Raw genomic sequence first — 56,773 nt, 5'->3', positions numbered from 1 at the left:
CATCGCCTGCGCCGCGTCGATGTCGCCCGCCAGGAACCCGTTCATGTCGAACGCCTGCTGCACGAGGGTGATGCCGTTGGAGGTGTCGATGCCCGCCTTCTGCATGCCGGCGAACAGCTCCCACTCGTTGCCGTATCCCCAGCTGCCGACCTTCTTGCCCTTGAGGTCCTCCGGCTTCGTGATCCCCTCGTCCTTGAACGAGATCTGAGTCGTGGCCGAGCGCTCGAAGATCTGCGCGATGTCGGTGACGTTCGTGCCCTGCTCGATCGAGCCGAGCACCTTCGGCACCCACGAGATCGCGAAGTCGGCGTCGCCGGCGGCGAGCACGTCGATCGGAACCGTGTCGGTGCCCGCCTCCTGGATCGTGACGTCCAGGCCCTCGTCCTTGTAGTACCCCTCGGCGAGCGCGGCGTAGTAGCCGGCGAACTGCGCCTGGGACACCCACTGGAGCTGAAGGGTGACCGGGGTGAGGCCGCCGCTCTCGCTCGGTTCCGCCGATCCGCCGGACGAACAGCCGACGAGGGCGAGAGCGGCCGCGACGCCGAATGCGCCGACGGCAAGCAGCCGCTGGTTGCTGTGCTTCATGGGATTTCCTCCTTCTGGTGTTGCTCTCGGTGTTCCGGTCGCGCGAACGCGGCAGGTCAGTGGCGGAAGCGGCTCATCACGAGCGCCTCCAGCGCGTAGACGGCGCAGTAGAAGACGAGACCGGTGAGGATCGCACCGAGCACGAACGCCCACGCGAGCGCGTAGTTGCTCGACGACACGGCGGACGTGATCGCCTTGCCGAGGCCGCTCACCGGCCCGCCGAAGTACTCCGCGACGAGTGCGGAGATGACGGCGAGCGAGGACGCGATGCGCAGTCCCGTGAAGAAGAACGGCAGCGCCCCGGGCAGCGTGACGTGGCGGCTCATCTGCCGCGCGGATGCCGCATAGGCGCGCATCAGGTCGCGGTGGATGGGTTTGACCTGACGGAGGCCCCGGAGCACGTTGAAGTACACGGGGATGAACACCGCGACGGAGGCGACGATCTGACGGCCGGTCTCGACGCTTGCGCCGAACATCGCATAGAAGACCGGCGCGAGCGCGACGATCGGGATGACGGCGAGCGCCGTGATGAGCGGGGCGGTGACTTCGTCCAGGGGCCGCCACGCGGCCGCGAGCAGGGCCCACAGCGTGCCGACGACGGTGCCCACGACGAGCCCGACGAGGGCGTTCGACGCCGTGCCCAGGCTCGCGAGCCAGATGACGTCGAGCCGCGAGACGAACTGGTCGCCGATCGACAGCGGACTCGGCACGACGAAGGGCTTGATCTGGAAGACGACCACGATCACCTGCCAGAGCGCGACCGCCGCGAGCCCGAACACGATCGGGGAGGCGACGACGCGCACGCGGTCGGCGTTCACCGTGTCTCCACGCCGCGGGGTCCCGCCTTCGGCGAGCCGTGCAGCGCCTCGCGGACGGCGCTGACCTGTTCGAAGAAGGCGGCGTCTTCGCGCAGTTCCTCTGTGCGCTCGCCGCGCAGCGCCATCTCGAGGACCGCGGTGATCCGCCCCGGGCGCGGCGACATGACGACGACCCGGTCGGAGAGGAAGACCGCCTCGGGAATCGAGTGCGTCACGAAGACGACCGCGGCACCGGTCTCGGCGCAGATGCGGGCCAGTTCAGTCTGCATGGTCTCGCGGGTCATCTCGTCGAGGGCGCCGAACGGCTCGTCCATGAGGAGAAGCCGCGGCTTCTCCGCGAACGCCCGCGCGATCGCGACCCGCTGCTGCATGCCGCCCGACAGCTGATCGGGGAACCGGTCTGCGAAGTCTGCGAGTCCGACGAGATCGAGGAGCTCCTTGGCCCGCGTCTGCTGCGCGGCGAGGCTGACCCCGTGCAGCGCGAGCGGAAGCTCGACGTTCCCGCGTACTGTCCGCCACGGCAGGAGCCCCGCCTGCTGGAAGGCGATGCCGTAGTCCTGGTCGAGGCGCGCGCGACGCGGCGGCTTGCCGAACACCGAGATCACGCCGCCGGTGGGCTCGTCGAGGTCGGCGATGAGCCGCATGAGGGTGGACTTGCCGCACCCGCTGGGGCCGATGAGCGAGACGAACTCGCCGTCGGCGACCGTGAGGTCGATGCTCTCCAGCGCGTGCACGGTCTTGCCCTTGCCCGTTGTGAACGTCTTCGAGACGCCCTCTACGTGCACTGCAGCGGTCGCGGCGTCCGATGGCGTGTCATCCGGTCTCGTCACTGGCTCACCTCTCCCCTGCGGTAGCGCCGAAGGCCGACACCGAGCATCACGACGAATCCCGCGGCGAGCAGCCCGATGAGCACGGCGCCGAAGATCGGCGACCACTGCTTGGCCGGATCGGAACTGCCGCTGGCCGCGTACTCCACGATCGCGCGGCCGATGCCGCCGCGCATGCCGATCGACACCTCCGCCACCACCGCGCCGACGACGGCGCCGGCCGCACCCAGACGCAGCGCCGGGATGAGATAGGGCACGCTCGCGGGGAGTCGCAGGCTGGCGAAGGTGCGCCACCAGCCGACGCCGTACGCGCGCATGAGGTCGAGCTGCGCGCGCTCAGGCGAGGAGAAGCCGCGCAGCGCGCCGACCGAGACCGGGAAGAAGGCGAGGTAGCTGGCGATGACGGCGACGGACATCCAGTTCTCCCAGTGGAGCGAGCCGAATTCCAGCTGCGAGCCCCAGCGGCGCACGAGTGGCGCGAGTGCGATGAGCGGCACCGTCTGGCTGAGCACGACCCACGGGAGGAGCGCGGACTCGGCTGTGCGGAATCGCTGCATGAGCACGGCGATGCCGAACCCGACGACGACCCCGATCGTCCACCCGACGGCGGCGATCCCGAGCGTCACGAGCGCCGCCTGGAGGGTCGCGAGCCACAGCGGCGGCGCTCCAGGCGAGCGAGTGACGGGTTCCAGCGAACGGGCGACCATGTCCCACACGTGCGGCATCGCGAGCGCGCTCGTGCGCGGCAGCACCGTGAGCCCGCCGATCACGACGCCCTCCGCCGGGGCGAGGAGCTTGTACGCCTCCCAGAGCACGGCGAGGAGCACCACCCCGAGGACGCCGAGCAGGACGGGCCGCAGTCGCGTCACGACTTGGCCGTGACGTGCTCGGACACGGCGGGGATGACGTGCTCCCCGTAGACGCGCATCGTCTCCTCCTTGTTGTCGTGCTGGAGGTAGCCGGCGAACTGGGTCACCCCGAGCGCGCGCAGCTGCTCGAGCTTCGCGATGTGCTCCTCGGCCGTGCCGAGGATGCAGAACCGGTCGACGATGGCGTCGGGGACGAAGTCGACGTGGTCGTTGTCGGCCTTGCCGTGCGTGTTGTAGTCGTAGCCCGTGCGGCCCGCGATGTACTCGGTCAGCGCATCGGGAACGGCGCCGTGCACCCCGTACTTCGCGACGATGTCGGCGACGTGGTTGCCCACCATCCCGCCGAACCACCGGCACTGGTCGCGCATGTGCTGCCAGTCGGTGCCGATGTACATCGGCGCGGCGACGCAGAAGGCGATCGAGTCGGGGTCGCGGCCGACGTTCGCCGCGGCATCCCGGACGCTCTTGATCATCCAGGCGGCGATGTCGACGTCGGCGAGCTGCAGGATGAACCCGTCGCCGACCTCGCCCGCGAGCTTCAACGCCAAAGGCCCGTACGCCGCGACCCACACGTCGAGTGAAGACCCGCGGCTCCACGGGAACTGCAGCGTCGCGCCCTTGTACTCGACGGGCCGCGAGTTGGCGAGCTCGCGGATGACGTGGATGGCCTCGCGCACCGCCGTGAGCGACGCCGGCTGCCCGTTCGTGACGCGCACGGCGGAGTCGCCGCGGCCGATGCCGCAGATCGTCCGGTTGCCGTACATCTCGTTGAGGGTCGCGAAGACGGATGCCGTGACCGTCCAGTCGCGCGTCGACGGGTTCGTCACGAACGGCCCCACCGTGATGCGGTTGGTCTGCGCGAGGATCGCGGAGTAGATGACGTACGGCTCCTCCCACAGCAGGTGCGAGTCGAACGTCCACACGTGGCTGAAGCCGTGCGCCTCGGCGAGCTTCGCGAGCTGCACGGTGCGCGACGCGGGCGGGTTGGTCTGCAGGACGACGCCGAAGTCCACGGCTACACCAGGTACTGCGACAGGCCGCGCTTGAGGTAGCGCCCGTCGCCCTTCGATCCGAGGTACTCGCCGCCGTCGACGATGACCTTGCCGCGGGAGAGGACCGTGTCGACGTGTCCGTCGATCTCGTAGCCCTCCCAGGCCGAGTAGTCCATGTTCATGTGGTGGGACCTGCCGGTAGGCGAGCCATCCGGCCGCTGGCCGAGACCGATCGACGTGTGGCCGTTCGGGTCGTAGACGACGACGTCGCCGTCGGCGCCCGGCTGGATGACACCCTTGCGGCCGTAGAGCCCGAACATGCGTGCCGGGGTGGTCGAGGTGAGCTCGACCCACCGCTCGAGCGTGATCCTGCCGGTGACGACTCCCTGGTACATGAGGTCCATGCGGTGCTCGATCGAGCCGATGCCGTTCGGGATCTTGCGGAAGTCACCGAGCCCGAGCTCCTTCTGGTCCTTCATGCAGAACGGGCAGTGGTCGGTCGAGACCATCTGCAGGTCGTTCGTGCGCAGTGCCTGCCACATGTGGTCCTGGTGGCCCTCGGCACGCGAGCGCAGCGGCGTCGAGCACACCCACTTGGCACCCTCGAAGTCGCCCCACTCCTCGCTCGACGCGCCGAGCTGCTCCTCCAAGGACAGGTAGAGGTACTGCGGACAGGTCTCGCCGAACACGTTCCAGCCCTTGTCGCGGGCCGCGGCGAGCTGTTCGACGGCCTGCTTGGCGCTGACGTGCACGACGTACAGCGGCGCGCCGGTGACGTTCGCGAGCATGATCGCGCGGTGCGTCGCCTCCTCCTCCATCTGCCACGCGCGGGCGATGCCGTGGAAGTAGGGCGACGATTTGCCCTGCTCGACCAGCTGCTTGGCGAGCACATCGATCGCGGGCCCGTTCTCGGCGTGCATCATCGTGAGCAGCCCCGTGTCGCGCGAGACCTGCATCGCCTGCAGGACCTGCGCGTCGTCGGAGTAGAACACCCCGGGATACGCCATGAAGAGCTTGAAGCTCGTGATGCCCTCGTCGATGAGGGTCGGCATGAAGGCGAGCGACTCGTCGTCGATGCCGCCGATGATCTGGTGGAACCCGTAGTCGATGGCGCAGTTGCCGGCGGCGAGGTCGTGCCATCTGGCCAGGCCGTCCTGCACCTTCGTGCCGTACGTCTGCACGGCGAAGTCGATGATCGTCGTCGTGCCTCCCCACGCCGCCGCGCGCGTGCCCGTCTCGAACGTGTCGCTCGCCGACGTGCCGCCGAACGGCAGCTGCATGTGGGTGTGCGCGTCGATGCCGCCCGGGATGACGTATCTGCCGGTCGCATCGATGACGGTGTCGACGGATGCCGCGACATCCGTCCCGAGCAGCTGCGAGCCGGGCGCCAGCACGGCGACGATCGTCTCGCCGTCGATGAGCACATCGGCCTCGCTGCGGCCCGTCGCCGATACGACGGTGCCGCCCTTGATGAGTGTCGTCGCCATGTCCGTCCCCTTACGGCTTCGCGATCTGGGTGTACGAGTCGGGTCGGCGGTCGCGATAGAACTGCCAGTCGTCGCGCATCTCGAGCACCATATTCATGTCGAGGTCGCGCACGAGCACCTCCTCCTGCGTTCCCGAGCCGCGCTCGCCGACGAAGTTGCCGCGCGGATCGATCACCTGGCTCGTGCCGTAGAAGTCGACCGCGAGGTCGCCGTACTCGTTGTCCTCACGCCCGACCCGGTTGGGCTGGAGCACGAAGTAGCCGTTCGCGACGGCGGCCGCCGGGCCCTCGACCTCCCACAGCCGGTTCGACAGGCCGGGCTTGGTCGCGTTGGGGTTGAAGACCAGGTGCGCGTCGTTCAGGCCGAGCTCGCGCCATCCCTCGGGGAAGTGCCGGTCGTAGCAGATGTACATGCCGACCCGGCCGACCGCCGTCTCGAACACGGGATAGCCGAGGTTGCCGGGCCGGAAGTAGAACTTCTCCCAGAACCGGTCGAGGTGCGGCAGATGGTGCTTGCGGTATTTGCCGAGGACGGTGCCGTCCGCGTCGACGAGGACGGCGGTGTTGTAGTAGACGCCGGTCTGCGCCTCTTCGTAGATGGGAAGCACCGACACGACGCCGAGCTCCTTGGCGAGCGCCGCGAAGCGCTGCACGATCGGCCCGTCGGCGGCCTCGGCGAAGCGGTAGTACTTCTTGTCCTGCGTGATCCCGAAGTAGGGGCCGTAGAAGAGCTCCTGGAAACACACGACCTGCGCGCCCTGCGACGCTGCGTCACGGGCGAACTGCTCGTGCTTGTCGAGCATCGACTCCTTGTCGCCCGTCCAGGTGGTCTGCGTGATCGCCGCTCGAACAACAGCCATAGCCGCCTCCATGTCGCCGCCCATGTCGTCGGACGCGGCGTCCCTGTCGCGTCAGGCTCGGGCATTCCGTGCCGGATTCCTGTATTCCAGGGCATGAAGGTTTCACGCCCGTTTCCGGCTGTGTCCCCATAGTTAAGTCCGGGGGCCCGACACCGCAAGAGGCATTCAGTCCGACGGCGCGCGCGACGCCGTCCCAGACGAGGTCAGCGAGGCACGGCGGCGGCGAGTGCGTCGGCCGCGAGGGTGCGCGTGAGCGCGACATCCTTCATCCACAGGGGCGTGACGACGGGATGGATGCCGAGCTCCGCCACGCGGGACGCCTCGGCCGCGTCCTCCTCGGCGATGAGCCAGGCGTCGAGCAGTCCGCCCGCGGCGCGCGCGCCGTACAGTCCCGCGACGCCCGTCGCGGAACACTCGACGCCCACGGCCCGCAGGCATACGTCGGCCATGCCGCGCACGGGAGAGCCTCCGATGATCGGCGAGACGCCGACGACGTGCGCCTTCGCGGCGCGGATGGCCGGGGCGATGCCCGGGATGCCGAGGATCGGCCCGATCGAGACGACGGGGTTCGACGGCGCGAGCACGACGACGTCGGCCTCGGCGATCGCCTCGAGGACGCCCGGGGCCGGCCGCGCCGACTCGATGCCGGGGTTGGCGAAGCCCCGTGGCTCGCGCTTCGCCCGGTGGCGCGTCCACCACTCCTGGAAGTGGATCGTGCCGTCGTCGAGCTCGACGAAGGTGTCGACCTCGTCCTCGGTCATCGGCAGGAGGGTGGCGCCGAGCTCCCACCGGCGGTTCAGCCGTTCAACGACCGCGCCGACTCCGTCGCCGTCGCGCAGCCACGACGTGCGGGCGATGTGGGTGCCGAGGTCGAGGTCGCCGAGCGCGAACCAGTCCCATCCGAGGCCCCACTCGCGCAGCTCGTGCGACACGCGCTCCGACTCGCCTGCCCGACCCCAGCCGCGCTCGGCGTCTTTGACGCCGGCCAGGCCGTAGAGCATGGAGTCGACGTCGGGCTGGACGCGCAGGGCGTGCACCCAGAGGTCGTCGGCCGTGTTGCAGATCACGGTCAGGGAGCCGCCCGCCGCGACGAGGACGTCGCGGAGTCCCACGGCGAACGTCGAGCCGCCGGCGCCGCCGGCGAGGAGGACGACCCGCGGGCCGTCGAGAGAAGAGCGGTCGTCCTGCACGACGGTCGAGCCTACCGAAGCGGTTGGTAGCGTGGCGGCATGCCCGACGTCGCCGAGCTCACGATCCTGCCGCTGCGCGGCATCCCCGAGATCCGCGAGGGCGACGATCTCGTCGCGGTGATCGCGGCGGCCGCCACGCTGCGGGACGGCGACATCCTCGTCGTGACGTCGAAGATCGTGTCGAAGGCCGAAGGCCGGATGATCGCTGCCGACGACCGCGCCGACGCGATCGAGGCGGAGAGCGCCCGGATCGTGGCGACGTCGGCCGACGGCAGGGTGCGCATCGTCGAGAGCCGGCTCGGGATCATCGCCGCGGCGGCCGGCGTCGATGCGAGCAACACCCCCGAGGGGACGGTGCTGCTGCTCCCCGTGGATCCGGACGGCTCGGCCCGCGCGCTCGCGGCGGGACTGCGCGCCGCGACCGGCGCCCAGGTCGGGGTCATCGTGTCGGACACCCTGGGCCGCGCGTGGCGCGACGGCCAGACCGACAGCGCGATCGGCGCGGCCGGCGTGCACGTCTTCGAGGACTACCGCGGCGGTGTGGATTCCGCCGGGCGGCCACTCGTGGTGACGCTCCCCTGCGTCGCCGACGAGCTCGCGGCGGCCGCCGACCTCGTCAAGCGCAAGACGACGGGCGTGCCGGTCGCGGTCGTGCGCGGCCGCCCCGACCTCGTCGGCGACCTCGACCTGCCGGGCGCGCGCAGCATCGTGCGCGAGCGGGAGCGCGACCTCTTCCACACGGGATCGCACGAGTCGTGGGAGGCCGGCTACGCCGCCGGGCTCGCCGCGGCCCGTGAGGGGTGACGGGTATGGCCTGGAAGACCCTCGCGTCCCGCACCGTCTACGAGAACCGCTGGATCCGCGTGCGCGAGGACGACGTGCACGGTCCGCACGGCACCGGGATCTACGGCGTCGTCGAGATGCAGCATCCCGCCGTCTTCGTCGTCGCGATCGACGCGGAGGAGCGCGTATGCGTCGTCTCGCTCGACCGCTATGCGACGGGCGGGCCGTCACTCGAAGTGCCTGCCGGCGGCTCCGACGGAGACGACCCGCTGGTCGCGGCGAAGCGCGAGCTGCTCGAGGAGACGGGGTTCGCGGCGTCCGAATGGACGCACCTCGGCAATGTGAACGCCCTCAACGGGATCGCGAATGCACCCGAGCACATCTTCCTGGCACGCGATCTGCAACGCGCGGCGGATGCCGCGCACTCGCAGGCGGAGGAGGGCATCGACGCAGTCCAGTGGATGCCGTTCGCCGACGTGCTCGGGCTCATCTCGTCGGGCGCCATCAGCGACGGCGAGACGATCGCGGCGCTGGCCTTCGCCGGCATCCGGCTCGGCCGCTTCCGCTGACCCGCGCCGCGCCGCTCACCCGACCTGCGGCCACCACCCCGGCAGGATCGCGAGGTACACCCGCAGGAAGTCCTCGACGCGCGGTTCGGGATGCTGCAGCCACCCCTCGATGACGCCCACGGTGCCGTCGGCGAGGAAGCGGCTCGCCGCCTCATCGACCTCGGAATGCGGGACTCCGTCGACGTCGACGTCGATCCGCACGCGGTCGCGCTCGAGCAGGATGCGCGTCGTCTCACGGAAGTGCCGGCTCAGCATGGCGTGCAGGCTTCCGCGGCCGTCGGCGAGCTCGCGCCGATAGATGGCCGCGTGCCGGGCGACGTGGTCGAGCACGCCCTCCGTGACCGTCGCGACGGCGGTCGCGGCATCCGATCGGTCCTCGAGGAGCGCGGCGCGCAGGTCGTCGAGCTCGCCTGTGAGCGCCTGCTCGACGAGGCCGGCGGGCGAGGACGCGTGCTCGTAGAAGGTCGAACGGTGCACGCCTGCCGCGTCGGCGACCTGCGTCACGCTGAGCGATGCGATGGGCTCAGCGGACGCGAGGTCGAGCGCGGCGGCGTAGAGACGGCCACGACTGCGACGTCTGCGCGGGTCCATGACACCTCCGGGAATGTTCTCCGACAGGTGTAGGTTATCTCCTGCATAACCGACAACTGTCGGAGAAACACCACGGCGCCGCGAATGACGCCACCAATGGAGGTAAATCATGGCCACGTACGATGTCGCGGAGCGCTCTGCCATCGTCACGGGAGCAGGTTCCGGCATCGGCCGGGCTGTCGCCCTCACCCTCGCCGCGAACGGCGCCGCCGTCGTCGTCGCGGACGTGCGACAGGAGGCCGCCGACGCGGTCGTCGCCGAGATCACGGCTGCGGGCGGCACGGCGGTCGCGTTCGTCGGCGACGTGTCCGACCCAGAAGCGGGAGTCGCCGCGGTCGAGGCGGCGGAAGTCCTCGCCCCGCTGCGCATCGCGGTCAACAACGCGGGCATCGGCGGTGCCGCAGCCCCCGTCGGCGAGTACCCGATCGACTCGTGGCAGAAGGTCATCGACATCAACCTCAACGCCGTGTTCTACGGGACTCGCGCGCAGGCGCCCGTCATCGCGCGCAACGGCGGCGGCGCGATCGTCAACATGGCGTCGGTGCTCGGCTCTGTCGGCATCCCCATGTCGTCCGCCTACGTCGCGTCCAAGCACGGCGTCGTCGGCCTCACCAAGAACGCGGCCCTCGAGTACGGCGCACAGGGGGTGCGCGTCAACGCGGTCGGCCCCGGCTTCATCCACACGCCGCTCGTCGACGCGAACCTCGACGCCGACTCCCAGGCCGCGCTCGCCGCGCAGCACGCCCTCGGCCGGCTCGGCGACCCGCAGGAGGTCGCCGACCTCGTGGCGTTCCTCTCCTCGGACGCAGCCTCGTTCATCTCGGGCAGCTACCACCTCGTCGACGGCGGGTACGCCGCGCACTGACGCCCGCCGCAACGTCGGAGATCGCCACGTCGTCGGAGGCCACCCCGGCTTCCCGCCCGGCGCGGTGGTGATCTCCGACGCTGTGGTGCGGCTGCGGGGCAGACTGGGCGCATGGAGATGCGAGAGCTCGTCGAGACCGTCCGCGCATTCGAAGGCATCCTCGTGCTCGCGCCCGAGGAGGGCGGCCCGTTCCCCGAGATCGCGTGGGGCGACTCCTTCTTCTACTTCGCCCCCGGTGGCGAGGTGCCGGCCAACACGCAGCCGTTCACGACGATCGTGACGAAGGACTACCCCGACGACACCGCGTCGCGGCTCGGCGACGGCCGCTGGCGGGTCAACGTCCACGTCGGCAGCGAGCTGTTCCGCGAGCTCATCGGCAGTTCGCCGAAGGATGCCGTCTCCGTCGATCACGCCGAAGCCGACGCCATCCTCCCCCACCCCGTGTACGCCGCTCTGGGCTGGGTCTCGGTCGTCAACCCCGCGGAGCGCACCTCGGCGCAGGTCCTCGACCTCGTGCGCAGCGCCTATTACGACGCCGTGCGTCGCGCCGACCGGCGTCGATCCGCGGACGCGGGCTGATCAGCTCTCCAGCAGCTCGGCGAGCCCGTGCAGGATCTTCGCGAGCGCGGCATCCCGCGCGTCCGGGTTCCTGTCCGAGCGGGCCGGGCCCGCGGTGTCGTTCTCGGGCGTCTTCGGGGGCTGCTGGTCGCCTCCGCCTGACGTTTCGGCTGTCGCAGGTCCGAGCAGCAGAGCCCCCGAGGCGCCCTCGGGAGAGGTGAACTGCGGCTCCTGCCGGAAGGCGTTGAAGCCGTCGGCGATGGCCTTGTAGAACTCGCTGTTCGACACCTTCCCGATGCTCTTCGCGAGCAGCGGCGCCGTGAACTTGGTGAAGTCGCCCTGTCCGCTCGTCTCCCAGGCCAGCTGATCCGACCGGCAGGCCGAGAAGAGCACCTCCCGCGCGGCGCGCGGAACGTCTGCCGACGCAGGCTTCTCGCCCTTCGTCTCGGACTCGACGACGGCGTCGCGCGCGCCCTCCTGCCGAGTCGGCGCGAGCTGCCCCCGCGCGATGCGGTACCGCCGGATGTCGGACGAGTCGAGCTCGACGCCCCGCGCGAGCGAGTCGCCGTCCCGGTCGGTGCCGCGGTTGGCGCCGCCGGAGTGACACGAGTCGAAGAAGATCGTCACTGAGACCCCGTCGGGGATGAGGTCCCACACCTGCGCGAGATCGTCGTCGATGAGCAGCTGACCCGATCGGAAGTCGACCGGGCAGATCGCCTCATCGAACGAGTCGGGCTCGTCGCCCCCGGCATCCGGGACGCGCGTTCCATGCCCCGAGTACTGGATCACCAGCACGTCGCCCGCGACGGAATTGGTGACCATCGAGAAGATCGAGCCGAGGATGTTCTGCCGCGTGGCCTGAGCGTTCGTGAGCGGGGTGACGTCGAAGCCGGCGCCCTTCAGCTCGCTTGCCCACAGCTTCGAGTCGGCGACGCATCCCTGCAGCCGGTCGCCCTCGCGCTTGTACTCGTCGATGCCGATGCACAGCGCCTGCCGCGGATTGCGCGCTCCGCGCGCGCCGTCGGCACCCGGCTCGATGGGCGTCGTCCACAGATCGATGTCGCGCGACTTCGCCGGGAACCCCTGCTTGGGCGGCAGTCCCGTGATGCGCTGCACGACGCTGTCCATCGTGGGTGGGTCATCGTCGAAGTCGCCGTGACTCAGCGCCTCGGAGTCGTCCGGCACCGGCTTCTTGCTCGGCGAGTAGACGACCTCATGCTTGCCGCCGGCGAAGAAGCCGCTGATCTCGTCGTCTTCCGCGATGCATTTCGCGAGTCCGAGGATCGGCGTGCCCTGGGCAGGCTCGAACGACGCGCGCACGAGGTACAGGAGCGACCTGCCGTAGGCGTGGAAGCAGTTGTCGTCGAGCTCGGCCTTGTCGGTCATCGTGAAGATCGTGAGCTCGCCGATGCGGTCCTTGACCGGCAGCAGCTTCGCCTTGAACGTGTCCGCCCGCACCGCGGGGGCGAGGAAGCTCACCGTCTGGAAGCGCGGCACACCCGCGGCCAGCGCCGCCGGGATCAGGTGCGAATGGAAGATCGATCCGGCGCTGTGCCCGACGGCGTGCACGGAGACGGCATCCGCTCTTCCGGGCTCCTTCATCCATTTGCCGAGCCGCTGCGCGAACGCCCGCGCACCGCCCGCCGCCTCGCTGGCTGCGGCGGCGTCGAGCTTCATGTCGCGCCACACGCCCTCTCCGCCGAGCAGCCGCGCGCCCTTCTCGATGATGCGGTCCTTGGCCTCGTCGAAGAAGCCCCGGGCGCCGCCCGAGATCCAGCGCATGATGGCGTCGGCCAGGGCGGTCGCGATGCCCGTCTTCCAGACGAACTCGACGGGGTAGACGCCGTTCGCCTTCCACCAGTCCACCTGCTTCTGCGCCGTCGCGAAGCCGGATTCGGCGTCGACGAGACCGCCGTGGGCGTAGAGCACGATCGGCACGGTTCCGGCCGCCTGCTTCTCGAGGAAGGCGGGCAGGTGCGTCGTGAAGATCGCGTCGAGGTCGGCGAGGGTCGTGCGGAAGTCGCCGACGCTCGCCGGCTTCGGGTTGGCCTTGTCATCGAGCAGGCCGTCGTTGAGCGTGATGACGTGCGGCTTCAGGGCCAGCAGCTGTGCGGCGGTCAATCCCGACGCTGCCCGCGCGGCAGGACGGTCGTCGATGTCGGTGCTCATGCGTCTTCCTTCGATTCAGGCGGTCTCAAGGACCGCGTCGGGGTGCGAATAGGCCACGTATGCGAGTCCGGACACGTCGCCGTCGGCGAGCGACTGCCGACGTGCGGCGGCGACCGCGTCCGCGATCGTCCCGTTCGCGAGCGCGTCGTAGAAGTTGCGGATGAACTCGCCCGCGCCGTGATCGTCCACCGCCCAGGAGCATCCGATCAGCACGCCCACGCCGCCGCGCAGGAACGCCTCGGGGAACCCGCCCAGCCCGATCGACGACGTGTCGATGCGCCCGACATCGCACGCGTTGAGCACCACCATGCGGGGCGGCTCGTCCTGCGGGATCATTGCGCGGTCGGGAAGATCACGTCGGAGATCGGATGCCGAATAGCTCGCGCCGACCACGGGCGCGCCCGTCTCGCGGTAGGCCGCGAAGAGCAGTCGCTGGTCGGGCGGCTCCAGCATCCACACCCCGTGGCCACCGAAGTGAAACAGGTCGAAGCCGGCGACGATCGCCTTCGTCATGGCGTCCGCGTCCCCCGGCCGCACAGACGTCGCGCGGAACAGCTTCTTCACGAGGCGGCCCTCGTCCTGCGGGAAGTCCAGGGAGAGGTGCGGATCGCGGTACAGGGGGCAGAGGTAGCGCGCCTGCGCGCGGCGCACCGTCACGGTCGTCGGCAGTGCCGCGTTGTACACCCAGCGGGTCGCACCGCGCATGCCGAGGAAGAAGTCGACGTCCGGCGCGACCTCGTCCACGGGCTGGGACGGGTCGGACAGGTAGATGACCTCCCACGGGATGTCGAACTCCCCCGTCGTCTGGATGAGCACCCGCTGGAGTTCGGCCTGGTTGTCCCAGAGGAACTGGCGGACCTCCGGCGTGAACAGGCGGCGCGACAGGCTCACCCCGAGGGCGCGGAGCACCCGGAGCCCGATGTCGAGCCGCTCGGCGGCCGGGGTCTGCCCGAGCGTCTTGCGGAGCTGCGCGATGCGGTCGTACGCGTCAGCGACGATCGCCTGCTTGGGAAGACCGGCCATCCTCCCCTCGACGTGCTTCTCGCCGATCTGCACGCCGACCTCGAGCACCGAGCGCCCGCCCACGAGCGATTCGTCGATGCTGATCGTCGGCAGCGGGACCATCGCCGGGTCGGGCATCTTCGCGTCGGCCTCAGCAGCCGCTGTGCCGGCTCCGACGGGAGCCGCGTCGGCCACGATCTCGCTGAGCACGCGCAGCGTCGCAAGGGGCAGACGGGCTCGCTGGCGGATGACGACCGTGACCTCCGCGGAGCCGGGATCCACCGCGACGAGCCGGAAGGTCGGCGAGACCTTAGCACGGCCCTTCCCGAGCCGCACGACACGCGTGCGCCGGGTGCCCGCCGCGAACGCGTAGCCCCGCGTCGCGACCGAGATGCTGATCGGCGCACCGGGGTCGAACGCGAACTCAGCCTCGTCGTGCGCGGCCCCCTCCGCCGGCTTCTGCCTCGTGCGACTGAGCGTCACGGTGAGCACGACCTCCTCCTTCACCCGCGAGGTCGCAGGCATCTCGGCGAGCGCATGCCCGATCTCCTGCACGGGTGGAGCGGCTTCGGCCTCGATCTCGCCCTCGGCCTCGAGCGGCCCGCCGCCCATCCCCGCCGACTCGAGAGCGAACACGTCCTGGACGGGCACCTCCCACCAGGCCTGGCCCTCCTCGCCCTCGCCCAGCGCCCAGGCATCCGGATGCGGGAACCGCTTCACGGCCTCCGCCGCGTCGGCGGCATCGGCGAACTCCAGCACGAGGACCATCGCCCACTGCGTGACCGCGAACTCGATCAGCGCGCGCTCCACGCCGACCTCTGCGGCCGGCACGGCATCGGTGCTGCCCTGGGTGCGCAGCAGGAGCGCGACAAGCCGCGAGGAGTCTCCCGCGACGACGACGCGCACCGCGATCGGGTCGTCGCCGGGGGTGGATGCCTCGAATCGCGTGACGATGGCCGCGCGATCGTGCCACGGGAAACCCGCCTCGTCGAAGACGGGCCGTTCGACGATGTCGGGCGCAACGGCGCCGGCGAACGAGATCTCCGCCCGTCCGGCCCGCACCGGTTCCTCTGCCGCAGCGCCCATCGACATCCCCATTCGACCTCGCCGACCCCACTGTCGCGATTTCGGGCACGCCCCTCGCGCGGAAGTCTAGGGCGAAGCCGGAGGCGTCACCAGGGGGCGCAGGATCGCACATCCCGCGGTACGAACCTGAGCGTCTCGTATGTGTCGGCAAATAATCACGGAAAGATAACGCGGACCTCTTCCCTTCCGTTATCTCGCCGTTATAGAGTGCATGCACGGTAGTTGTTTTGCTGTGGCAGCTACCGGCATGTGATTGCAGGACACTCTTGGTGCAAGGGACAAGGGCCGGTCGGAAGCCTCTCCGACCGGCCCTTACTCTTGTCGTCTGACGAGCACCCCGAGCAGCGCTCGCGAAGGCTGCCGCCGAAGGAAATCAGCCCCTGGATCGGCCCTTTTCGCGGCATCCGCTCACACGACCTGTCCAGGCAAGCCTGGGGCTTCGTCCAGAAACGCCTTGCAGACTCGTGGCTCGTGCCCGTCCCGAGGGCCACGCCGGCGCATCGCGCCGGCGGACAAGAAGCCCGAAGGATTTCCTGCGCATGCGTTCCACGCGCCTCATCACACCTGCCCGCGCGAGCCGTCGCGCCATCGCCTCGACCGCCGTCGCGACCGCCGCCCTGCTCGGCGTCGTCGCCCTCACGGGTGCCGCGACCACGTCCGCCTCGGCGGCGATGCGACCCTCGACCACGACTCCCGCCTCGTTCGTCTACGGCACGACCCCCGCGCTCGCGAACAGCGGCCCGACCCAGACGATGGTGCGGATCACGGCCGACGCCGAGGCGGCGCTCGCGAGCGCGCACGTCGCCGTCGACGAGGCCGCCTCCGTCGTCGCCGACACCGCCGCGTCGGGACTCGACGTGGGCGGGCCGACGACGATCGACACGACCGAGCTCCGCGAGGAGATCGACAAGATCTCGGCGTACGACGTGCTGCCGACGTTCCTCCTTCCCGGTGTCACGGAGGCCGCCGCCGAGGCGACGCAGCAGGTCACGGTGCAGACGACCGATCTGCGCACTCGCCTCGAGACCGCCCTCGCCAAGAAGGCCGCCGAAGAGGCCGCCGCGGCTGCCGCCGCCGAGGCGCAGCGTCAGGCCGAGGAGGCAGCGGCCGCCCTCGCCGCCGCGAACACGCCGGAGGGCGCCAAGGCCACGGCTCAGCAGATCGCCGCGAGCGAGTACGGCTGGGGCTCCGACCAGTTCTCGTGCCTCGTGTCGCTGTGGAACCGCGAGTCGGGCTGGAACTACCAGGCCTACAACTCCGGCAGCGGCGCCACCGGCATCCCGCAGGCCCTGCCCGGCAGCAAGATGGCCAGCGTCGGCTCCGACTGGCAGACCAACGCGACGACGCAGATCCGCTGGGGACTCCAGTACATCAACGGCTCGTACGGCAGCCCGTGCGCGGCGTGGGGTCACTCGAACGCGACCAACTGGTACTGAGCCCCGCTCACATCGCACGACGCGACGCGGTGAGGCGCGCGCAACACCTGCGCGCTAGCGTGGGACGCGTGAGTGCCCCCATCGATGCCACTGCCACGTCCGCCTGGACCGAGCTCGACGCCCACCGATCCGCCTTCCAGCCCGACCTCCGCGGCTGGTTCGCGAGCGATCCCGATCGCGTCGGCAAGCTGAGCTTCACCCTCGCCGACCTCCATGTCGACCTCTCGAAGAACCTCGTCACCGACGCGGTGCTCGCGAGCCTCGTGAAGCTCGCCGAAGAGACGGGCGTGCCTGAGCGCTACGCCGCGATGCTCGAGGGCGACCACATCAACACGACGGAAGACCGCGCGGTGCTGCACACGGCGCTGCGGCGCCCGCCGGGCGCCTCCCCCGCGCTGACGGTCGACGGCCAGGACGTCGACCACGACGTGCAGGCCGTGCTCGAGGCGATGGATGCCTTCGCCGAGCGCGTCCGCTCTGGCGACTGGCGCGGCGTGACGGGCAAGAAGGTCGAGACCGTCGTCAACATCGGCATCGGCGGCTCCGACCTCGGCCCATACATGATCTTCGAGGCGCTCAAGCCCTACGCCGACGCGGGCATCACGGCCCGCTTCGTCTCGAACATCGACCCCGCCGACATCGCGCTCAAGACCGCCGACCTCGACCCCGAGACGACGCTGTTCATCGTCGCGTCGAAGACCTTCACGACGCTCGAGACCCTCACGAACGCACGACTCGCACGTGACTGGCTGTGGGCCGGTCTCGAGGCATCCGGTGCCATCTCCTCGTCCGACGATGACCGCACGAACGCCGTCGCGCACCACTTCGTCGCCGTCTCGACGGCGCTCGACAAGGTCGCGGCGTTCGGCATCGACACCGCCAACGCGTTCGGGTTCTGGGACTGGGTGGGCGGCCGGTACTCGGTGGACTCCGCCATCGGCCTGTCGCTCGTCATCACTCTCGGCCCCGAGGCGTTCCGCGAGCTGCTCGCGGGCTTCCACGCCGTCGACGAGCACGTCGCGAACACGCCGCTCGCCCAGAACGTGCCCGTCCTCATGGGACTGCTCAACGTCTGGTACACGAACTTCCTCGACGCGCAGACGCACGCCGTGCTCCCCTACGCGCAGCAGCTGCACCGCTTCGCCGCCTACCTGCAGCAGCTCACGATGGAGTCGAACGGCAAGTCGGTGCGCTGGGACGGCTCCCCCGTCACGACGGGGACGGGCGAGGTGTTCTGGGGCGAGCCCGGCACGAACGGCCAGCACGCGTTCTACCAGCTCATCCACCAGGGCACGCGCCTCATCCCGGCCGACTTCATCGCCTTCGTGAACCCCGCGTTCCCGCTCTCCTCCGACGGACGCGACGTGCACGGCCTGTTCCTCGCGAACTTCCTCGCGCAGACGAAGGCGCTCGCCTTCGGCAAGACCGCCGAGGAGGTCGAGGCCGAGGGCACGACCGGCGCGCTCGTCGCGGCGCGCACGTTCCCCGGCAACCGCCCGACGACGTCGATCTTCGCGGCCGCGCTGACGCCCCGGGTGCTCGGCGAGCTCATCGCCCTGTACGAGCACATCACGTTCACGCAGGGCGTGATCTGGGGCATCAACTCGTTCGACCAGTGGGGCGTCGAGCTCGGCAAGCAGCTCGCACTGCAGATCGCGCCGGCCCTCGAGGGCGATGCGGACGCCGCGGCGGCTCAGGATGCCTCGACCCGCGCGCTGCTCGAGTACTACAAGGCCAACCGCACGGTCTGATCGCACACCAGCGCCAACGAAGAACGGGCCCGCCTCTCGGGAGAGGCGGGCCCGCTCTGTGTCCTCAGATCACTGAGGGTTGTTCACGTTGACCGTGAGCGTGCCGCCGGTGTTCTGACCCGTCACCGTCGCCGTGACGCCGTGCCCCGCGACATAGACGCCGCCGAGCGGGTTCGTCGCGCTGAAGTAGGCATCGGTCACGGTGTCGTCGAACGTCGCGATCTGCTGACCGGCCGGGGCGACTGCCGCGAGGGTCTGGATCGTCTGGTTCTTGCCCTTGCCCGTGAGAACCTCCTTGTGCAGCGCGACCGGGTCGGTCTGCTGCAGGCCGAAGGTCGCGTCGAAGGGCTGGCGCCGGTTGCTCGGCCCCGTGCCGTCGGAGTACGTGAACTTCGCCGGGTGCGAGTCGACCGGAAGGGTCAGGCCGTGGCCCGGGTGGTCGATCGTGTTGTTGTCCGAGTAGGTCTCGTCGACCGCCCAGACGAGCAGGCCGTCCTGGAACGGGAAGTGCTCGACGTGGTCGGGCGCCGTGTAGGCCTTGTCGAACTGGTAGGGGCCGGTGCGCAGCGTGTCGTCGTAGCCGACGTACGTGCGGTTCTCCAGCAGGTAGTACCGGTCGCCGATCGATTCCTCGGTGCCGGTGCTCTTCTTGAACCCGCCCGCTGCCGTCCAGCCGTTGGCGTCGGGGCCGTCGGCGTTGTCGGCGAACAGCGTCTTGCCGTTCGCCTTCATGACTATGTCGTCGATGAACGCGCCACCGAGGTGCACACCGCCGTCGGACTGGTACCGGAACCGGAACTCGACGGGGCCGCCGCCGGGCACCGAGACGCTGAGGTTCGTCCACTTGCCCTTCGACGATCCGCTGATCGTCGTGAGCGCCGTCCAGTTCGCCGCACCGGCCGGCTTGTACTCCGCGTACAGGTAGTCGAACCCGTCCTCGATCTCGTACCAGGCCTTCGCCGTCAGCGACGCCTTCGAGATGCCCGTCAGGTCGATCGTGCGGGTGAGGGTCGTGTTGAGGTCGTCGGCGCTCGACGTCCACCAGGCGTTCGGCGCCGAGGGCGGCGTCGTGTACGTCGTCGAGACGGCCTCGTCGGGCACGTCGACCACGAGGCCCTGCGCCTGGCCGGCGGCCTGCAGCGCAGCCGGGCTCAGCGTGAAGCTGCCCGACTCGCCAGGCTGCACGACGTGGTAGCTGAGCCAGCCGAGCTGGAGCTTCTCCCACGGACCCATGTATCCCGGCGTCGTGCCGATGTCGTCGACGCCGTGGTTGAGCCACGAGCCGCTCGACATGAGCGTCCAGAACGCGGTCGAGTTCTCGCCGCCGTTGGTGTCGTACAGGTCGGGGAGGCCCAGGTCGTGTCCGAACTCGTGCGAGAAGACGCCGAGGCCGCCGTTCTCGGCCTCGACCGTGTAGTCGCCGATCCAGATGCCGGTATCGCCGATCTGCGTGCCGCCGAACTTGGCGTTCGCCGGACCGGTCAGGCCGAAGTCGGTCTGGTTGACGTACCAGCGGTGCGACCAGATGGCGTCCTCGCCCTGGGCGCCGCCGCCGGCGTCTTCGCCCTCGCCCGCATGCACGGCCTGGAAGTGGTCGATGTAGCCGTCGGGCTCGTTGAAGTTGCCGTCGTTGTCGTAGTCGTAGCGGTCCCAGACGTCGTACTGGGCGAGAGCGGCCTTGATCTCGGCGTCGCTCTTGCCCGCAGCCTTCTGCGCGTTGTACCAGGCGTTGCCGGTGTCGGCGATGAACTTCCAGGCTCCGCCGAAGTCCTCGACCGCGTTGTCGCCGTAGACCGATGCGTTGCCGGGCACCGTCACCCAGTCGCTCACTCCGCCTGCTGCCGTGAAGGCACCCGACGACTGCTTCTCGTAGAAGTCCTTGAACGACTCGCCGTCGCCGAAGAAGAGGTCTTCGTAATACGGCTGGTTGAAGTCGGAGACCCAGTGCGTGCTGTTGTTCACGCTGCGGTCGGGCTGGGGGATCTGGTTGTGCAGGGGGCCGGGGACCGTGCCGAGCTTCTTGTCGCCCTGGTCTCCGAACTGCGACAGGATCGTGAAGACCTGCGCCTCGCCGGTGAGGGCCGCCTGGTAGTACTTGTCGCCGACCTGCACCGACCCGTCGACCGGGTCGACCGAGGCCTTGCCCGACAGGATCAGCTTCTGCGCGGCCTTGCGTCGATCGTTCTGCCGGGCCGTGAGGGGCCCTGGCCGATTGTCCAGCCGCTGCGCTGCGGATGGCTGAGAATCACCGGCGGGTGCAGCGACGGCCGCGGGCACGAATGCCATGCCGGCCACCACTGTCGCGCCCGCCGCAACGACGGCCCCAAGGCCGAAGATGCGTCGTTTCACGCGTTGCTCCTTATCAATTTGCGCCCGGGATCGCCGAACGCCCCGACGCAATGTAACAGCGGAGGGTTTCCTGACAAAGACCCATGAATCTCTTCTCATGTTTCTGAGACTGCACCGTTCCGCGACTGTGCAGAATGCGAAGAAAATGGAACGGGATGCCGCAGTTCGCGGCATCCCGTTCCATTCGGCGTGTAGGCTACGCGTCCTTGGGCTCGACCCAGAGGAGCGAGTCGCCGGGCTTGACGTCGCCCTCGGCCTCGGGCGAGACCTTGCCGAAGTCGTCGGCGTTGAGGACGATGACGGGCGTCACGAGCGGGTAGCCCGCCTTCTCGATCACTGCCCGGTCGAATTTGACGAGCGGAGTGCCGGTCTCGACGCGATCGCCGTTCTTGACCTTGACGTCGAAGCCCTCGCCCTTCAGATTGACCGTGTCGATGCCGACGTGGATGAGGATCTCCAGGCCTCCGTCGAGCACGATCCCGAACGCATGCCCGGTCGGCTGCGCTGCGGCGATCGTTCCCGGGCCCGGAGAGTGGACGGTGTCGCCCGTCGGCTCGATCGCCACTCCCGGTCCCATCACTCCGCCGGCGAACACCGGATCCGGCACCTCTGAGAGCGGCACGACCTTGCCCTCGAGAGGTGCGCGGACGTCGATCGCGAGCCGGTCGAGTACCGCGGTCGGCGCGGGTGCGGTCGCAGCGGCGGCCGCAGCCGCCGCGGTGGCCGGCCTGTCGGACGCGTCGAACGCGCGACCCTCCGCCTCCTCGATCGCGGCGGGCTTCACGTGCTCGGCCGCAGCCTTGGCCTCCGCGGCATCCCGAACCGCTTCGAACTCGGCCTGCTGCTCGGGAGTGCGGAAGTTCGACCAGATCACGAGGAACATAGACGTGAAGAAGGCCAGCGCGATCGCGATCGTGTACAGCCCGATCGGGTCGAACGCGGGGATCGTGAGCAGCGACGTGAACACGAAGGCCTGCGTCGTGACGCCGTTCGGCAGACCGAGGATCAGGCTGCCGAGACCGATCGTGAGTCCGCCGATGAAGCACCCGACGAGCATGCGTGGATAGATGCGCTTGAATCTCAGATGGATTCCGTAGAGGGACGGCTCTGAGATTCCACCCAGCAGACCCGCCGCCAGAGCGCCGGTGGCTGTCTGCCTCATCTGCGTGTCGCGGTGGCGGAGCGAAAGCACGAGCACGCCCGCCGTGGCGCCGAAGCATGCGAAGTTCCACGCGCCCATGGGGCCCTGGATGAAGTCGTAGCCGAGCGTCTGGATGTTCAGCAGCATGATCGCGTTGATCGGCCAGTGCAGGCCGAGCGGCACCATGAACGGATACGCCAACGGGATGATGATCGCGAAGATGAATGGTGAGAAATTGTTTATCGCGGCGAGCGCCTGTGCGAGCCAGGCGCCCACGTAGACGCCGATCGGCCCGAGGATGAACGCCGTCAGCGGGATCATGATGAGCATCGCGAAGAACGGCACGAAGATCAGCTGCAGGTTCGCGGTGATGATCCGTCGCAGCAGCTTGTAAAGCGGACCCATGACGGCCGCCATCAGCAGCGGCGGGAACACCTGCGAGCTGTAGTCGAAGATCGTCAGCGGGAAGCCGAAGATCGGGACGATGAAGACCTCCGAGCCGAACACCTGCTGGGGCGTGGCCTCCGCCTTGAGCGCGGAGAATCCCGGGAGCATCAGCACGGCCATGACGCCGAAGCCCACCCACGGGTCGGCGCCGACCTTCTTCGTCGCGTTGTAGGCGACCATGAGCGGCAGGAACACGAAGATGCACTGCCACATCAGGTTCACGAACGCCCACGACGGCTCGAGAGTGACCCCGGGCGCGTTCCAGTCGGGGATCACGTTGAGGGTCGCCATGAGCGCCATGAACGTGATGAAGAAGGATGCTCCGAGGAGGGCGCCGAGGATCGGCCGGAACGAGTCCGACAGGAACTCGAACAGCCCGTCGATCCATGCGACCTGGCCGCGGACGCCCTTCGCCCGCTCGCGCGCCTTGATCGAGTCGATGTCGTCCTCGTCGACGGCGCCGCCGCCGCCGGTGAGGCCGGGCAGCGCCATGATGTCGTTGTAGACGTTCTGCACGCCGCCGCCGATGACGACCTGGAACCGGTCGCCGGCCTGCGGCACCGCCCCCATGACGCCGGGGATGGCCTCCACGGCCTTCTGGTCGACTCCGCTCGCGTCTCTGAGCTGGAATCTGAGTCTCGTCGCGCAGTGCGTGAGACTCTCGATGTTGCCCGCGCCACCGACGGCGCTGACGATGTCTGCTGCTGGCGAGGTGGCCATGAGAGATCTCCTTCAACGATCCTGATGCGTGCTGTCCACCGACGGAACGTCTCTCCCCGGACTCCCTCGTCCCGTCAATCCGGATGCTATCGCCGCGCCGGGGATTGCAACAGGCGTATCACCAGTAACAGGCGTCCTTGATGAATGCGTGGCGTCAGACGCCGACGCGGCGCCTGGCTCGATCAGGTCAGACTCCCCCGCCGCCGCCTCCGCCACCGCCCCCGCCGGCCGATCCGCCGCCGCTCGATCCGCCCGACGACGAGGCCGACGACGCGCTCGATGACAGCGTGCCGATGCCCGCGGAGAACGCCGCCGCGTTGAAGGCCCCGCTCGAGCCCGAGTACCACACGGGCGAGCCCTGCTCGCCGTAGAGCACGGCGAGCTCCTTCGCCCACTGCTTCTCCTGGCCGAAGACGACCGCGTACGGCAGGAGGGCTTCGTAGATCTTCAGCATCTCGCGGCGGTCGCTCGTGTCGATGGCGACGCGCTCGGCACCCTGCGGCGACTGCAGCATGCGGATGCGGTCTGCCTCGGCCCACTCGATGAAGACCTTCAGACCCGCGAGATGGTCGCGAACTTCGGCGCCGAGAGCCGTGAGCGGCTTATGCGAGACGAGCGAGATCACGGCGAACTCGGCGATGAAGGCGCCGACGATGAGGATGATCGGGACCCATGCGTCGACCAGGGCGTTCAGCGCGGCGACGCCGAACAGGAACACGAGCGTGCCGGCGAGCCCCGTCGCGATGATCGGCAGGGCACGCGTCCAGGCCGGCACCCTTCGGCGCAGCCCCCGCCGGTCGAGCTCCTTCGTGGCGGCCTTGATGATCGACTGCGCCGCCGACGAAAACCGCCGGTCGGTCTGGCCGAACTCGTACAGGTCGCCCACGACGAAGCCCGGGTACAGGCCGTCGAGCAGCATGAGGCCGTCGCCGTCGGCCTTCGTCGGGTCGACGAGCTCGGCCTTGAGACGTGCACCGCCGAGCCAGCGGCGCTCGCCCTCGAGGATGCGGATGCTGCCGACGACAGCCTGCTCGAGCACCTCGGCCGGGATCGCCTTCGAGGTGCGGCCGAGCAGCACGGCGCTCTCGAGAGCGTCGATGTGCGCCGGCGGCGTGTACTCGGCGATGATCGTGGGCCTGCCCGGCTCGTCGCGCAGGCGTCGTCGGCGCGTGATGATCGCCCAGAGGAGTCCGCCGAGCACTCCGAGCGCCGCGATCGCCTGCAGCCAGCCCCACGGCGACGCGAAGAACGACGCGTCGAACTTCGTGAACGTCCCTGGCTCGAACCCGACCGCGATCGTCATGGTCTGGTGGGGCGGCACGTCGCCGGTGCTCGCGGTGACGGTGCTTGCGGCGTTCGTGCGCTCGATCGAGATGGAGCAGGGATCTGTCGCGCCCTCGTAGCCGTGGTAGCACGACGCGCTCCCGGTGAGGGCGGCCGCGAGTGCGGCATCCATGTGCAGAGTCGCCGTTATGCGACCGAACGGCTGAGCCCAATCGGTGCCGTTGACATCCCAGTAGAACTCGTCGGCATCGGTGTCCTCGAAGAACCGCGTGACGTTCTCGAGCGTGTAGGTGAAGATGTACGTCTGCTCGCCGTGGACGAAGTCGTCGGCGCGCGAGGTCATGGAGAAGACGCCGTCTTCGTCGTCGACTTCCGCGGGCCGCGGATTGCCGTCGCCGTCCGTGATCGAGACGAAGTGCGGATTGAGCGGAGCGCCCCCGTACGAGTCGGGCACGAGGCGCCGCATCCCGTGGTTCTGATCGATGTCGGGGAATTCGGCGACGAAGCGCTCCTGCACCTCGAGGCGGCTCGTGCCGTCGTCGGCGCGGGTGAGCGTGTAGTCGACGTCGAGACTCGAGAAGCGGAAGTCGTCGACGTTCGCGGACACGGCAACGGCGTCATCGCTCGTCCCGGTCGAGCCGGTGCAGGCCGAAAGGACCAGGATGGATGCCGCGAGCACGAGCGCGGCAGCGCGCCGAAGGACGGTCCCCATGGCGCTCAGCCTACGGCCCGCCCCGACGGCGGAGGTTCGCCGTATTCTGTTGCACATGACCGACCGGCGACTCGCGATCGACGCCTGGGAGAGCCTCTTCCGCGCCCAGCACGAGGTCTTCGGAGACATCAGCGGCGACTTCGACGGGACGGCGCTGTCCCAGGCCGAGTACGACGTGCTGCTCACCGTGACCCGTGCGGATGACATGACGGCGCGGCTGCGCGACGTCACGGCCAACATGCTCATCAGCCAGCCCAGCGTCTCGCGCCTCGTCGACCGCATGGTCGCACGGGGACTCATCTCGAAGTGTGCAGATCCCGACGACGGCCGCGGCGCCCTCGTGCGCGCGACGGACGACGGCGCATCCGCCTTCCGCCGCATCGCGTCGTCGCACGGCCGGGCCATCGCGGAGCGGATGTCCGTGCTCAGCGACGACGAGCTCGATCAGCTGCGCGAGCTGACCGCGAAGCTGCGACGGCCTCAGCTCGGCTGCTGACCCCACGCCGGGGCCGTCTCGCCTGCTCCCGGTCCCCGAGCTTGTCGCGGGGTCGAGCCTGAGCCTTCCGCAGAACAGCGCTACGGCGTGCGCCGGCGCAGCGTGAGCGACGCGAGGATCAGCGACCCGACGAGGAACCCGAGCACGACGAGCAGCGGTCCGTAGACGTCCCATCCCTCTTCGCCGGCGGTCACGGCGTTGATCGCGTCGATGGCGTAGCTCAGCGGCAGCACCTTGCTGATCGCGTACAGCGCGTCGGGCATCTGGTCTCGGGGCATGAACAGGCCGCCGAGCAGGATCTGCGGGAACACGATGAGCGGCATGAACTGCACAGCCTGGAATTCCGTGCGCGCGAAGGCGCTCGCGAGCAGCCCCAGCGCCATGCCCAGCACCGCGTCGGAGACGGCGACAAGTCCGAGCTGCCACGCCGGCCCGTCGGTGTTGAGTCCGCAGACCAGCACGGCGAACGACACCGTGACGATCGCCTGGATGACGGCCATGAGGCCGAACGCGAGCGCGTAGCCCGTGATGAAGTCGGCCTTGCCGATCGGCGTCGTCATGAGCCGCTCGAGCGTGCCCGAGCGACGCTCCCGCAGCGTCGTGATCGACGTGATGAGGAACATGATGATGAACGGGAACAGTGCCAGGATCGGCGGTCCGTAGATGTCGAAGACGCCGTCCTGGTCGCTGAAGAGCCAGGCGAACAGCCCGACGAGCAGGCTCGGCGCGATGAGCATGAGCGCGATCGACCGCGGGTCGTGGCTCAGCTGCCGCAGGACCCGTCCGGCGGTGGCGAAGGTGCGCACGCCGTTCATTCGGATGCCTCCTCCCGCGCCTGTCGCCGCGTCATCGGATGATGCGCCTGGGCCGAGGCCGCGGCATCCCTTTCGATGAGCGCCAGGAAGGCGGCATCCGGATCCGACTCCCCCGTGTCGGTGAGCAGGCGAGCGGGTGTCGTGTCGGCGATGATGCGCCCGGCCCGCAGCAGCACGATGCGGTCGCAGCGGAGGGCTTCGTCCATCACGTGGCTGCTCACGACGATGGTCGCACCCGCCTCGGCGACGCCGCGGAAGATCTCCCACAGCTCGGAGCGCAGGAGCGGGTCGAGGCCGACGGTCGGCTCGTCGAGCACGAGCAGCTCCGGCGTGCCGAGCATCGCGACGGCGAGCGACACGCGCTTCTCCTGCCCGCCGCTGAGCGAATCGACGGTCTGCTTGGCCTGGTCGGCGAGCCCGACCTGCGTGATGACGCGGTCGACGTCGGAGGTCGGCGCGCCGATCAGCCGGGCGAAGTAGCGGAGGTTCTGCTGGATCGTCAGGTCGCCGTACACCGACGCGGCCTGCGTGTCGTACGAGACGCGGCGACGCTGCACCTGCGTGCCGCCGGGATCGGAGAGCACCGTGACGGTGCCGCCCGCGATCTTCTGCACGCCGACGATCGAGCGCATGAGGGTCGTCTTGCCGCAGCCGGACGGACCCATGAGGCCCGTGATCTGGCCGCGCGGGATGTCGAGATCGATACTCTTGAACACCTCGGTGGTGCCGCGGCGCACGTGCAGTCCGCGCACCTCGACGGCGTTGCCCTCAGCCACGGCGAGCACCTCCGATCGCCCCCTTATTCATCATGTGATGAATAGTCCTCCGCGGTGTGATCGACGTCAAGGCTCACTCCGTGAGGTACCGCTGCACCGTCGGCGCGATGCGCGCGATGAGCTCGTCGACCGACGCCGACGCGACCGCCGGCAGCTTGAGCACATGCCGTGCGATGAGCAGGCCCGCGACCTGCGACGCGACGAGGCTCGCGCGCAGCTCGGCGTCGGGCACGTCGAGCTCGGCGGCGATGCGGCCCAGCAGCTCCCGCGAGAGGAAGCTGGCGAGGAGGGGCGTCGCGAAGCGGTTGCCGAGCGCCGAGCGCAGGAGCACGACACCGCGCTTGCGCACGTCGGGCCGCTCCCACGCCTCGAGCACGTAGCGGACGAGGTGCTCGCCCAGCTCGTCGCGCGGACCCGCCAGGATCGCGGGCACGTCGACGTCGGGCCGCATGGGCGCACCGACGGCCTCGGCGAACAGGTCGGCCTTCGTGCCGAAGTAGTGGTGCACGAGCGCAGAGTCGACACCCGCTCGCGTCGCGATGCCGCGGATGGTCGCACCGTCGTACCCGTGCTCGGCGAACTCGTCGACGGCCGAGCCCAGGATGCGGTCCCGGGTGCCCGACTCTCCTCCGCGCGGGCGGCCCCGGCGACGGGGTGTCGGCACGGCGTACTCGGGCATGGCGTCAGCCTAGAACGCGGCGCCGCCCCGAGTCTTCGGACTCGGGGCGGCGCCGGTGGGAAGAGTCAGCTCACTGCTCGACGGGCTGCGGCTCGTCGTGGCTCTCGTGCGCGAGGATCGTCGGCTGCTCGGCATCCGACGTCACCTCGATCTTGCGCGGCTTGGCCTTCTCGCTCACGGGGATCGTGACGCTGAGCACGCCGTTGTTGTAGTTCGCCGTGATGCGCTCGGTGTCGATACCCTGCCCGAGGTTGAGCTGGCGGAGGAAGCTCGCCGCCTCGCGCTCGCGCGTGATCCACTTCACGCCCTCGCCGGTGGTGAGGGTGCGCTCGGCGCGGATCGTGAGCAGCTGCCCGTCGACGTCGATATCGACCGACCCCGGGTCGATGCCGGGCATGTCGGCCGTGAGGACGTAGTGGTCACCGTCACGGTAGAGGTCCATCGGCATGCGGCGGGGTCCGCGGCGCGTGTCGAGAAGGCTCGAAGCGAGGCGGTCGAGGTCGCGGAACGGGTCGTACTGGGCCATTTCTCTCTCCTTCTGTCGGGGTGTTCCTTGTGGTCTTGTGAACTTGAGTCGACTCGACTCAACTACGTTCAATTTAGCACTCAAACCCCGAGAGTGCCAACGGTTCGCGCACGGCGAACACTCCTTCTGGGTGTGCCCCGCACGCTCGGTTGCGGCGATTTGCAGTGGGGATCGCCAATCGGCGCAACCAAACGCTCGACCTGTTTGTTCGCTTGCGGCGATTGGCAGACGCGGGTGCCAATCGGCGCAACTGAAGGGCGGGCGCGCTCCTCCCCAGACCCCGCGCGCGTGCCACCCTCCACAGACTCGCTGGATGAGTGCAGGCCGAGGCGTGGCCGCCCCGAGCCTCGGGGGATGACTGACCTTCCGGGCCGCCTCGGCGGCGAATTCTCCGTGGCATCCGCTCTCGAATCCGGTGCGAGTCGAGCACGGCTGCGAAGACGGGACCTCCTCGCCCCGTTCTGGGGGGTCCGGATGGTTCTCGGGGACGAAGGCGACACGCCCGGAGAATCAGCGGAACTGCGGAGGCTCCGCGCGCTCGCCGCCCGACTGCCCCGGCACGTCTTCTTCTCCCATGCGAGCGCGGCGATCGTGTGGGGGATCCCGCTCCCCACCGGATGCGCCGGGACCGCACACGTCAGCGTGCTCTCACCACATCGAGCACCGAGTGGGCGAGGAATCGCGGGCCACCAACTGAGACCCGGGTTGGTGCGCGTGCGCACCCCCACCGGGCTCCGTGTCGCCTCACCTGCCTCGACGTGGGCGCAATTGGCAACGACGCTTTCGCTGCGTGATCTCGTCGCAGCCGGCGACGCGATTCTCAACCGACCTCGCGCCCGCGACGGGTCTCATCAGGCGCCTCCCTCGACCCTCGAGGAGCTGGAAGCCGCTGTGGCCGCCGGCCGCCGCGAGGGCATCGCCAAGCTGAAGGCTGCAATCGGCCTCGTACGCGTGGGTGCGGCATCCCGCCCGGAGACTCATTTGAGGCTTGCACTCGCAGAGGAAGGGCTCCCCGATCCGGCGCTCGACTTCGATGTGTTCGCCCGGAACGGCCGACGCATCGGCTGGACGGAGATCGCTTACCCCGAGTGGCACGTGCTCGTCGAATACGAGGGCGACCACCACCGAACGGACGCCAGGCAATGGAACCGCGACATCCTCAAGCACGACCTCTGCCGCGAGGCAGGCTGGACCGTCGTCAGGATCACCGCCGAGCACCTCTACCCGAATTCGCAGGTCGCCGTGGAGCGTGTGCGCGCCGCGCTGACGAACGCGGGATGGCGGCCTGGCACTTCACCCGTTTGAGTTGCGCCGTTTGGCGCGGCCGCGCACCAAACGCCGCAACCGAAACGACGCGTTTGCGCTTGAGCTGCGGCGATGTGCGCGGTGCAACGCAAAACGACGCAAGTGAGCACGACATGAGCCGGGTCAGCACTCGATGACGTTCACCGCGAGGCCGCCCTCGCTCGTCTCCTTGTACTTCGTCGACATGTCGATGCCCGTCTGGCGCATCGTCTCGACGACGGCGTCGAGCGAGACGTAGTGGCTGCCGTCGCCGCGCAGGGCGAGGCGTGCCGCGGTCACGGCCGTCGACGCCGCGATCGCGTTGCGCTCGATGCACGGGATCTGCACGAGCCCGCCGACCGGGTCGCACGTCAGGCCGAGGTGATGCTCCATCGCGATCTCGGCGGCGTTCTCGATCTGGCGGTTCGTGCCGCCCATGACGGCCGTGAGCCCGCCCGCCGCCATCGCGCACGCCGAGCCGACCTCGGCCTGACAGCCGCCCTCGGCACCCGAGATCGAGGCGTTGGCCTTGAAGAGCGAACCCAGCGCGGTCGCGGTGAGCAGGAAACGACGGATGCCGCGCCGGCGGTTCGCTTCGGCGACGATCTCGTCGTCCACGACGTCCACCGCAGCCTCGCCGAGACCGAAGCCGAGCAAGGCGCTGCCGACGAGCTCGCCGTGCGGCGTGACGGCGTTGCCGACGCCGAGGCCCGAGTCGGCGAGGAAGCGCCACCAGTACATCGCGACAGCGGGGAGGATGCCGGCTGCGCCGTTCGTCGGGGCGGTGACGACTCGTCCGCCCGAGGCGTTCTCCTCGTTCACCGCGAGGGCGAAGGCGCCGAGCCACTCGCCGGGCAGCTCACGGTGTCCGGCCGACGAGGCGTCGTCGAGCTGATGCCGGATCGAGGCGGCGCGGCGCTTGACGCGCAGCATCCCGGGCAGTTCGCCGTCGGCGGCGAGCCCCGCGTCGATGCAGGAGGCCATGGCGTCCCAGATCGCGTCGAGTCCCGCGGCGACCTCGGCCTCGGTGCGCAGCGCCTCCTCATTGATGCGCGCGGCTTCGGCGATCGTGAGGCCGTGCTCGTCGCAGATCGCGAGGAGCTCCTCGGCGTTGTCGAACGCGAGCGGGAAGGGATGCGCCGCGACCCTCTGCGCCTCGCCCTCTCGGCGGATGAATCCGCCGCCGATCGAGTAGTAGGTCTCCTCAGCGAGAACCGCGCCGGCGGCATCGAGCGCCGCGAGGGTCATGGCGTTGGGATGCCCCGGCAGCCGCGTCCGCGGCGCGAAGACGACGTCGTCCTTCGCGAACGCGACCTCGTGGGTTCCCGCCAGGAGCAGCCGCCCACCCGGCCAGTCGCTCCACGCGCGGCGCACCGCGTCGGGCTCGACCGTCGCCGGGTCTTCGCCGCGCAGCCCTGCGACGACCGCGTCGGGAGTGCCGTGGCCGATGCCGGTCGCGCCGAGCGAGCCGCAGAGGGTGCAGGTGACGCGCACCGCACGCTCGAGGAGATCCGTCTCACCGAGACGGATGACGAAGTCGCGGGCCGCACGCATGGGTCCGACCGTGTGGGAGCTCGAGGGTCCTACGCCGATGGAGAACAGCTCGAACGCCGAGACATAGGCGCTCACCACTCCAGGTTACTGAACGATCGTTCAGTACAGGCCTCTGGGTGGCAAGACGTCAGCGCGGCTGGAAGGCCACGAGCCCGACGGTGTTCCCCTCCGAGTCGCGGATGAAGGCCTGCCACTCCTCGTGTCCGGCGGGCCCCAGGGTGTCGTCCTCGTGCGTGAAGATGACGTGCGGGTGCGACAGGACCTCGACCCCCGGGCCGAGCCGCTCGATCGTCTCGTGCACGTTCTCGACGTGCAGATAGACCAATGACGAGGGCGCGTTCCGGTCGAGGAGCAGCCGAACGCCGTCGAGGTCGAAGAAGAGGAGTCCCGGCGGGTCGAACAGTCCCGTCGGCTCGGACTCGAGCAGCTGCGAGTAGAACGCCGCAGCGCGCGTCAGGTCGTCAGCGTGCTGCGCGATCTGAACCAGTTCCATGAAGCCTCCCGGGGATGCCGGGCCTCACGCTAGCATCACGGCACGGAGGTGGACATGACCCAGCTCGACGAAGACGTCCAGGCCGCCGCGGCATTCGCCAGGGCGCACACCGAGCAGCACGTCGGCGCCTTCGAAGAGGCGTTCCAGAAAAGGTTCGACGCCCACTTTCCGCGACTGCACGCCCTGTTCCGCCGGCTCTACGGGGATCGCGGCGACGGCCGCGAGGCACTCGCCGACGTCATCGCCCTCGCCGCGGCGAGCTGGCAGGCTCGTCCGCTCGAGCTCAAGGCGCGCGACGATCTGCGCGACGCCGATCCGGACTGGTTCCAGTCGCAGCGCATGCTGGGCGGCGTCTGCTATGTCGACCGGTACGCAGGCGGGCTCACCGGCATCCGGGATCAGATCCCGTATTTCCAGGAGCTGGGCCTGACCTACCTGCACCTCATGCCGCTCTTCGAGAGCCCCGAGGGCAACAGCGACGGCGGGTACGCCGTCTCGAGCTATCGGCGTGTGAATCCGGCGCTCGGCACGATGGAGGAGCTCGCCGAGCTCGCCGCCGACCTCCGCCTCGCGGGCATCTCGCTCGTCGTGGACTTCATCTTCAACCACACGAGCAACGAGCACGGGTGGGCGCAGAGGGCCATCGCCGGCGACGAGGGGTTCGAAGACTTCTACCTCATCTTCCCCGACCGCACTATGCCCGACGCCTACGAGCAGACGGTGCGCGAGATCTTCCCCGACGACCATCCCGGCGCGTTCGTGCAGCTCGACGACGGGCGCTGGATCTGGGCGACGTTCTACCACTTCCAGTGGGACCTCAACTACGCCAACCCCGCCGTCTTCCGCGCGATGGCGGGCGAGATGCTCTTCCTCGCCAACCAAGGGGTCGAGATCCTGCGGATGGACGCCGTCGCCTTCATCTGGAAGCGCCTCGGCACCTCCTGCGAGTCGCTGCCCGAGGCGCACCTCCTGCTGCAGGCGTTCAACGCCGTGCTGCGCATGGCGGCGCCGAGCCTCCTGTTCAAGTCGGAGGCGATCGTGCACCCCGACGAGGTGATCGAGTACATCTCCCCCGCGGAGTGCCAGCTCTCCTACAACCCGCTGCAGATGGCGCTCACGTGGGAGGCGCTCGCGACACGCGACGGGCGTCTGCTGAAGAAGGCCCTCGACGAGCGGCACGCCCTGCCCGATGGCACGGCGTGGGTCAACTACGTGCGCAGCCACGACGACATCGGCTGGACGTTCGCCGACGAGGATGCCGCAGCCCTCGGCATCGACGGCTACCCGCACCGCCGCTTCCTCAACGACTTCTACGTCGGCCGCCTCCCGGGCACGTTCGCGCGCGGGGTGCCGTTCCAGGAGAACCTCAAGACCGGCGACGCCCGTGTCACAGGCACGACGGCGTCGCTCGCCGGCATCGAGGCGGGCGACGACGGCGGTGAGGACCGTGTCGTGCTCGCCCACGCCCTCGCCCTGTCGACGGGGGGCATCCCGCTCCTTTACCTCGGCGACGAAGTGGCGCAGCTCAACGACTACGCCTATGCCGACGATCCCGACACCGCCGGTGACAGCCGCTGGGTGCATCGCCCGCGCCGTCCTGCCGAGGCTTACGAGCAGAGGACTGATGTCGCGACCCCCGCCGGACGCGTCTTCCAGCGCCTCACCCGGCTCATCGACGTGCGCCAGGCGACGGATGAGCTGGCCGGCAACACGCTCCTGCGGTTCGACACCCCGCACGCGTCGGTCGTCGCGTTCCAGCGACCGGGCGTCGAGCTGCTCGCCGACCGCATCCTCGTGCTCGCCAACGTGGGAGACGAGGCGGTGCATGTCGACCCGCTCACGCTCTCCGGCTTCGCCCGCGGGACCGTCGACGTCGTGACGGGCATGCCGCACGATCTCGAAGAGGGGTTCGACCTTCCTGCGCACGGATTCGCCTGGCTGCGCGTGCGCCCGTTGTGGTGATCGGCCCACGGATCACGCCATACGTTGCCTGCTTGCACAAACGCGACGCAACCTCAAGGGGGTGCCCGATTCGCGCGACCGGGGCCAGAGTCAGACCATGACCGCACTAGCTGTAGTTCTGCTCATCGTCGGAGTCGTCCTGCTTCTCTTCGGCGTGTTCGTATCGGCCGCCAAGTTCCTGCTCTGGGTCGGCATCGTCATCCTGATCGTCGCCATCATCATCGGCTTGATGCGCTACATCAGACGCGGCGCCTGATCGCACCGCCCACGACGCGAGGGAGTCCGGTACTGGACTCCCTCGCGCCTTGCGGGCACGATGAGAGCACGTGCTGGCGAGCGCCGATGACGGCGGATTGCGGAGGTTGCTGATGCTGCTGTTCGTGCTCTACGGGATCTTGCTGGTGGGCGGCATGATCATCCTCGGCATCTCGTTCTCGCTGCCCGCGTTCCAGGCGCTGGTCTTCGTGGTGGGACTCCTGATGATCGCGGCGGCCGTCGCGGTGCCGATCACGGCGTCGGCGATAGAGCAGCGGCGCTAGCGCGGCCCGCGATTCTGCACCCGGTCCACAAAGGACTACCGTGGATCGCACACCCCGATCCACACCCTCCGCCATGCCCACTGCCTCCTCCCCTCTCCGCGTGAGCGTCGTCGGCGCAGGACGGCTCGGCACCGCTCTCACCCGAGCGCTCCGCACGGCGGGGGTCGCCGTGCAGGGCCCCACTGGCCGGGGCACACCGGTCGAAGACGCGGACATCGCAGTGTTGTGCGTTCCCGACGCGGAGATCCGGGATGCTGCGCACGCCGCCCGCCCGCACGCGCGCCTCGTCGGACACACGTCGGGCGCCACGACGCTCGCCGACGCGAACGCTGACTTCGGGCTGCACCCGCTCGGCTCGTTCCTGGGCCACGAGGACCTGCCACAGTTCCAGGGTCTCGGATGCGCGATCGCGGGCGGCACGCCCGAGGCGACGAACGCCGCCGCGTGGCTCGCCGGCACGCTCGGGATGACCCCGTTCGCGATCGACGACGAGGCCCGCGCGAGCTACCACGCCGCCGCATCCCTCGCCTCGAACTACCTCGTCACGCTGCAGTCGGCCGCCGAACGGCTCGCGGGTGCCGCAGGGCTCGCACCCGGCGACGCGCGGACCCTCTTCGCCCCGCTCGTACGCGGCACCGTCGAGAACTGGGCCGCGAACGGGCCTGAGGCGGCGCTCACCGGGCCCATCGCGCGCGGCGACGAGCAGACCGTCTCCCGTCAGCGAGCGGCCGTCGCGGCCGACGCCCCCGAGCTGCTCGACCTCTTCGACGTGCTCGCGGACCGCACCCGCGTGCTCGCCCAGCACGCCCGCGCCCTCGCAGAGGGGACCCGCGCGCTTGCCGGCCCCGCGCCCGCCCTCACCGCCCGGAAGGAAACCGCTTCGTGAAGATCGTCCGCACCCGCACCGAGGTCCGCGCGGAGGTCGCCGCTGCCCGGGATCGCGGGAAGATCGTCGGTCTCGTGCCCACGATGGGGGCGTTCCACGAGGGACACCTGTCGCTCATCCGCCAGGCCCGCGCCGAGAGCGACCTCGTCGTCGTGTCGCTCTTCGTCAATCCGACGCAGTTCGGTCCGAACGAAGACCTCGCCGCCTACCCGCGCGACGAGGCGCGTGACGCGCGGCTCGCCGAAGAGTCGCGCGCAGACGTGCTGTTCGCACCGCCCGTCGACGAGGTCTATCCGACCGGCTTCGCGACGAACATCCACGTCTCGGGCCTCACCGAGGTGATGTGCGGCGCGTCCCGCGGTGAGCACCACTTCGACGGGGTCGCGACGGTCGTCACGAAGCTGTTCCAGATCGTGGCGCCGGACGCCGCCTACTTCGGGCAGAAGGATGCCCAGCAGGTGCTCGTCGTGCGGCGCGTCGTGCGCGACCTCGACATGACCGTGCGGATCGTCGCGTGCCCCATCGTGCGCGAAGCGGACGGGCTCGCGATGAGCTCGCGCAACGTATACCTCGACGCGGACGCACGACAGCAGGCGACGGCGCTCAATCGCGCACTCACGGCGGCCGAAGAGTCCGTCGCCCGCGGTGAGACCCGGGCCGGCGACGTGCTCGACGCGGCGCGGGCCGTGCTCGCCGCGGCTGGGATCGAGCCGGAGTATCTCGACCTGCGCTCCCCCGACGATCTCCACACGCTCGACCGCGTGGAGAGCACGGCGCTCCTGGCCGTGGCCGCCCGCGTCGGCTCCGCGCGGCTCATCGACAACCGGATCCTGGAGGTGCACTGATGCGCCAGTCCCCGACCACCTCGGTGCGCGCATGAGCGCGCGGCCCGAGGCATCCCGTTCCAAGGTGTCGCTCGCGTCGCTGGCGCGGCAGAAGGAGCGGGGCGAGCCGATCGTCATGGTCACGGCGTACGACTACCCCAGCGCCCAGATCGCCGACGCCGCGGGCGTCGACATCGTGCTCGTGGGCGACTCGGGTGCCATGACGGTGCTCGGCTACGACAGCACGGTGCCCATCACGGTCGAGGAGATGCTCGTGCTCACCTCGGCCGTGCGTCGAGGGCTGACGGCACCGCTGCTCGTGGCGGACCTGCCGTTCGGCTCGTACGAGCTCTCCGACGAGCAGGCTGTCGCGACAGCGCAGCGCTTCGTCAAGACGACCGGCTGCGACGCCGTCAAGGTCGAGCGCGGCGGCACGACCGTCGATCGCGCCCGCGCGATCGTCGCAGCCGGCATCCCCGTCATGGGCCACGTCGGGCTCACGCCGCAGACTGCGGTGTCGATCGGCGGCTATCGCTCTCAGGGCCGCACCGCCGAGGCCGGCCTCGAGCTCGCCCGCAGCGCGCTCGCCCTGCAGAACGCGGGATGCTTCGCCCTCGTGTTCGAGGCGATCCCGTCGGACGTCGCCGACCTCATCACGCCGACGCTCGACATCCCGGTCATCGGCATCGGCGCCGGGCCAGGGACCGACGGGCAGGTGCTCGTGTTCCACGACCTCCTCGGCATCTGGGACGGCCAGCCCGCACGATTCGTCAAGCGCTACGCCGATCTGCGCAGTGACATGGTCGCGGGCGTCTCCGCGTACGCCGCCGATGTGCGCTCGCACGCCTACCCCGCGCCGGAGCACGGCTACTCGACGACCCCCGACGAGGTGGCCAGGCTGCGCGAGCTGCTCGGCGATCAGCCGACGACCGTGACGGAGTAGCCCCCGGCATCCTTCCGCTCAGGATCGGTGTGGGCGAACCGCAGCAGGTGCGCCCAGGGACCACCGTCGGCGAGCGCGGCTGCGAGATCGTGCGCCGAGAGTCCCTTGAGTCCCCAGAGCTGCTGCATGCCTTCGAGGAGCGCCTCGCCGGGCTCGCCCTTGACGACGACGCCGAGCTTGTCGAAGCGGTCGGGCCCCATCCGCTCGATGAGCCGGCGGGTCGCGAGCGGCGTCGCGAACGGGTGCGGGGCCGCGCGGTCGCCGAGCGCCGCGCCCAGATCCTGACGGCCGAGCCGGCCGGCGGCGCTCGGCGGGTTCAGGGCTCCCGGCCGATCGTGACCCGCGAGCCGGTCGTGCGCGCCGAGCCGACCGGCGACACCGGGTCGGTCCTCGTGTCTGACCAGCCCCAGTTCGACCGCCAGCGCCCAGACCCGGGCGCTGTCGGCGACAAGCCAGCCCCGGTCGGTCAGGAACATCGTGAGCAGGTGCGTGCCCGCGGCGCCTATCCCGACGCCGAGCCGAATCTCCTTCGGGGCGCGGAGCCGCGCAGCGGGGCCGAACTCGGTGCGGGCGTCGCCGAGGGCGTGCAGGAGCGGCATGACCGCCGCACCGCCGTGCACGAGCTCGAGCGTCCCGGTCTTGGTGACGAGCGCGCCGAGGCCGAAGAAGAGCGCCTTCGCGTCGTCGCTGCCGGCGAGGATCTGCAGGTTGCGCTGACCCACGTGGCGGTCGTGGTTGGCGTCGAGGGCACCGCCCCACGCATCCAGGGGGCATGACGCGCTCGCCATGAGGCACTCGTGCCCCGTGAGGTCGGAGGGGATGTCCCACGTCTCGGCGAGCTCGACGAGCTGCACCGCGCCCGGCCGCGTGCGGTCGTCGAGGTTGACCATCGCGCCGCCGATGAGGTGCGGCTGGTACGCCGGGTTGCTGGGGTCGCCGCCGAAGAAGCCCGGATTCACGTACCAGGCCCGCACGTGCACGCCGATGGCGGGGAGGAGGCCGAGGTTCCAGACGCGCACGAAGACGCGGTAGCGCCGTCCCGCCGTCGGGCTCGCCACGAGCTGCGCCGGGGTGAACGGGCCGGTGTAGGCCGCGTCGATGAGGAGGATGTCGGGCGACTCCCAGCACGGGATCGGGGGCCACGTCGGCCGCGCACCGCGATCGCCGGGGCTGTACGCCCGGATCAGGAGGTACGGGTAGACGTCCTCCCGGTGCGGGCGCCGCTCCTTGCCGATCTCGCGGATGAGTCCCTGCGCGGCATCCCGGTTGTCGGTGTTGGGCTTCCAGTTGGGATCGAGGTCGCCCTTCGGCGTGTCCTCGTGACCGAACGAGCCAGGCGGATTGTCACCGCGCTGCGCGGCATCCTCCTTCTCGGAGAGGACGGGATGCTGCTGGTCGTCGTCGCGGGCCATGGCTCATCCCCTCCCCTGCAGGCGCTCACGCCAGGACGGGTCGGTGTTGGGATCGTGGTCGCCCTGCTTGATGCACGTCGCGGGGCCCGGGCCGGGGACATAGTGCACATTGAGGTCCTGCGACTCGATGTACCAGCGGTTCGGCTGGGCCGGGAAGTCGTGGTCGGCGTGGAAGAGCTGCGGCGACGTGCACGGCAGCGGATAGCTGTAGTCCTCTCCGCCGACCGGGTTGACGTCGGGGACGGCGATGCTCTTGCTGCGGTCCCAGTCCCACGTATGCCATGCGTAGCCCCGATCGGAGTCGAGGTTGAAGTCGGGCACCGAGTACTCCGCGGCCCCCGCCGTCGCATCGGCGGCCATGCGCCCCACGAGGTAGACGCCGTAGTCGACGGGGCCGCCGAGATGCTGGTCGAGCGGCAGATGCATGTTCAGCGTGCTCTCGGTGTCGACCGGCGTCCCCGCCTTCTCGAGGTCGCCGCGTGCGCCGTCGTGCCCGGCGAGCGCCGAGAGGAGGATCGTCGACTGCGCGCCGACGACGTAAGGTCCGACGTGCGTCGCGGCGCCCTCCTGCGCGACCCCGGCGCCGGCCTGGTTCGTGAGCGGATACCGCCACGGCGCGACCCACTCCGATGCCTTGAAGACATCGCCCGCAGCGTCTGCCCGATAGCGCAGCGGCGCCGTGAGCCCGAGCGCTCCCGTGAGGTCGGGCCGGCCGATCGCCGACGGGAGGTCGCGCACGATCCCGCGAGGGTAGGCGTGGTCGAGGCCCTGCGCGTCGGTCGGGTTCAGCCGTCCTGACGGCTCGGTGACGGGCGGCTGAGAGGTCGGCATGCCCATCGGGTTGTCGAGCGCGGACCCGATGTCGTAGGTGCCCTCGCGGCCGAGCGTCGTGAGACCCGGGTTGATCTCGCCGGGCTTCGGCATTGCGAACGCCGACATGACCAGGGCGCGTCGAGCGAGGAGGTAGAGGTTCCACGCAGGCACGATGACCGCCCAGTAGACGACCTCCCGCGCGGGGAAGGTCGTGATGTCGACGATGAGGCCGGGCAGCACTGTCACGAGCCATACGACGACCTGTGCGAGGTAGACGATCCACGCGAACAGAGCGAGCAGGAGGTCGAGGAGCGTGAACGAGTCGTCGTCGTCGACGTCGGCGCCGCGCGCGGGGTCGTCGTCGATCCCCGAGCCGCCGCCTCCCGGCGGCGTCGGGAACGAGTGGTCGGTGAAGACGCTCGGCGGCGGCGGCAGGCGCAGGCTGATCGCGTCGGAGCTCGTCATCTTGAGGTACCGGTAGACGAGCTCCCACATCTCGGCCATGGCAGCCTCGTTGGGACGCCCGTCGGGTTGCCCCGTCACGGGGTCGGTCGCCGAGAACGGCGGGTCCTGCATGAGGATGTGCGGGCCGTCGGCACCGTACACGTCCTCCATCGCCTCGAGCAGCCCCTCCATGAGGTGATCGGGCAGCGGCCCCGTGTCGAGGTCGAAGAACGTGTGCCGGTGCGCCGTGGCGGTCGGGCCGTCGCCGTTGTCGTAGGCCGGGAACCCGGTCCAGTAGTCATATGCGGGGGCATCGTCCCGCCCGTTGTAGGGCGCGTCGTCGCGGTGCCGGAACGCGAGGCGGAAGTGCAGCGCCGATGTGCCGTACTCGCCGTACAGCGGGCCGGGATGCCGCGCCCCGTAGTTCTCCGAGTCCATGTGGTTCTCGACGAGGTGATGGCGCTGCCAGTGGTCGCGGTACGGCCCGCCCGCCTTCGCGTTCGTGAAGGGATGCCCCGTCACATCCGTCGCGCAGTGCGACAGCCACCCCACCGCGAACGCGACGCGGGCTTCGGCATCCATCCGCTCGTCATCCGTGGATGCCGCGGCGAAGGCGTCCTGCGCCTGCTGGAACAGCACGTACGGAAACTGGTACGTGCGCCGGTAGTGGAACATGTCCGACCAGTAGAACGCGTCGTCGCCGAAGCCCTGCGGGACACCCGACGTGAGCACGCCGAACCAGTCGCCCATCTCGGCGAGGAGGCCCTTGAACGCCGACATGATCGCCGATGTGAGCTCGTCGAGCACCTGCGCGAGCTGCGTCGACAAGCCGCCGGTCAGCTGCGATGCGAGCTGCGAGTTGTTGGTCGAGATCGGGTCGATCCAGGTCTCCCACTTGCCGACGAACTCGGAGTCGACGACCTCCCACACGTCGAGCGCCCACTGCACGATCTGGCGGATCACCTGACCCGTCGTGTTCTTGAAGTCGGGCAGCAGGTAGAACACGTCGGGGCCGAGCGACCCCAGCGCGAGGTAGTTGCGCCACGTATGGCAATGCTCGCCGATGATCTGGGCGTCGGCAGCGCTGACGGGGAATCCCGCCGGGATGTCGCCGTCGCGGAGCCTCTTCGCGGTGTCGTGCGCCGCTTCGAGATGGACATACCAACCGGGCATCGCCGCCTCCTTGCCCCCGCAGAAAGTGCGCAGGCCCGGCCGGTCGACACCGACAGGACCGGCGCCAGGGTATTGCGCGGCCGAGGGGCGCACAAGGCCACGGCTCGCGGATCAGGTCGCGGCATCCATCGGGTGCCTCGCCCGCACTTCCGAGAGCGTGACGATCGCGAGGACCGTCACCGCCATCGCCGCCACCGCCCACACGGCGGGGATGACGAGGGCGAGGACTCCGACGATGAGCGGCAGGACGATGGCGGGGATCGCCCACGGCAGCACGCGGCTCCACGGCGTTCCGTAGCGCAACGAGATCGCCGCGTTGGTGCCGTAGAAGAGCATGACGCCGCCGGCGAGGGATGCCGCCGCCGACGGCGGAAGCGCGGATTCGGGATGCTCCACCCCGAGCGAGAGGGCACCGCCGAGCAGCATGATGCCGGCCACCAGGACGAACGGGAGGAACGCGACGGTCTCGACGACGCCGCGCGCGTCGCCGCGCGCGACGAGCTGCTCGAGCCCGGTGCGCATCGCGTCGATGCCGAAGAGGAACATCGCCCACGCCAGACCTGCGACGATCACGAAGGCGAGCACGGCGACGAGAGCCGACAACGGCGTGAGCTCGTCGGTGAGCGCGACGACGATCGAGAACACCGACTCGCCCAGTGCGATGATGACGAGCGTGCCGAACCGGTCGGCGAGGTGCTCGATGTTGATCGCGCCGAGCCGCCGCAGCAGGCCGGGGGACGACACGACCAGCAGCGTGATCTCGATGACGATCGCCAGCGCCCACAGCGCGAAGCGGAACGGCGACGGCGTGAACGCCGACACCAGCCAGATGACCGCTGTGCCGCCGTTGTACGCGAGGATCCGCACGCGTGAGGCGACGCCCGTGTTCCAGCTGCGCCGCACCCACAGCACGAGGAGCACGAGGCGCAGCGCAGCGTTGCCGAGGGCGAAGAGCCAGGCGAGCTCGCCGACCGCTTCGGGCGCGGCGACGGCCATGACGCCGACCGCGGCCATCGCGGCGAGCATGTAGCCGGCGAGCGCGCGGCGCGAGAGTCCCTCCTGGATGTTGACGGTGAACGTCAGGTTGACCCACGACCACCACACCGAGGCGAACAGAGCGAGGAACACGGCGAGCGCGGTGAACGTCGGCTCGTGATGCATCGTCAGCGACAGCTGCTGGACCAGCGCGATGAAGCCGAGATCGAAGAACAGCTCCATCCAGTCCGCGCGCGAGGCATCCCGTTCCTGGATGCGCAGAGACGCATGGCGGCGTTGCATGCGACCATCATGCCCGCGGTGGTCCGACACTGGCCTCGATCGTGTCGCACGGGGATAATCTGCCGTGACGGGATCAGCGCCTCATGGAGGAGTGAAGGATGGCGTTCCGAAGCATCAGTACCCTCCAGGCCTGGGTCGAGGAGTTCGAGAAGCTCGGGTACCCTGTGGGCGGTGTCATCCGCGTGATCCCGCAGGATGGCGATGCGGGCGCCGACACGGGTCTGGTGGCGATGCGGGTGATGGACTCCCCCACCGAGATCTACCTCGAGCCGCCGCATTCCGAGGAAGCGGAGTGGACGATCACGTTCGAGCCGCGGATGGAGCAGGTGACGCTGCGAGCGTCGGCCGTGAAGGGGATCGCGAGCGAGATGGCGACGCTCTCCGCGCTCTGCGCGTTCCTGCAGCAGAAGTCGGAGGCGCCCGAGCCCTGGCACGAGGGCTGATCCGGACCAGTCGTCTTCCGGTCCCCGAGCTTGTCGAGGGGTCGACTCATCACCCGCGAGGACCCCCGGTCCCCGAGCTTGCCGAGGGGCCGACTCGTCACGCGCGAGGAACGTCCACGAAGCCACGGCCCAGTCGCGATCCCCGAGCTTGTCGAGGGGTCGACTCATCACCCGCGAGGACCCCCGGTCCCCGAGCTTGCCGAGGGGCCGACTCGTCACGCGCGAGGAACGTCCACGAAGCCACGGCCCAGTCGCGATCCCCGAGCTTGTCGAGGGGTCGGCTCCTCACCAGCGTGGAGCGCGGGGCGTGCAGCTGCGATCGCTACGGGTCATGTTCGTCGTCGGATGGTGTCGAGCAGGCGGGTGGGGGAGGTGGTGACGGGTCGCCATCGCATGGTGTTGTCGTACCATTTGGCGGCTTGGACTTCGGGGACGCCGTGGTTCATCCGGATCTTCCAGATGCCGTCGTCGATGAACCGGTGATGGGACCAGCAGAGCAGCACCCCGTTGTCGGTGTGGGTCGGCCCGCCGTTGGCGTGGTCGGTGACGTGGTGGACCTCGCACCAGGCGGCGGGGACGCCGCAGCCGGGGATGATGCAGTTCCCGTCGCGCAGGCCGATCGCGCGACGCTGATGCTTGTTGAACACGCGCTGCTCGGTGCCGATCTTGAGGATCCGGCCCCTGTCATCCAGGACGACGCGTTGGATGACGCCCGCGCAGCCGGCGTGCCGCGCCGCGGCCGGTGAGACGGGTTCGTCGGTGCCGTCCACGTGCGCCCACCCGGTGTCGTCGACGAGGTCTTCTTCGCGCACCGAGATGAGCAGGGTGGGCGCGGCACCCCCGATCGTGGGGAGCAGTTCGCTGGAGGCGGCGACGGTGAGCGCGGTGGCCAGTGCGTCGTGGTGCTGCTGTGCGGTGGTGCGCCGGTCGGGTAGGAACGGGTCGGTGTTCGGGTCGTCGGGGTGAAACCTCACCCCGGGTTGGGTGCGGGGGGAGTCGACAGCGGTGCAGATCCGCTGGAACTGCGCCGCGACCTCCGGCAGCAGGGCCCCGCTGATCGGGACGACCCCGTCCGTGACACGGCCCAGCCGGACGCCGCGGAGCCGGAGCGCGCGTTCCTCACGGGGTTCCGCGCCGTCCTGGTCGAGCACCGCCGACCACGCCAGGGCTTGGATGCGGAGCAGGTCCGCGCACGCCGGCGGCGCCCCGTCCGGCCCCACCCCCCGTGCTTCCGCGGCCAGCACCGCGTCGGCGGCGAGGAGATCCTCCACCGCGACCCGGTCACCCATCGCCTCCAGCGGTCCCGCCACGGCCAGCAGGCCGTCCACCCCGACCTCCCCGTCGATCAGCGCGTCCCGCATCGCCGGCAACCGGGCCGGGAGCGGCTCCCCGTCCAGGCGCTGCTCGACCAGCACGGACTTCGCCGCCTTCTGCACCCGTGCGACCGAGGCGGAGGCCATCCGGGTGAGCCGCTGCACCAGCTCCGACACGTCGTGGCATCCCATCCGGGTCGTCAACCGCAGGTCCCGCTCCGGCGTCCGCGAACGCCGCACGACCTCACCGGTCGACTCGATCAGGAGCGCGTCGACCAGCCGCGCCAACTCCCCCGTGACACGCAACGCATCGGCCAGATCCGTGTCGGAGGAGCCCCGGATCGCCCCGTCCCGCAGTCCCTCGGCAGCGCACGCGCGGAGCTGCTCGACCGTGTCGCGGAGGTCGGCGAGGAGGGCTTCCATACGACTATTCTGCCCAGGGCCACCGACATTCCCGGGGCCGTTTTTGGCCCCTCCATCGGGGATTTCCTGATCCCGATCGCGCGGTGTCCGAGGTGCCGCACCCCGGGTTCCTCGTGGGTGTCGGCGTCGACGCTTCGACAGGCTCAGCGACCGGGACGGGGCGACCCGTGAATTCGGCCGCCGAGCCTGCCCAGGGTCAGCACGGCGGCGATATCCGGGGTTTGCGCCAGATCTCAGGGGCGACGCGTCGACAGGCTCAGCGCCGCAAATGACCGGTCTCGAAACCACGGCTCTCCACAGCCGGGATCGCGTGAGCGGAACGGCCTCCCGGTGATGGGAGAGTGGGATCACCAAGCCGGACGGGGGCCCGCGATCACGACGCACGACCAGCTGCCCGACGAGTTCGCCGACCTCGTGGAGTTGATGGATGAGGCGCCCGAGGGCGGCGTCGATCCCCTGCTCCGAACAGCCCGCCGTCGTCGCGGCCTGATCGTCGCCGCGATCGTCATCGCGGTCGTGCTCGTCGCGACGGGCGGCTACACGGGCTGGGCGCTCACCGCGCCGCCGCCCGTACCTGTCGTGCAGACCCAGGACCCCTCCGTGCCCAGGCCGGCCGCCGCCGCTCTCGCGCTGCCGGCGCAAGGCGCTTCGGCGATCGCCGTCACGGGTGCCGACGAGTACCTCGGACCGGCCACCGGCGCCCCGTGGGCGACGAGCGGCACCGACGACCCGCGGCCGATCGCCAGCATCAGCAAGCTGATCACCGCCCTCGTCATCCTCGACGCGAAGCCGCTCGCCGACGCCGACGACCCGGGCCCGACGATCTGGTTCGACAAGGCCGCCCACGACCTGTACGACAAGTACTACGTCATGGGTGCGACGATCGCCGCGATGCCGATCGGCAGCTCGATGTCCGAGCGTGACGCCCTCGCGACGATGCTCATCCCCTCGGCCTGCAACTACGCGGAGGCGGTGTCGACGTGGGCGTTCGGCTCGCAGAGCGGCTTCCTCGACGCGACGCGCAGATGGCTGGGCGCGAACGGGCTCACCGGCACCACGATCGTCGAGCCGACCGGCATCAGCCCGCGCAACTCGAGCACCCCCAGCGACCTCATGAAGATCGGTGCGCTCGCGGCCGCGCAGCCCACGATCGAGAAGATCGCCGCGACCTCGTCCCTGTCGCTGCCCGGCCCCGGATTCATGGCCAACACCAACGATCTGCTCGGCAGCGACGGGGTTACGGGGCTGAAGACCGGCAACCTCGGGGCGGGCAACTTCAACCTGCTGTACACGGCATCGCTCGACGTGGGCGCGGCGCAACCCCTCAGCGTCACGGGCGTCCTGCTCGGCGGCGCCACCCACGACGCGGTCAACCGCGACGTCGTGGCGCTGCTCGACAGCATCCGCGCGGGCTTCCGCACTGTCCCGCTCGCCACGGCGGGTCAGCCGGTCGGATCGTTCACGACCCCCTGGGGGTCGAGGGCCCGCATGGTGATCGCCGAGAACGCCTCGATCTTCACGTGGTCCGATACGCCGATCACGCGGACGATGACCACGCGGACTCCCACCGCCTACGAAGACGACGAGGTGATCGGCAGCATCACCTGGACGGCCGGCCCGAACACGACGAGCGTCCCCATCGAGATCGAAGGGACGATCGCGCCGCCCACCGAGTGGTGGCGCCTCACCCACCCGCTCGAGCTCGGGGCGGAATAGCCGCGAAGAGAGGTCTTGCGGCCGTGGTCGCGGAGTGCGATTCTGCAGGTAATTCCTCAAGTGAGGAATTACCTGGCCCGAAGGACGCACATGTCCGCACCCAGCCCTGGAGCCTCCCCGGACTTCGACGACGTCCTGGTGCTTGATCTCGCGCAGCTGTCGGCCGCCGATCTTCCCGCCGTCGGCGGCAAGGCGGCGAACCTCGGCGAGCTGATCCGCGCCGGCTTCGACGTGCCGCCGGGCTTCTGCCTCACGACGGAGGCGTATCGCCTCGCGGTCCGCGGAACGACCGTCGAAGACGGCACCGCCACGGATGCCTCGGCAGCCCGCGACGCCGTGCTCGGCGCGCCGTTCCCGCCCGAGGTCGCAGAGGCCGTGCGCAGCGCCTACGCGAGGTTGGAGCCCGACGGCGGCCCGGTCGCCGTGCGGTCCTCGGCCACGGCCGAAGACCTCCCCGGCGCGAGCTTCGCCGGCCAGCAGGACACGTACCTCGACGTCGCGGGCATCGACGACGTGCTCGACGCCGTGCACCGATGCTGGGCATCGCTGTGGACCGATCGCGCCGTCGCCTATCGCGCCGCGCAGGGCATCGACGGCGCGGGAGTCGCGCTGGCGGTCGTCGTGCAGCGGATGGTGGATGCCGCCTCCGCGGGCGTGCTGTTCACCGCCGATCCTGTGACCGGGCGGCGTCGCCAGGCCGTGCTCGATGCTGCGCGCGGCCTCGGCGACGCCGTCGTCTCGGGATCCGTCGACCCCGACCACTTCGTCGTCGACACTGCGACGGGGAGGATCCTCGAGCGCCGGCGCGGCGGCACGCTGGAGTCCGCCAGCGTGACCGACGAAGAGGTGCAGACCCTGGCGGCGCTCGGCGATCGGGTCGAGGGGGCGTTCGGCAGTCCGCAGGACATCGAATGGGCGATGGATGCCGGCGGGCACGCGTGGCTGACGCAGTCGCGCCCGATCACGACGCTGTTCCCCGTACCGGTGCGCGACGTGCCGAAGCCGGCCGACGAGGCTCGCGTCTACTTCTGCATCAGCCTCGCGCAGGGCCTGCACCGGCCGATCACGCCGATGGGGATCGCGGCGTTCCGCGTGATCGGCTCGGGGTTCCTCGACCTCATCGGCCGCCGCCCCGAGCGCATCGCCGACGGACCGGGCGCTTTCGCCGTCGGCGGCGACCGGATCTTCCTCGACGCAACACCCATCGTGCGCTCGGCGGCCGGCCGCGAGATCTTCCCACGCGCCCTCGACGTCATGGAGGCCCGCTCGGCGGTCGTACTCCGGCGGCTCTTCGACGATCCCCGATTCTCGGTGCTGCCCCGGTCGCGGCGGCGATTCGCGCGTGGATTCCTCCACCTCGCGGCCCGCATCCGGCTGCCGCTGCTCGTCGGTCAGGCGCTCTTCAGTCCGGCGGCCGCGCAGCGCCGCGTGCGGCGGCTCGAGGAGGAGATCCGCCAGCGGAGCGTGCCGGAGGGCGGTGACATCCCGACGCGCGTCGACGGCGTCATCGATCTCCTCTTCACGATGATGCCGCTCGCGCCCCGCAGCCTGCCTGGCGCCGTCGCCGGCTTCGCGATGCTCGGACTCGCGCGGCGGCTGCTGCGCGGATCGGTGCAGCCCGGCGAACTGCAGACCGTGCTGCGGAGCGTGCCCGACAATGTGACGACGGAGATGGACCTCGCGCTGTGGCGGATCGCGGCGCATGCACGTGACGACGCAGATTCCGCGTCGGCGCTCGAGATGCAGTCCGCGCGTCAGCTCGCCGAGGGCTACCGTGCCGGCATCCTGCCTCTCGTCCTGCAGCGCGATATGACGAGATTCCTCTCCCGCTACGGGCATCGCGCGGTCGCCGAGATCGACCTCGGCATGCCGCGCTGGTCGGAGGATCCCGCCCACCTGTTCGGCGTGCTGTCGGGCTATCTGCGCCTCGACCCCGACGCCGACTCGCCGGAGCGCCACTTCGCCGATGGCGCGCACGCCGCCCGCGCGATGGCGCTCTCGCTGATCGGCCGAGCGCGACGGCGCGGGCCGCTCCGGGGCGCCGCCGTCGGGTTCTCCCTGCGCCGTGCCCGGGCGCTGGTCGGCATGCGCGAGATGCCCAAGTTCCTCGTCATGATCGGTCTCGGCAAGGCGCGCGCGGCGATGCTCCGCATCGGCGCAGAGCTCGCCGACGCCGGCGCGATCGCGGAGCCCGCCGACGTGTTCTTCCTCGACTTCGACGAGACGAAGCGCGCCGCCGCAGGCGAAGACCTGCGCGGGACGGTCGCGGAGCGCAGGGCGAGCTACGACGCCGAGCTGGGGCGCCGCCACATCCCCCGCATGCTTCTGTCGGACGGCACCGAGCCGGAGGCGATCGGCTCCGCCTCGACGGCGTCCGAGGGATCCCTCCGCGGCACGCCGGCGTCAGCGGGGACGGTCACGGCACCGGCCCGCGTCATCCTCGATCCCGTCGACGCGCACCTCGAGCCCGGCGAGATCCTCATTGCGCCCTCGACCGACCCGGGTTGGACGCCGCTGTTCCTCACGGCGGGCGGCCTCGTGATGGAGATGGGCGGCGCCAACAGTCACGGCGCCGTCGTCGCGCGGGAGTACGGCATCCCGGCGGTCGTCGGCGTGCCGGGCGCGACGGAGGCGATCTCCACGGGCGCGGAGGTGACCGTCGACGGCGCCAGCGGCGTCGTCAGCGTTCAGTCCTGACGACGCGAGCGGCGCCGCCACCCTTCAGGTCACGGCGCCGCGACGCGCGTCAGCAGGCGGGCTCAGCCCGGGCCCATGCCTCCGCAGCCACCCCACGTGCCGTGGCGGTCACCGGCGACGTTGTCGACCGTGAGCACGTCTCCGCCGAGCGTCACGATGTACGCCGTCTCCCCGGCGAACGAGAGCGACGTGGGCAGGTCGAGCCCGGTCACGATCGGCGTGAACGTGCCGTTGCCATTGACGCGCAGCAGCTCGCCGCTGTTCGGAAGACCCGGCGAACCCGGCTCGACCATCCCCGGCGAGTCGCCCTGCGACAAGGCGTAGAGCCCGCACGAGGCGGCTTCGACATCGACGACGAGGCTGTAGCCGACCGCCACGGTGCGCTCGACGGGATTGTTCACGTTGACGGCGACGACGCGGCCGTCCGCCGGGTTGTACGGGACGGGGCCCGCCTCGGCCACGTAGAGCTTGGAGCCGTCGAGCTGCAGGCCGGTCGGCACGATGTTCGCGTACTGGGCGACTTCGCGCACGGAACCGTCGAGCCCGGCGAACAGCAGCCGGTTGTGGTGGCCGTCGCTGACGAGGAATCCGCCCTGGTACGGCACGAAGGCGTACTGCAGGCCGCTCGGCACGAAATAATCCGTGTCGGGCGGGTTCTCGCGCGACCACGTGTCGGTGTCCGCGATCATCGTCCGGTGGGTGGCGTCGTCGATCCGGAAGATGCCCCCGATGGAGTTGCCGCCGACCTCAGGCCCGACGACGCTCACGAGGGCATACGCGCTGTCCCCGATGAACGTGACGTCGAACACACCGCCCGGCCCCGTGACCGGGAAGCCTGTCGCGAAGTTCGACATGGCCCCGCTCCCCGTGTCGACGCGCACGATCCGGCCGCCGGCCCGGTCGGCGACGTACAGTGCTCCGTCGGGTCCGATCACGCTTCCGATCGGACCTGTCAGCCCCGCGGCGAGCTCTTCGGCGACCGGCGGTGGCGCTGATCCGGGCGGAGCCGCGCTCGCAGCCGCCGGGATGAGCATCGTGGGAACGAGTGCAATCGTCATGATCGCGGCGACGATCGCCGCGCGCTTGGCATTCATGTCCGGATTCCCCTTCTTCGCGGAGTCGCGGTCGCACTGCCCCCGGGGGCCTTACGACCCTGGAGTGCTGCGCGGCGGAACATGAATGATGCTGCGACGGCAGCACCGCCCCAGCCTCCTCCTGGCCGCGAATGCCGTCAAGACTGTCCGGTTACGGCGGGATGCCCGTGCCTCTAACCTCGAAGCTGTGCCAGCACCTCGGCGTCCCCGGTCCCGGTGCACTCCGCGATGCATCCGTTCGTCACGCGGTACATCGCGAACTCGGCGACGTTGACGTGCCGGCGAGTGGGCGGGATGCCGCGGAACGGCCCGGTGTGCGTGCCGCCGGCTCGCAGGTGCGCGGCGATGCGGTCGTCCTCCACGATGAGCTGGATGCGCCGCCACTGCCAGTCGGGGAAGGCGTGGAAGAGGTCGACCAGGTCGGCGAGCCACGCGTCGACACCGCCGGGCAGGTGAGCGCGGCGCACCGTAGGAGCGATGAAAGAGCGTATCCGGTCGAGATCGTGGCGGTTGCAGGCGTCGAGGTAATCACCGAACCACTCGCGCATCTCCCACGGCTCCATCGCTCCCATTATGGGCAGGGCCGAGCGAGACCTGGGCCGGTCTGGAAGTCATGCTTGTACTCTACCTAGCCCCTAGGTAGAGTACGACTGTGACCCCGAAGCCTCCGCGCATGACGATCAGCATGCAGCTCGTGCTCCACGCGCTGCTGCTCGACCCGAGCGCAGAGCTGTACGGCCTCGAGATCGGCGCCGCGGCGGGACTGCCGAGCGGCACCGTCCACCCGATCCTGGCTCGCCTCGAGGGGCTGGGCTGGGTCACCTCCCGCTGGGAGGACATCGACCCCTCGGTCGAAGGCCGGCCGCCGCGGCGCTATTACAAGCTCGACGCGAACGGCGAAGTCGCCGCGCGGAACGCCTTGGCCAAGGCCTATCAGTCGCGGCGCGCGCCGCAGACCTCGCTCATCCCGCGCCCGGGGCAATGAGGAGCGTCACGTCATGCCTGAGAAGACGGCACCCCGGCTCGAACGCCCGGCGTTCGTCCCTCGGGCGCTCGTCGCGCTGACCTGTCAGGTGCTGCCCGGAGGAAGGCTTCGCACTCGCTATCGGCAGGAGCTGACGGCTGAGCTGTACGGGATGCCGCGGGTCCGTCAGACCGGCTACGCGCTCCAGCTCCTGGCGAGTTCCTGGTCGCTCCGCCGAGCGACGGCCGATCCCACGCGAGAGAGGAGATCCATGCTCACAATCCTTCGCAGCAAGCCGCTGCTGTGCCTGCTGAACGTGCATCACTACTGGCTGAAGCAGAGTGCCGAGGACGGGACTGTGTATGAGCGCTGCGCCCTGTGCGGCAAGGATCGGCCGGAGCATCCCATGTACGGGAATCCGTTCCTCGGGGGCTCGTGACGCTGCTCAGGCCATCACGAGATGGCGGTGGTCGACGATGACCAGCGCGATCTCGCGGAGTCCGTCGAGATACCGCGTGCCGTGGTGCGCGCAATAGGCGACCGAGCGCCCTGAGGGGAGTTCGGCGAACACGAAGGCCTCGACGCGCGCGCCGGTGCCGGCGCAGGTGTCGCAGTATTCGGGGGCTTGCGTCTCGACGCTGTCGCGGTAGCGATCGACGATGTCGACCGGGGGCTCGTCCATGAGTGCACCTCTTCTGTCTCGCGGCTGCTGCGCCGCTTGCTGATGCACTTCATGAGTCGGAACGGAGCGGTTCTGATACGCCGACCGATCACTGTTCCGGCCGGCGATGGCCGTCGGCCGAGGCCTCGCCTCAGTCGTTCAGCGTTGTGGTGCGGGATGCTCCACCACGACGTCGCGCTGCGGCCCGTAGTGCAGCGGAGAGGCGACGAACGCCACGACAGCGACCAGCGCGAGCGCCGTCACGATGACGCAGACGCGGGCCGAGACAGCCGCGGCGCGATCGGCGAGACGGCGGCGCAGGACCGCGAAGACACCCCAGCCGATGAGGCCGCCGGCTGTGTTGACGATCAGATCGGTGGTGTCGAAGCTCCCCGTCGAGATCAGGTGCTGGGTGGACTCGAGCACGAGGCTGGCGCCCAACATGACCCCGCCCGCCTTCCACCACGTCCAGGTCGGAGCGAGCGCGCCCAGGAACAGCCCGAAGGGCACGAAGATCGCGAGGTTGATGAGCACCTCGATCGGTGCACTGGCGCCCAAGTCGCCGCTCGCGACGAAGGGCAGCAGCTTGATCGGCCGGAGGAGGCCGGCGGCCGCACCGATCCACGGCACCTCGAGCTTCCACAGCACGACCCACGCCAGCAGCACGAGATACACGACGAGGGCCGGCATCAGCATCCTGTTGCGATGCGCAACCGACTGCGGGCTCGAAGAAGGCACAGGGCATCTTCCCGTGCGTCGAGTGTGGATGCCCTGAACGCGCCGGGTCAGGTGGGGTCGGAGTTCATCTCCCAGTTCTTCGGGGAGCGCCACAGGGCGCTGGTGGTGAGGGAGCGGATCATCTCCATCTCCTTGGGGAGGCGGTTGTAGAGCTTCATGAACAGCTCTTCCACGTCCAGGAGTTCGGCGGTCCAGTCGACGCGGTTGATCGCCATGCAGGAGAAGAAGTCCTGCTCGGAGAAGTCCAGGCCGTCCCAAGTGAGGTCCTCGTAGCGGGGCATCCATCCCAGGGGGCTCTCGATGCCCAGCGCCCGGCCGCGGGAGCGGGCCACGATCCACTGCAGCACGCGCATGTTCTCGCCGAACCCGGGCCAGAGGAACTTGCCGTCCTCGTCGCGGCGGAACCAGTTCACCTCGAAGATCCGGGGAGGGTTGCGGACCGTGCGGCCCAGCGCGAGCCAGTGGTTGACGTAGTCGCCCATGTGGTACCCGGAGAACGGGAGCATCGCGAACGGGTCGCGGCGTACGACACCCTGCTTGCCGAACGCAGCGGCGGTGGTCTCCGAGCCCATCGTCGCGGCCATGTACACCCCGAACGCCCAGTTGAAGCTCTGCACCACGAGCGGGATGGTGCCGGCGCGGCGGCCGCCGAACACGAACGCGCGGATCGGCACCCCGGCGGGGTCGTCCCACGACTCGTCCAACGCGGGGTTGAGCGTCGCCGGCGAGGTGAACCGGGAGTTGGGGTGCGCGGCCTTGGTGTCGGACGCGGGCGTCCAGTCGTGGCCCTGCCAGTCGATCAGGTGCTCGGGCGTGGGCCCGTCCATGCCCTCCCACCACACGTCGCCGTCGTCGGTGAGCGCGACGTTGGTGAAGATCGTGTCGGAGCGGATCGACTCCATCGCGTTCGGGTTCGTCGCATACGACGTGCCCGGCGCGACGCCGAAATACCCCGCCTCCGGGTTGATCGCCATCAGCCGGCCGTTCTCCCCCGGCTTGATCCACGCGATGTCGTCACCGACCGTGGTGACCTTCCACCCCTGATCGGTGAACGCGGGCGGGGGCACGAGCATCGCGAAGTTCGTCTTGCCGCACGCGGATGGGAACGCCGCCGCGACGTAGGTCTTCTCCCCCTCCGGATCGGTCACCCCGAGGATCAGCATGTGCTCGGCCAGCCACCCCTCATCCCGCGCCATCGTGGACGCGATCCGCAGCGCGAGGCACTTCTTCCCCAGCAGCGCGTTGCCGCCGTAGCCCGACCCGTACGACCAGATCTCCCGCGACTCGGGGAAGTGCACGATGTACTTCTCCGTCGGATTGCACGGCCACGCGGCATCCTGCTCCCCCTCGGCCAGCGGCGCGCCGACGCTGTGCATGCACGGCACGAACTCCCCATCTGCACCGAGCACCTCGGCCGCCGCACGACCCATCCGCGTCATGATCCGCATGCTCACCACCGCGTACGGCGAGTCCGTGATCTGCACCCCCAACTGCGCGATCGGCGATCCCAGCGGGCCCATGCTGAACGGCACGACATACATCGTCCGGCCCACCATCGACCCCGCGAACAGCCCCCGCAGGATCCCCATCATCGCCCGCGGATCCATCCAGTTGTTCGTCGGCCCGGCATCCTCCTCGCTGCGCGCACAGATGAACGTGCGCTCCTCCACCCGCGCGACATCGCTCGGATCACTCCGCGCCAGGAAGCTCCGCGGCCGCTTCTGCGGATTCAGCCTGATGAAAGCCCCCGACTCGACCAGCTGCTCGCACAGCTCGTCATACTCCGACTGCGAGCCATCGCACCAATGAATATCGGCCGGCTTGCACAGCTCGGCCATCTCGTTCACCCAGGCCACCAGCCCGCGGTGCTCAACCCACTCCGGTGTGTTCATGATGCGAGCCTGCCAAGCCGGATGGCCTCGCACCAGACCGGTGCTGGACTCTGCGATGATTCCGGCATGGGCCCCGAACCCTTCACGATCGCCATCCCGGAGAGCGTGCTGAGCGATCTGCGGGCACGTCTGCGCTCCACGCGCTGGCCCGACGATGCGCCCGGCGAGCCATGGAGCCAAGGCACGGATCTGGCGTACCTCCAGGAGCTGGTCGAGCAATGGGGCGGCCGCTTCGACTGGCGGAGGCAGGAGGCGCGCCTCAACGCGTATCCCCAGTCCACCCTCGACCTCGCGGACGCGCGACTGCACTTCGTCCACGAGCGTCGCGGAAAGCCGGCACTGATGCTGACGCACGGATGGCCGAGTTGCTTCGTGGAGATGCTGCCGCTCGTCGACCGGCTGTCGGAGGAGTTCGACCTCATCGTCCCGTCGATGCCCGGGTACGGCTTCTCGTCCCGGCCCGTGAAGGTGGGGGTCGACGCGGCCTACACCGCAGGACTGTGGCTCGAGCTCATGGACGCCCTCGGCTACGAGCAGTTCGGCGCGGTCGGCGGAGACTTCGGAGCGGCGGTCACGACGCATCTCGCCCTGCGCGCGCCCGAGCGGCTCACCGGCATCCTGCTGACGACCCCGGAGATGCATCCCATGCTCGGCCCCGATTCCGCTCCGTTGACCCAGAGCGAGCGCGCCTACCTCGAGCACGTCGCACGATGGGATGCCACGGAGCGCGGGTACAGCAGCATCCAATCGACCCGCCCCCAGACGCTCGGCTACGGGCTGTCGGATTCACCCGCCGGCATGGCTGCCTGGCTCATCGAGAAGTGGCGGGCGTGGAGCGACAGCGGCGGCGAGGTCGACCGGCACTTCGGCACCGACTTCCTGCTGACGCTGCTCACGCTCTACTGGTGCACGAACTCGATCACGTCGTCGATGCGCGACTACTTCGACGCGCGATGGCACGGCACGCACCTCACGAGCGATGACTACGTGTCGGTTCCCACCGCGATCTCGGTGTTCGCCCACGAGTTCGTCCCCGAGGGCGAGCCGCCGCGGGAGTGGTACGAGCGCCTCTATGACCTCCGGCAGTGGACCGTCGCGCCGCGCGGCGGGCACTTCGCGGCGGCGGAGGAGCCTGACCTGCTCGCGCGCGACATCCGGGCCTTCTTCGGGTGAAGCGCGGCTCCGCCGGTGTGCCGGCGGCTGCTCGCGCGGACCCGTCGCGACGGCGAGCGACCGGATGCCGCGCGCCCGGCGGCCTCCGGCCAGGTCACGGCGTGGGGACAGGGCGGCGGGAGTTCTCCGCAGTCAGGTAGAGGTCGATGAGCTTCGAGTCGTCCCGTCGGCCCCACCCGCGCTCCCGCGCGCGACCGAAACGCTCGGCGGCCACCTCGGCGAGGGGAACGAGCGATGCGGCCTCGCGGGCGGCATCGAGGACGAGCGACGTGTCCTTGACGAAGATGTCGATCGCGCTGAGCACGGGCGGCTCGTCGACGGCCAGCATCCGGGGACCACGATCGCTGAGCATGAACGAGGATGCCGCGCCGTGCTGGATCGCACCGAGCACCACCTCGGGGTCGAGCCCCAGCGACTCGGCGAAGGCGAGCGCCTCGGCGGCGGCGGCGAGGTGGACGGAGCAGAGGAGCTGATTCACGAGCTTGACGGCCTGGCCGTCGCCCACCGCAGGACCACAGTGGGCGACCGTCTTCGACATCGCCTGCAGCACGGGCTGGGCAGCCGCGATCGCCGCCTCGGATCCGCCGGCGAGGATCGTCAACTCGGCAGTCTCGGCGCGGGCGACTCCCCCAGTGACGGGAGCGTCGACGATGTGCAGGCCGCGCCCCTCGAGCCGTGCGGCGACCGCCCGGACGGCCTCGACGCCGACGGAGGCCATCACGATGAGCGTCTGGCCGGCCCGAAGCTCCGGCTCCGCCCCGTCCTCGCCGAAGAGGACGGTGTCGAGCTGCACCGGCGTCGCCACCATGACCACGAGGACGTCGGCCCGCTCGGCGACCTCTCGAGGCGAGCGCGCGACATGTGCGCCGAGCATCGCAAGTGCATCCAGCCGCGCGGTGTCGACGTCGAAGACGGTCACGGGGCCGATCGCGAGTGCGTGACGAGCCATCGGCGAACCCATGGCCCCCACGCCGATGAATCCGACGGCCAGGACGTCGCCGTCTTCTTCGGGAGAGAACTTCATACTGCTAATTGTCGACATTTATTCGTCAGCTGTCAAGAAGACATCTGGCTTCAGTGCTGCGGGGGAAGCCGCTCAGGCGACGGGCAGCTTGTCGCCGAGGTAGCGCGAGGCGAATTCGTCCATGTGGGTCATCACGACTTCGCGCACCCGTGACTCATCCCCGGATGCGATCGCATCGGCGATCACGACGTGCTCGGCGTACCGCATCCGCCCGAATGCCTTTGCGGGCCCGGCCGCGATGATCATCATCTCGATCTGGCCGATGAGCTGTCGCCACGACGTGAGGAGGGTCGCATTGCCCGTGAGTCGGCACAGCAGTTCATGGAACCCCAGGTCGGACTCGAGCTGAGCGGCGAAGTCGAGCGACTCGTCCTGCAGCGGTGCCAGCGCGGTGCGCAGGCGGTCGGCGAGCTCCTCGCGATCGTCCCTGCTCGCGAGCTTCGTCGCGGCGAGAACCTCGAGCGCGGCGCGCACATCGAAGACGTCACCGATCTCACTCGCGGTCATCTCACGGACGAGCATGTGGCCGCGTCCGTCGTCGACAAGCAGCCCCTCCGCCTCGAGGGGGCGGAGCGCTTCCCGGACGGTGCCCCGGCTGACGTTCAGCTCGTCGGCGAGCTTCGTCTCGACGACATGCTCGCCGGGAGC

51 protein-coding genes (2 of these 51 only partly in view) are annotated in these 56,773 nt (G+C 69.8%); 20 read left to right on the top strand and 31 right to left on the bottom strand.

Annotated features, from left to right (window positions below; all coding sequences use genetic code 11):
• From ACH3VR_RS00525 to cofD, 8 genes are all read right to left on the bottom strand, one after another.
• Positions 1-585, bottom strand: the 5' portion of a protein-coding gene (locus ACH3VR_RS00525; RefSeq protein ID WP_396638795.1) for an ABC transporter substrate-binding protein. Its footprint begins 561 nt before the window's first position; only the first 585 of its 1,146 coding nucleotides appear in the window; it begins with the start codon at positions 583-585; its stop codon lies beyond the left edge, outside the window.
• Between the two features lie 56 nt (positions 586-641).
• On the bottom strand, positions 642-1,403 hold the full coding sequence (locus ACH3VR_RS00520; protein WP_396638794.1) for an ABC transporter permease: 762 nt from the start codon (positions 1,401-1,403) through the stop codon (positions 642-644).
• Positions 1,400-2,233, bottom strand: a complete 834-nt coding sequence (locus tag ACH3VR_RS00515) for an ABC transporter ATP-binding protein (protein ID WP_396638793.1) — start codon at positions 2,231-2,233, stop codon at positions 1,400-1,402. The genes ACH3VR_RS00520 and ACH3VR_RS00515 overlap by 4 nt, the downstream gene beginning before the upstream one ends.
• Entirely contained in the window at positions 2,230-3,099 is an 870-nt protein-coding gene (locus ACH3VR_RS00510; protein WP_396638792.1) for an ABC transporter permease, read from the bottom strand. Before ACH3VR_RS00510 ends, ACH3VR_RS00515 begins: the two co-directional genes overlap by 4 nt.
• Positions 3,096-4,112, bottom strand: a complete 1,017-nt coding sequence (locus ACH3VR_RS00505) for a TIGR03842 family LLM class F420-dependent oxidoreductase (RefSeq protein WP_396638791.1) — start codon at positions 4,110-4,112, stop codon at positions 3,096-3,098. The genes ACH3VR_RS00510 and ACH3VR_RS00505 overlap by 4 nt, the downstream gene beginning before the upstream one ends.
• A 2-nt stretch (positions 4,113-4,114) precedes the next feature.
• Positions 4,115-5,578, bottom strand: coding sequence for a dihydropyrimidinase (gene hydA, locus ACH3VR_RS00500; RefSeq protein ID WP_396638790.1), 1,464 nt, complete (start codon positions 5,576-5,578; stop codon positions 4,115-4,117).
• Between the two features lie 10 nt (positions 5,579-5,588).
• Entirely contained in the window at positions 5,589-6,437 is an 849-nt protein-coding gene (locus tag ACH3VR_RS00495; protein WP_396638789.1) for a nitrilase-related carbon-nitrogen hydrolase, read from the bottom strand.
• Between the two features lie 203 nt (positions 6,438-6,640).
• Positions 6,641-7,627, bottom strand: coding sequence for a 2-phospho-L-lactate transferase (gene cofD / locus ACH3VR_RS00490; RefSeq protein ID WP_396638788.1), 987 nt, complete (start codon positions 7,625-7,627; stop codon positions 6,641-6,643).
• 39 nt (positions 7,628-7,666) lie between these two features.
• Between cofD and cofE the strand changes: the two genes are divergently transcribed.
• Positions 7,667-8,431 carry a coenzyme F420-0:L-glutamate ligase gene (gene cofE, locus ACH3VR_RS00485; RefSeq protein WP_396638787.1) on the top strand — a complete coding sequence of 255 codons (765 nt, stop codon included), beginning with the start codon at positions 7,667-7,669 and terminating at the stop codon, positions 8,429-8,431.
• A gap of 5 nt (positions 8,432-8,436) precedes the next feature.
• Positions 8,437-8,979 carry an NUDIX domain-containing protein gene (locus ACH3VR_RS00480; protein ID WP_396638786.1) on the top strand — a complete coding sequence of 181 codons (543 nt, stop codon included), beginning with the start codon at positions 8,437-8,439 and terminating at the stop codon, positions 8,977-8,979.
• A 15-nt stretch (positions 8,980-8,994) separates the two neighbouring features.
• Here the strand turns inward: ACH3VR_RS00480 and ACH3VR_RS00475 are convergent, their stop codons facing one another.
• Positions 8,995-9,570: a TetR/AcrR family transcriptional regulator gene (locus ACH3VR_RS00475; RefSeq protein WP_396638785.1), complete on the bottom strand. Its 576-nt coding sequence runs from the start codon at positions 9,568-9,570 to the stop codon at positions 8,995-8,997.
• Between the two features lie 109 nt (positions 9,571-9,679).
• Between ACH3VR_RS00475 and ACH3VR_RS00470 the strand changes: the two genes are divergently transcribed.
• The gene (locus ACH3VR_RS00470; RefSeq protein WP_396638784.1) at positions 9,680-10,435 is read left to right on the top strand and encodes an SDR family NAD(P)-dependent oxidoreductase; all 756 of its coding nucleotides are present in this window, start codon (positions 9,680-9,682) and stop codon (positions 10,433-10,435) included.
• A 111-nt stretch (positions 10,436-10,546) separates the two neighbouring features.
• On the top strand, positions 10,547-11,014 hold the full coding sequence (locus ACH3VR_RS00465) for a DUF6194 family protein (protein WP_396638783.1): 468 nt from the start codon (positions 10,547-10,549) through the stop codon (positions 11,012-11,014).
• Here ACH3VR_RS00465 and ACH3VR_RS00460 read toward each other — a convergent pair whose 3' ends face one another.
• Positions 11,015-13,162 carry a caspase family protein gene (locus tag ACH3VR_RS00460; RefSeq protein WP_396638782.1) on the bottom strand — a complete coding sequence of 716 codons (2,148 nt, stop codon included), beginning with the start codon at positions 13,160-13,162 and terminating at the stop codon, positions 11,015-11,017.
• A gap of 15 nt (positions 13,163-13,177) precedes the next feature.
• A complete protein-coding gene (locus ACH3VR_RS00455; protein WP_396638781.1) occupies positions 13,178-15,250 on the bottom strand; it encodes a DUF7363 domain-containing protein in 2,073 nt (690 codons plus the stop codon).
• 539 nt (positions 15,251-15,789) lie between these two features.
• Between ACH3VR_RS00455 and ACH3VR_RS00450 the strand changes: the two genes are divergently transcribed.
• Both ACH3VR_RS00450 and pgi read left to right on the top strand, forming a co-directional pair.
• Entirely contained in the window at positions 15,790-16,686 is an 897-nt protein-coding gene (locus ACH3VR_RS00450; protein ID WP_396638780.1) for an aggregation-promoting factor C-terminal-like domain-containing protein, read from the top strand.
• Positions 16,687-16,754: 68 nt separating this feature from the next.
• A complete protein-coding gene (gene pgi / locus ACH3VR_RS00445; protein ID WP_396638779.1) occupies positions 16,755-18,437 on the top strand; it encodes a glucose-6-phosphate isomerase in 1,683 nt (560 codons plus the stop codon).
• A gap of 69 nt (positions 18,438-18,506) precedes the next feature.
• On the opposite strand, the gene ACH3VR_RS00440 is transcribed toward pgi, so the two are convergent.
• From ACH3VR_RS00440 to ACH3VR_RS00430, 3 genes are all read right to left on the bottom strand, one after another.
• Positions 18,507-20,786 carry an immune inhibitor A domain-containing protein gene (locus ACH3VR_RS00440; RefSeq protein WP_396638778.1) on the bottom strand — a complete coding sequence of 760 codons (2,280 nt, stop codon included), beginning with the start codon at positions 20,784-20,786 and terminating at the stop codon, positions 18,507-18,509.
• A 196-nt stretch (positions 20,787-20,982) separates the two neighbouring features.
• Positions 20,983-23,094 carry a glucose PTS transporter subunit IIA gene (locus ACH3VR_RS00435; protein WP_396638777.1) on the bottom strand — a complete coding sequence of 704 codons (2,112 nt, stop codon included), beginning with the start codon at positions 23,092-23,094 and terminating at the stop codon, positions 20,983-20,985.
• A gap of 187 nt (positions 23,095-23,281) precedes the next feature.
• Positions 23,282-25,090 carry a DUF2207 domain-containing protein gene (locus ACH3VR_RS00430; protein ID WP_396638776.1) on the bottom strand — a complete coding sequence of 603 codons (1,809 nt, stop codon included), beginning with the start codon at positions 25,088-25,090 and terminating at the stop codon, positions 23,282-23,284.
• Positions 25,091-25,145: 55 nt separating this feature from the next.
• Between ACH3VR_RS00430 and ACH3VR_RS00425 the strand changes: the two genes are divergently transcribed.
• The gene (locus ACH3VR_RS00425) at positions 25,146-25,586 is read left to right on the top strand and encodes a MarR family winged helix-turn-helix transcriptional regulator (protein WP_396638775.1); all 441 of its coding nucleotides are present in this window, start codon (positions 25,146-25,148) and stop codon (positions 25,584-25,586) included.
• 80 nt (positions 25,587-25,666) lie between these two features.
• Here ACH3VR_RS00425 and ACH3VR_RS00420 read toward each other — a convergent pair whose 3' ends face one another.
• The 4 genes from ACH3VR_RS00420 to ACH3VR_RS00405 all read right to left on the bottom strand — a co-directional run bounded on the left by ACH3VR_RS00420 (position 25,667) and on the right by ACH3VR_RS00405 (position 28,382).
• Positions 25,667-26,401 carry an ABC transporter permease gene (locus tag ACH3VR_RS00420; protein ID WP_396638774.1) on the bottom strand — a complete coding sequence of 245 codons (735 nt, stop codon included), beginning with the start codon at positions 26,399-26,401 and terminating at the stop codon, positions 25,667-25,669.
• Positions 26,398-27,177, bottom strand: a complete 780-nt coding sequence (locus ACH3VR_RS00415; RefSeq protein ID WP_396638773.1) for an ABC transporter ATP-binding protein — start codon at positions 27,175-27,177, stop codon at positions 26,398-26,400. The genes ACH3VR_RS00420 and ACH3VR_RS00415 overlap by 4 nt, the downstream gene beginning before the upstream one ends.
• 73 nt (positions 27,178-27,250) lie before the next feature.
• Positions 27,251-27,856, bottom strand: a complete 606-nt coding sequence (locus ACH3VR_RS00410) for a TetR/AcrR family transcriptional regulator (protein ID WP_396638772.1) — start codon at positions 27,854-27,856, stop codon at positions 27,251-27,253.
• 70 nt (positions 27,857-27,926) lie between these two features.
• Complete coding sequence (locus ACH3VR_RS00405; RefSeq protein ID WP_396638771.1) at positions 27,927-28,382, bottom strand: Hsp20/alpha crystallin family protein; 456 nt, start codon at positions 28,380-28,382, stop codon at positions 27,927-27,929.
• A gap of 768 nt (positions 28,383-29,150) precedes the next feature.
• On the opposite strand from ACH3VR_RS00405, the gene ACH3VR_RS00400 reads away from it, so the two are divergent.
• Positions 29,151-29,687, top strand: coding sequence for a hypothetical protein (locus ACH3VR_RS00400; protein WP_396638770.1), 537 nt, complete (start codon positions 29,151-29,153; stop codon positions 29,685-29,687).
• Positions 29,688-29,810: 123 nt separating this feature from the next.
• Here ACH3VR_RS00400 and ACH3VR_RS00395 read toward each other — a convergent pair whose 3' ends face one another.
• Both ACH3VR_RS00395 and ACH3VR_RS00390 read right to left on the bottom strand, forming a co-directional pair.
• Positions 29,811-31,295, bottom strand: a complete 1,485-nt coding sequence (locus tag ACH3VR_RS00395; RefSeq protein ID WP_396638769.1) for an L-serine ammonia-lyase, iron-sulfur-dependent, subunit alpha — start codon at positions 31,293-31,295, stop codon at positions 29,811-29,813.
• 52 nt (positions 31,296-31,347) lie between these two features.
• A complete protein-coding gene (locus ACH3VR_RS00390; RefSeq protein ID WP_396638768.1) occupies positions 31,348-31,713 on the bottom strand; it encodes a VOC family protein in 366 nt (121 codons plus the stop codon).
• 54 nt (positions 31,714-31,767) lie between these two features.
• Between ACH3VR_RS00390 and ACH3VR_RS00385 the strand changes: the two genes are divergently transcribed.
• From ACH3VR_RS00385 to panB, 6 genes are all read left to right on the top strand, one after another.
• Positions 31,768-33,675: an amylosucrase gene (locus tag ACH3VR_RS00385; protein ID WP_396638767.1), complete on the top strand. Its 1,908-nt coding sequence runs from the start codon at positions 31,768-31,770 to the stop codon at positions 33,673-33,675.
• Positions 33,676-33,772: 97 nt separating this feature from the next.
• Entirely contained in the window at positions 33,773-33,931 is a 159-nt protein-coding gene (locus ACH3VR_RS00380; RefSeq protein ID WP_396638766.1) for a hypothetical protein, read from the top strand.
• 70 nt (positions 33,932-34,001) lie between these two features.
• Positions 34,002-34,214, top strand: coding sequence for a hypothetical protein (locus tag ACH3VR_RS00375; RefSeq protein ID WP_396638765.1), 213 nt, complete (start codon positions 34,002-34,004; stop codon positions 34,212-34,214).
• Positions 34,215-34,287: 73 nt separating this feature from the next.
• A complete protein-coding gene (locus ACH3VR_RS00370; protein ID WP_396638764.1) occupies positions 34,288-35,100 on the top strand; it encodes a DUF2520 domain-containing protein in 813 nt (270 codons plus the stop codon).
• The gene (panC, locus tag ACH3VR_RS00365; protein WP_396638763.1) at positions 35,097-35,945 is read left to right on the top strand and encodes a pantoate--beta-alanine ligase; all 849 of its coding nucleotides are present in this window, start codon (positions 35,097-35,099) and stop codon (positions 35,943-35,945) included. Before ACH3VR_RS00370 ends, panC begins: the two co-directional genes overlap by 4 nt.
• Positions 35,946-35,976: 31 nt before the next feature.
• Positions 35,977-36,867: a 3-methyl-2-oxobutanoate hydroxymethyltransferase gene (panB, locus tag ACH3VR_RS00360; RefSeq protein WP_396638762.1), complete on the top strand. Its 891-nt coding sequence runs from the start codon at positions 35,977-35,979 to the stop codon at positions 36,865-36,867.
• On the opposite strand, the gene ACH3VR_RS00355 is transcribed toward panB, so the two are convergent.
• The 3 genes from ACH3VR_RS00355 to ACH3VR_RS00345 all read right to left on the bottom strand — a co-directional run bounded on the left by ACH3VR_RS00355 (position 36,843) and on the right by ACH3VR_RS00345 (position 41,987).
• Positions 36,843-38,279, bottom strand: coding sequence for a hypothetical protein (locus ACH3VR_RS00355; RefSeq protein ID WP_396638761.1), 1,437 nt, complete (start codon positions 38,277-38,279; stop codon positions 36,843-36,845). The two genes, panB and ACH3VR_RS00355, sit on opposite strands and share 25 nt — an antisense overlap.
• Before the next feature lie 3 nt (positions 38,280-38,282).
• Positions 38,283-40,709 carry a zinc dependent phospholipase C family protein gene (locus ACH3VR_RS00350; RefSeq protein ID WP_396638760.1) on the bottom strand — a complete coding sequence of 809 codons (2,427 nt, stop codon included), beginning with the start codon at positions 40,707-40,709 and terminating at the stop codon, positions 38,283-38,285.
• Positions 40,710-40,820: 111 nt separating this feature from the next.
• The gene (locus ACH3VR_RS00345; protein ID WP_396638759.1) at positions 40,821-41,987 is read right to left on the bottom strand and encodes a low temperature requirement protein A; all 1,167 of its coding nucleotides are present in this window, start codon (positions 41,985-41,987) and stop codon (positions 40,821-40,823) included.
• A 98-nt stretch (positions 41,988-42,085) separates the two neighbouring features.
• Here ACH3VR_RS00345 and ACH3VR_RS00340 point away from each other — a divergent pair, with 98 nt between their 5' ends.
• Positions 42,086-42,430, top strand: a complete 345-nt coding sequence (locus ACH3VR_RS00340) for a hypothetical protein (protein ID WP_396638758.1) — start codon at positions 42,086-42,088, stop codon at positions 42,428-42,430.
• 329 nt (positions 42,431-42,759) lie between these two features.
• On the opposite strand, the gene ACH3VR_RS00335 is transcribed toward ACH3VR_RS00340, so the two are convergent.
• Positions 42,760-44,031: an HNH endonuclease signature motif containing protein gene (locus ACH3VR_RS00335; protein ID WP_396638757.1), complete on the bottom strand. Its 1,272-nt coding sequence runs from the start codon at positions 44,029-44,031 to the stop codon at positions 42,760-42,762.
• 468 nt (positions 44,032-44,499) lie between these two features.
• Between ACH3VR_RS00335 and ACH3VR_RS00330 the strand changes: the two genes are divergently transcribed.
• Together ACH3VR_RS00330 and ACH3VR_RS00325 are read left to right on the top strand one after the other, a co-directional pair.
• Entirely contained in the window at positions 44,500-45,882 is a 1,383-nt protein-coding gene (locus tag ACH3VR_RS00330) for a D-alanyl-D-alanine carboxypeptidase family protein (RefSeq protein ID WP_396638756.1), read from the top strand.
• Between the two features lie 90 nt (positions 45,883-45,972).
• A complete protein-coding gene (locus tag ACH3VR_RS00325; RefSeq protein WP_396638755.1) occupies positions 45,973-48,579 on the top strand; it encodes a PEP/pyruvate-binding domain-containing protein in 2,607 nt (868 codons plus the stop codon).
• A 62-nt stretch (positions 48,580-48,641) separates the two neighbouring features.
• Here the strand turns inward: ACH3VR_RS00325 and ACH3VR_RS00320 are convergent, their stop codons facing one another.
• Both ACH3VR_RS00320 and ACH3VR_RS00315 read right to left on the bottom strand, forming a co-directional pair.
• Positions 48,642-49,673 carry a ScyD/ScyE family protein gene (locus ACH3VR_RS00320; protein ID WP_396638754.1) on the bottom strand — a complete coding sequence of 344 codons (1,032 nt, stop codon included), beginning with the start codon at positions 49,671-49,673 and terminating at the stop codon, positions 48,642-48,644.
• A 173-nt stretch (positions 49,674-49,846) separates the two neighbouring features.
• Positions 49,847-50,236, bottom strand: a complete 390-nt coding sequence (locus ACH3VR_RS00315; protein ID WP_396638753.1) for an ester cyclase — start codon at positions 50,234-50,236, stop codon at positions 49,847-49,849.
• A gap of 89 nt (positions 50,237-50,325) precedes the next feature.
• Between ACH3VR_RS00315 and ACH3VR_RS00310 the strand changes: the two genes are divergently transcribed.
• Together ACH3VR_RS00310 and ACH3VR_RS00305 are read left to right on the top strand one after the other, a co-directional pair.
• Entirely contained in the window at positions 50,326-50,658 is a 333-nt protein-coding gene (locus ACH3VR_RS00310) for a PadR family transcriptional regulator (protein ID WP_396638752.1), read from the top strand.
• Between the two features lie 13 nt (positions 50,659-50,671).
• Positions 50,672-51,076 (top strand): hypothetical protein, encoded by a 405-nt coding sequence (locus ACH3VR_RS00305; protein WP_396638751.1) that lies wholly within the window; start codon positions 50,672-50,674, stop codon positions 51,074-51,076.
• A 6-nt stretch (positions 51,077-51,082) separates the two neighbouring features.
• On the opposite strand, the gene ACH3VR_RS00300 is transcribed toward ACH3VR_RS00305, so the two are convergent.
• The 3 genes from ACH3VR_RS00300 to ACH3VR_RS00290 form a co-directional block, all read right to left on the bottom strand.
• Positions 51,083-51,319 carry a DUF7455 domain-containing protein gene (locus ACH3VR_RS00300; protein ID WP_396638750.1) on the bottom strand — a complete coding sequence of 79 codons (237 nt, stop codon included), beginning with the start codon at positions 51,317-51,319 and terminating at the stop codon, positions 51,083-51,085.
• A gap of 138 nt (positions 51,320-51,457) precedes the next feature.
• Positions 51,458-51,988 carry a VanZ family protein gene (locus ACH3VR_RS00295; RefSeq protein WP_396638749.1) on the bottom strand — a complete coding sequence of 177 codons (531 nt, stop codon included), beginning with the start codon at positions 51,986-51,988 and terminating at the stop codon, positions 51,458-51,460.
• Between the two features lie 95 nt (positions 51,989-52,083).
• Positions 52,084-53,928, bottom strand: coding sequence for a phosphoenolpyruvate carboxykinase (GTP) (locus tag ACH3VR_RS00290; protein WP_396638748.1), 1,845 nt, complete (start codon positions 53,926-53,928; stop codon positions 52,084-52,086).
• Between the two features lie 66 nt (positions 53,929-53,994).
• On the opposite strand from ACH3VR_RS00290, the gene ACH3VR_RS00285 reads away from it, so the two are divergent.
• Complete coding sequence (locus tag ACH3VR_RS00285; RefSeq protein WP_396638747.1) at positions 53,995-55,101, top strand: epoxide hydrolase family protein; 1,107 nt, start codon at positions 53,995-53,997, stop codon at positions 55,099-55,101.
• A 94-nt stretch (positions 55,102-55,195) separates the two neighbouring features.
• Here ACH3VR_RS00285 and ACH3VR_RS00280 read toward each other — a convergent pair whose 3' ends face one another.
• Together ACH3VR_RS00280 and ACH3VR_RS00275 are read right to left on the bottom strand one after the other, a co-directional pair.
• The gene (locus ACH3VR_RS00280; RefSeq protein WP_396638746.1) at positions 55,196-56,125 is read right to left on the bottom strand and encodes an NAD(P)-dependent oxidoreductase; all 930 of its coding nucleotides are present in this window, start codon (positions 56,123-56,125) and stop codon (positions 55,196-55,198) included.
• A 72-nt stretch (positions 56,126-56,197) separates the two neighbouring features.
• Positions 56,198-56,773, bottom strand: the 3' portion of a protein-coding gene (locus ACH3VR_RS00275) for a GntR family transcriptional regulator (RefSeq protein WP_396638745.1). The gene runs 87 nt beyond the window's last position; only the last 576 of its 663 coding nucleotides appear in the window; its start codon lies beyond the right edge, outside the window; its stop codon occupies positions 56,198-56,200.

Source organism: Microbacterium alkaliflavum (assembly GCF_044325405.1).
In the GTDB taxonomy this organism is placed as follows: domain Bacteria; phylum Actinomycetota; class Actinomycetes; order Actinomycetales; family Microbacteriaceae; genus Microbacterium; species Microbacterium alkaliflavum.
This window is presented reverse-complemented; position numbering and strand designations above follow the sequence as displayed.

What these genes read in the sequence shown, in the direction of transcription:
- ACH3VR_RS00455 (WP_396638781.1), bottom strand. Translation starts at nt 15,250, where the DNA reads ATGGGCGCTGCGGCAGAGGAACCGGTGCGGGCCGGACGGGCGGAGATC.
- ACH3VR_RS00460 (WP_396638782.1), bottom strand. Translation starts at nt 13,162, where the DNA reads ATGAGCACCGACATCGACGACCGTCCTGCCGCGCGGGCAGCGTCGGGA.
- ACH3VR_RS00295 (WP_396638749.1), bottom strand. Translation starts at nt 51,988, where the DNA reads ATGCCGGCCCTCGTCGTGTATCTCGTGCTGCTGGCGTGGGTCGTGCTG.
- ACH3VR_RS00315 (WP_396638753.1), bottom strand. Translation starts at nt 50,236, where the DNA reads ATGGAGCCGTGGGAGATGCGCGAGTGGTTCGGTGATTACCTCGACGCC.
- ACH3VR_RS00300 (WP_396638750.1), bottom strand. Translation starts at nt 51,319, where the DNA reads ATGGACGAGCCCCCGGTCGACATCGTCGATCGCTACCGCGACAGCGTC.
- ACH3VR_RS00420 (WP_396638774.1), bottom strand. Translation starts at nt 26,401, where the DNA reads ATGAACGGCGTGCGCACCTTCGCCACCGCCGGACGGGTCCTGCGGCAG.
- ACH3VR_RS00385 (WP_396638767.1), top strand. Translation starts at nt 31,768, where the DNA reads ATGACCCAGCTCGACGAAGACGTCCAGGCCGCCGCGGCATTCGCCAGG.
- hydA (WP_396638790.1), bottom strand. Translation starts at nt 5,578, where the DNA reads ATGGCGACGACACTCATCAAGGGCGGCACCGTCGTATCGGCGACGGGC.
- panB (WP_396638762.1), top strand. Translation starts at nt 35,977, where the DNA reads ATGAGCGCGCGGCCCGAGGCATCCCGTTCCAAGGTGTCGCTCGCGTCG.
- ACH3VR_RS00495 (WP_396638789.1), bottom strand. Translation starts at nt 6,437, where the DNA reads ATGGCTGTTGTTCGAGCGGCGATCACGCAGACCACCTGGACGGGCGAC.
- ACH3VR_RS00320 (WP_396638754.1), bottom strand. Translation starts at nt 49,673, where the DNA reads ATGAATGCCAAGCGCGCGGCGATCGTCGCCGCGATCATGACGATTGCA.
- cofE (WP_396638787.1), top strand. Translation starts at nt 7,667, where the DNA reads ATGCCCGACGTCGCCGAGCTCACGATCCTGCCGCTGCGCGGCATCCCC.
- ACH3VR_RS00350 (WP_396638760.1), bottom strand. Translation starts at nt 40,709, where the DNA reads ATGCCCGGTTGGTATGTCCATCTCGAAGCGGCGCACGACACCGCGAAG.
- ACH3VR_RS00305 (WP_396638751.1), top strand. Translation starts at nt 50,672, where the DNA reads ATGCCTGAGAAGACGGCACCCCGGCTCGAACGCCCGGCGTTCGTCCCT.
- ACH3VR_RS00330 (WP_396638756.1), top strand. Translation starts at nt 44,500, where the DNA reads ATGGGAGAGTGGGATCACCAAGCCGGACGGGGGCCCGCGATCACGACG.
- ACH3VR_RS00355 (WP_396638761.1), bottom strand. Translation starts at nt 38,279, where the DNA reads ATGGCCCGCGACGACGACCAGCAGCATCCCGTCCTCTCCGAGAAGGAG.
- ACH3VR_RS00470 (WP_396638784.1), top strand. Translation starts at nt 9,680, where the DNA reads ATGGCCACGTACGATGTCGCGGAGCGCTCTGCCATCGTCACGGGAGCA.
- ACH3VR_RS00280 (WP_396638746.1), bottom strand. Translation starts at nt 56,125, where the DNA reads ATGAAGTTCTCTCCCGAAGAAGACGGCGACGTCCTGGCCGTCGGATTC.
- ACH3VR_RS00325 (WP_396638755.1), top strand. Translation starts at nt 45,973, where the DNA reads ATGTCCGCACCCAGCCCTGGAGCCTCCCCGGACTTCGACGACGTCCTG.
- ACH3VR_RS00380 (WP_396638766.1), top strand. Translation starts at nt 33,773, where the DNA reads ATGACCGCACTAGCTGTAGTTCTGCTCATCGTCGGAGTCGTCCTGCTT.
- ACH3VR_RS00285 (WP_396638747.1), top strand. Translation starts at nt 53,995, where the DNA reads ATGGGCCCCGAACCCTTCACGATCGCCATCCCGGAGAGCGTGCTGAGC.
- ACH3VR_RS00425 (WP_396638775.1), top strand. Translation starts at nt 25,146, where the DNA reads ATGACCGACCGGCGACTCGCGATCGACGCCTGGGAGAGCCTCTTCCGC.
- ACH3VR_RS00450 (WP_396638780.1), top strand. Translation starts at nt 15,790, where the DNA reads ATGCGTTCCACGCGCCTCATCACACCTGCCCGCGCGAGCCGTCGCGCC.
- ACH3VR_RS00480 (WP_396638786.1), top strand. Translation starts at nt 8,437, where the DNA reads ATGGCCTGGAAGACCCTCGCGTCCCGCACCGTCTACGAGAACCGCTGG.
- ACH3VR_RS00410 (WP_396638772.1), bottom strand. Translation starts at nt 27,856, where the DNA reads ATGCCCGAGTACGCCGTGCCGACACCCCGTCGCCGGGGCCGCCCGCGC.
- ACH3VR_RS00370 (WP_396638764.1), top strand. Translation starts at nt 34,288, where the DNA reads ATGCCCACTGCCTCCTCCCCTCTCCGCGTGAGCGTCGTCGGCGCAGGA.
- ACH3VR_RS00405 (WP_396638771.1), bottom strand. Translation starts at nt 28,382, where the DNA reads ATGGCCCAGTACGACCCGTTCCGCGACCTCGACCGCCTCGCTTCGAGC.
- ACH3VR_RS00345 (WP_396638759.1), bottom strand. Translation starts at nt 41,987, where the DNA reads ATGCAACGCCGCCATGCGTCTCTGCGCATCCAGGAACGGGATGCCTCG.
- ACH3VR_RS00435 (WP_396638777.1), bottom strand. Translation starts at nt 23,094, where the DNA reads ATGGCCACCTCGCCAGCAGCAGACATCGTCAGCGCCGTCGGTGGCGCG.
- ACH3VR_RS00475 (WP_396638785.1), bottom strand. Translation starts at nt 9,570, where the DNA reads ATGGACCCGCGCAGACGTCGCAGTCGTGGCCGTCTCTACGCCGCCGCG.
- ACH3VR_RS00340 (WP_396638758.1), top strand. Translation starts at nt 42,086, where the DNA reads ATGGCGTTCCGAAGCATCAGTACCCTCCAGGCCTGGGTCGAGGAGTTC.
- ACH3VR_RS00290 (WP_396638748.1), bottom strand. Translation starts at nt 53,928, where the DNA reads ATGAACACACCGGAGTGGGTTGAGCACCGCGGGCTGGTGGCCTGGGTG.
- ACH3VR_RS00390 (WP_396638768.1), bottom strand. Translation starts at nt 31,713, where the DNA reads ATGGAACTGGTTCAGATCGCGCAGCACGCTGACGACCTGACGCGCGCT.
- ACH3VR_RS00465 (WP_396638783.1), top strand. Translation starts at nt 10,547, where the DNA reads ATGGAGATGCGAGAGCTCGTCGAGACCGTCCGCGCATTCGAAGGCATC.
- ACH3VR_RS00430 (WP_396638776.1), bottom strand. Translation starts at nt 25,090, where the DNA reads ATGGGGACCGTCCTTCGGCGCGCTGCCGCGCTCGTGCTCGCGGCATCC.